A 57671-nucleotide genomic window follows, 5' to 3' on the forward strand; every position below is an offset into this window, starting at 1 on the left:
GTTTGCCCAGTGGTATCCCGGTCCAATCTGAAATTACTTCTGCAATAAGCGCTTCATTGACATGCGAAAATACTAATGGCTGCGAGTTAGCGGAGAGGCTACTTTCGAGCTCCTGTAACTTGTCCCTAGCAGTCTCAGAACCCTCCTTGATTATTTGAGCTCTAAGTGACTTAGCTTCACTTACCCACTCTTTTTCTTTCTCCCACAGCGTCTCTAGTTCAACTATTTCACTAGATAGAACATCAATCTCTTTTCTGACATCTTGCAACTGCATATCAAGAGGTGTACCTAGCTGACTTTCTTGGCTTAGGTGCTCATACTCAGCTTGCTTGGCTTTTAGTTTATTCCTTTTCGCATCTAGACCTCCCGGTGTAGACGATTGACTTAACGCAACTCGCGAGCAGGCTGTGTCTAAAACAGACACAGCCTTATCTGGCAGTTGTCGGCCATTAATGTATCGAGCTGAGAGTTGAACGGCAGCATTGAGAGCCTGGCTAGTGATGTGGACGTCATGGTGTTGTGCCATTACGTCAAGTAAACCACGTAACATCTCGATCGCTAGCTCCGGCGCTGGCTCGTCGACCTTCACTACTTGAAAGCGTCTGGTAAGAGCCGCGTCTTTTTCAAAATACTTTTTATATTCTGCCCAAGTTGTTGCTGCGATCGTCCTGAGTTCACCTCTCGCTAACGCTGGCTTTAGAATATTCGCTGCATCACCTTGTCCTGCTTGTCCCCCACCACCAATCAGACCATGTGCTTCATCGATAAACAAAATAATGGGTTGTGGTGCGTCGTTAACTTCTTTCACAAGGTTTTTAAGTCTGTTTTCAAACTCACCTTTCATGCCAGCACCAGCTTGCAATAACGCCAGATCCAAAGACTTAATCGCTACATTTTGTAGAGCAGGAGGTACATCGCCATCAATAATCTTTTGCGCCAAGCCTTCAACAACGGCTGTTTTTCCAACGCCAGCTTCACCAGTTAGAATCGGGTTGTTTTGTCGACGTCTTAATAAGATGTCGATCATTAAACGGATTTCATTGTCTCTACCAATAACCGGATCTATCTTACCTTCCCTAGCCTGCTCAGTAAGATCTGTTGTAAATTGATTCAGCGCAGAATTCGCGTTTGATTTCCCTAAGTCATTCGATCCTGATTGACGCGTATTACTTTCTTTAAAGTTCAATAACCGAGATGGTTCTATCTTGTTTAGCTCAGGGCTAATCGAACCAGCCATGTTGACTAACGTATTATCGGACAAGTAGGCAAATAAAAGATGAATGCAATCCAACTGCTCCTGATTGAATTCAATCGTTGCCGATAGCAAAGCATTTTGCATCACAGTCACTGTGTGAGCTGAGAGACCTGGGACCGATTGACATCCCGTTTTGTATTTTTCAAGTGTCTTTTGAAGATCAGTTTCAACCTTGATTTTATCGACATCAAATTCGTCGAAAACTTCCGAGTAAATATCGGCAGGGTGTTGAATAATAGTCATTAACCAGTGAGACATTTCAATACTGTGATGGGTTCGAGAGCTTGCCATCGCAGCTGCTTGTTCAAGTGTTTCCTTAGCCTGAGGAGACAATCTTTCGACCAACGCTGAAAGTGAGAGTGAAGCCATTATGTTTCCTTTAAATAGTAATTGTTATGGTTCGATCTTTTGTGCGTTTATGTTTTTTAAGTACAGAACCAACACCTAACTGACCATGTTTTTTTGATAAACAAACTTGAGGTAATAAACTATGTTTGGTGGTGAGCTGCCATTTCACTTGCTTATGCTTACCAATAAATTCATAAGCCGCACGTTTAATAATTTCTACATTTGGATGGTTAGGCAGTAATTTACTAACCAGATCTTTGTGCTTTGGCAGAAACTCGATCGTTGTTCCTGCGTTTATATTCCAAGCTTTCGAGCCTAAGGATGCTCCGGAACCAAGTTGAGCAAACTGCCCTTCTGGCATAGTTCGAGATGAAAGACGTGTTTGCTCTTCTTTTGCAAGATGTAGCCACTGCCCTTGAAACTCATGAATCTTTACTTGGCATCCAGATAAACATTCAAGAACACTTTTTAGTCCAGCTTTACTTCTCGTCGGTGAAGCAAAAACACCACCATAGTGCAGGGACAAAGAACTACCCTGCCCAGTTAATGCCGATTTACAATCTTCTAAAGGTGAACGTAATCCCTGTGCATGAGCACGAGACTGAACGGTCAATTGACTTAGTTGCCAGCATCGATAGTAAAGAGACAGTAAACGATGGTTAAAAATATCGTAGAAGTCCACCATTGCTGTATCGCCTTCTTTTTGACGATGCAAAGCTAACTCGCTGTAGTGCTGAGGAAGCACCCCCTGCTCACCCGTTAGGCCTATCAGATTAGTTTCTAGTGCTAGCTTGTGGCTATCAATATGTTTCAGATCGCAAAGCTGCGCATTTTCAAAACCTAACGATGGGTTGACCTTTAGGTTTAGTTTTTCATGCTTCGGTAGAGCATCTGTCCCTATTTGTGCCTCGGCTTGCAAGATCTCGTGTTCGATAAGGTGAATTGCTTCAAACAACGGATGTTGCTTTAGATCTCGATAAAATTGCTCCGCGATCATAGCAACACCTTATCGCCAGTTAATGCAGGCCATAAGTGGAAGGGTTTTCCCGTTGACTTAAGTCTTATTTCTAGCTGCGTAAAAATGTTAATTTCAGCATATTGTGCAAAGTAAACGGATAAAACACTACCTAGGAGGAAGATTTGCTCTTTAGGTAAAATTTGATCAGAAACCGTCAAAATGATTTTTATACCGTGCGCAAAACCAACTTTACCTTTCTGACTTACTCTGCCTGTAGTCGGCTCGAACTCTAACTTCGCTAAAGCATCAATTACCGCTTTCGTTTCTGCGGTCCCAGAAAATGCATAGAGATTCAGAGTTTGCTTCAAAGTTGTTAATCCATCTTCTTCGGTAAAGTGGTTTAAAGTTAGAAGCTTAGTTAACTGCCATCGTGTACTTTCATCCATTTCTGGCCGGAGGGTTTCTGATATAGAAACTAAACAACGAACTGACTCGAAGTTGTCATTTACTTCCGGCAAAGAGACTTTTGGAAGACCGCCTCCAAATGGAAGCTTCTGCGCTAAATTACGATTGCAGCACTCCGCTTCAACGTACATTAGCCAGTTTTCTCGGCTCTCTGGACTGAACAATTGATGCCTTTTATCAACAAAAGAAATGTAAGTTTCCCTGCCCGGTTCATCGTATCCACCAGCCCAATTTTTATCCTCACGTCTCATCAACCAATAAATTTCACTGGCGTTCATATAATGCGTGTGCTCACCAGCGTGATAACATGGCAGGTTGTGATACGTTTTGTTCCAGTTTCTCAATGTTACGTCAGAAATAGAGACAACCTCGTTACTCTCGGCTTCCTGGTATTGCGGTGATAAGTGGTAATCGTACTCGGTTGGTAGAATACGCTTGGGCTCCATAACACTTTTAAATAAGTTGACGACTGGCACACAACCAACCATCAAGCTCTCTTCATCCACTTGCTTAGGAAGCCAATCATCATTGGTATCAAAGTAAAAATACAGTTCAGCTTGCTCTCCAAGAGCTAGCTCTGATAATCCAAGTTCAGTGATATCAAAGAACATGAACTTCTCAGGAAAGTGCAGATACTCAACAAGTAATCTTGCTCCCGAAAAGCTTCTCTTACTGTATGGAACAACCTTCTCATCTTCTGAAAATCCCACTTCAATAAGATGCCTTTTCGTTAAAGAACGAACTTCTTTGCCACCCGCAACGACAGATAAACCAATTAGATTTTGAAATAGCATTTGGTAAAGTTTAAACGTCAACTGAGATTGCCCGTTTAAATAAAAGCGCAACCGTTCTAATCCCATGTCACTCAGAGATGTCTCTTCATCTTGGGCGGTGAGTTGGATTTTCAAAACTGAATGAGCATGGCTTTCCCATTGGGAGCCCACCGATTTAAGCGGTGCGTTTTTGAAAGCGCCAGAGGTCACATCAACAGGGTACATTCTGACCGGATAACAGGTTCTAAACTCGCATTCGTGGTATCCAGGAGCACCGATAACGACTCGCTCACCTTCTTCTACGTCAAAAAAAGAGGAAGTAGAGCTAGAGCAGTTCATCTTAATGACGGACATTGATGGAATTGGTGCGTGAAAATCCGGATATAACTGCCCCATCAAAGATTCAGTGAACTGAGGATAACTATTGTCTAAACTTTGTCTAATCCTTGCCGTTAGAAATGCACAGCCTTCTAGCAATCTTTCTACATGTGGATCGTCAACCTGCTCCTCACTGATACGGAGTCTCGCAGCGATCTTAGGATACTGCTCCCCAAACTCTTGTCCTTTGTGACGTAAATAAGCTAACTCGCGATTATAGTATTTGAGAAACTCTTCACTCATTTCGCTCTACTCAGTTTCATACCTAAATTTACCGGCTCTACTTCAGAATTGAATCGCACTTCATGAATGCTGTTATCGATTAAGCAAGTGGCGCTAATTTGTAACCTCAACACCCTATCAATAGCGTTTTTCTCGTCCGAAATCTGGACATAAGGATTCCTTAACCTAGGCTCGAACTCTTTAATTGCATCATGAACAATGTCACAAAGCTGATTCTGCCCCTCTTGGCTGCTATAAGGCATCGAGGAAAAATCTGGCAGACCATAATTCAATATTGAATAGCGAACCTCTAAAAGGTCATCAGGAATGTTTTTCCATCCGATACGACTATTTAACATAGACTCCAAATCTCTAAGCAAGCTGTTCAACATCTGTTGTTGGCTCGTAGGGAAGTCTTTTTCATCTCTAGTTGAAGGATCACTATCCATCAATTTGTCGAGCAGAGAAACGGTTAAAGACATGTTATTGTTACGCTATTTGTTTCGACTCTAACAATGTAATCAAGTCACAGATTGGGAGGGCTGAATCACCAACTAGCCAACATTTTTGGCCTAAACCCACGAAGGACTCTTGCTCACCAAGCTGTTTCCAATCTGTTTCTCGACCTAGCTTTTGTGCGTCAGTTTCTGAGTCAACATAGGTCAATGGCATATGGCCTTCTCCTTCGCCAAGTCCGTCAATATCAAACTCTACAGGTCGCCAAATACTTTCTAATAAAGAGGTAGGTGCTTTTATTTCTAGCGCTTGAATGCTAGAAATTGGAACAAGAAAATAGTTACCCGCGGTGGAAAACAGTTCAATGTAACCACCTAAACGATCATCAATATCCCTAGCATCTTCATAGTTTGTACCGTTTATGTTAAAGCCTTTAATAGTACGATGCTCTTCAATGCTATGCGCTAGGTGTGACGCTTCTGCATAGTCTTGATTTTTGAGAGCGAGGTTAAAGCGAACAAGCTCTTTAGTGAATTCCTCGTCACCTAATACCTTGGCACTAGCCGCACCGTCGATAAAATCTTTTCTAGCCTGGGCCGCTTTCACTAAATGTCGCAACTGACTTGCACCAGGTAGATACTCAGGAAACAATTTGATCGATTGCATAAGTTGCTCATCCGCACGCTCGAAGTCTCCATCAATGCAAAGCAGCTCAATGAACGAGCTTCTCAAGCTTGCATCTTTAGGCGCCGCTTTAATTTCATCAATTAATAGCTCTAGAGCTTGTTGCAATTGGCCTTGGGACAAAGCATTTTTCCATTGGGTCATTGTTATTTCCTTACACCAAGTGCTCTGGTGATAATTCAGTAATTAATTTAATGCTAGATACCATTTGATCGAGCTGGAAGTGCGGTCGCAAATGGATAACAGAGTAATAGTGTCCTGGAGTTTCTCTTTTCTCTCGAACCGTAATTTTCGCTTCATTTAAGGGGTACTTCGCCCTAAGTTCATCAGATGCTTCATCCGACGCGGTAGTGTACTGATGCAACCATCGTTGAAAGTCTCGCTCTAGGCTTTCTGAATCTTGATATCCACCAATCTTGTCACGCCCCATAACCTTGAGATAATGTGCGACTCGCGACACACACAACGTGTATTGCAACATCGACGTGAGCTTTGCATTCGTTGAAATGTGTTTTTCTGCATATTGCTTAGGCTTGTAGAGAGATACATTCGAGGTCATCCCTACCATATCGGTTTCAGGTACAGGAGAAATAGAAATGAAACCGCATTCAGACAACTCTTGTTCTTTTCTCTCAGAGATCTTTAAGTTTAAAGGGCATCTTTCACGGTCATTCTTGCCATTAACGCGCATTTTGTTCCTAGTAGGAGCGACGATAATACCCTGACTATAATCCCCTTGCTTAATGCCTCGCATGTGCGTAAACCACCCATGCTCCTGAAACGCTCTAATTGATACGGCCGCAAAACAATACGCACTACTCCCCCATAGCAAATCGCGATTAGAGTCGTAGACATGCTCTTGAAAGTCGAACTGATCGTTGCGCGAACCATCACTTTTATATGGCTGACGGAATAAAACATTCGGCGCAGTCAGGCCAATAAATTTGGTATCATCGTTGTCTCTCAGACTGCGCCATTTTGCGTAATCTGCCTGTTCAAATTGGGCCGCAATATCTCTTATCGCAGAGAGCTGTGAAAAACTGTCAACACCAAACATCTCCGGCGATGCTGACATAATGAACGGGCTGAATGCTGCCGCTGCAGACTGAGAGATCTTGCTGAGCACAGACAGATCTCTATCAAAATAATTTTTACTCGCATCACAACGAAGTTGATAATCGCCAACTACCACGCCAAAGGGTTCTCCCCCGGCCATGCCATATTCATTTTGATAGAGCAGCTTAAATAGTGCTGATTGGTCAAACTCGATGACTTTTAGTGCATCTTTACTGACTTCATTCCATGTTGCCGCCAACACCTTGACTTTGACGGAGTCTGATGATCGAGTGTCGACCTGTTCGCATAAATACCTCACGCCGATCCAACCTCTTTCGAGTTGTTGAAACTCAGGATGATGTATTATTTCGTTTAATTGAGATTCTAATAGCTCATCAATTCGGTTTATCGTGTTCATCACACTATGACGAAAACTGTCCAAATCTCTTGAACGCGTACCTTCTAGCCAAATTCGAGCTGCCTCTACAAGATCAGAAGATTCATTGAATCGAGTCAACCACGGGCTATCAAGCTCAGCATAGCCCCCTGTGCTGAATTCATGCTTTAGCTTACTGGGATCGCGAAAGTTAAGTGACACTGCTATTTCCATCTAGAACATAACGATTTGGTATGGCTGGCCTTACGACCAGCCAATTCATTTCTTATCCACCCGACTGAGGGATCTTTGCAACAAGTCGCAAAGATGTCGTCAATTCTTCCATTTGCAGCCAAGGCTTAAGCCATGCTACAGCATTGTAAGAACCTGGTGCGCCAGGGATTTCCTTAACCTGGACACGAGCATCTGCTAGAGGGTATTTCGCTCGGATCTCTTGACCACCACCCTCTGAAGCATTTACATAGCCTAGAATCCAGCGGTTCAACCAAGACTCAACGTCTTCTGCTTCCATAAAGCTACCGATTTTATCTCGAGCCATTACCTTCAAATAATGCGCAAAACGAGATGTCGCCATCATGTAAGGTAGACGTGCTGAAATCGCCGCATTAGCCGTTGCTTCCGGAGATTCGTGGTTCGCCGGTTTTTGACAGGTTTGCGCACCGAAGAACACCGCATAGTTGGTGTTTTTGTAGTGACAAAGCGGCAAGAAACCAAGTTTACCCAGCTCTGCCTCACGTCGGTCGGTAATACCAATCTCTGTTGGACACTTCATATCAGGATCGCCATCATCACTCATGAAGAAATGTGTTGGCAAATTATCCACTCGACCACCACCTTCTGCACCACGGATAGCTGTACAGAATCCATATTTTGAGAAGGCGTCTGTTAACTTAACACCAAGAACATACGAAGAGTTCATCCAACAGTAGTCATTATGCTCAGCATTGACAGCAATACCTGACACTGGGTCTACTTCGAACTCTTCAAATCCAAATTCCTCAACTGGAGCAGTGGCTTGTCCGTATGGCAAACGAGCCAGAACTTTCGGCATAGTCAGGCTAACAAAACGTGAATCAGCACTCTCACGGAACGAACGCCATTGAGCGTATTCTAACGACTCAAAGACCTTGTCTAGATCGCGTGGTTTTGACAGTTCAGTCCACTCATCAAAACCAAATAGTGCTGGTGAGGCCGCGGACAAGAATGGGGAGAAGCCTGAAGCGGCTACATTTGACATTAGGCGCAGCGACTCAATATCCTCTGGGTGGTTGGTAAACTCATAGTCACCAATTAATGCACCATAAGGTTCACCACCTGCACTGCCAAACTCAGACTCGTAAACTTTCTTAAAGATCTGGCTTTGGTCAAATTCAACCGCTTTACTCAAGTCTTTATGTAACTCTTTCTTAGTCATACTCATCATGCGAATTTTCAGAGTAGAGCTCGTCTCTGAGTTCATCACTAGATAATTTAAACCACGCCAAGAACCTTCAAGTTTCTGTAATTCAGGATGATGCATTACTTCAGACAACTGATCAGAAATCTGTTTATCAAGTAAATTAATCGCTTCACGAAAAGTTACCGTTAGGTTTTTGTTCCAAGTAACCGTCCCTTTCATCGCTTCTTCAGTGAGCGTTTTAATTAGCTCTTCAGCACGAGAGGCTTCTGTCTGCTTAGTTGCACCAATAGCTTGATCTAAAAATGAAGTTGTTTGTTCATTAACAGTTGGATCTAACTGCTTTTCAGCTTCAGTCGTCATTATTCCGCTCCTTCAGTACTGTCTGACTTCGCTTTCTTGCCAAGATCTAACTCGCCCGCAAGTTTTGTCAGATTGTCTGTGTTGTTCAAAACATCCTCTAAGATGTTTTCAAGCTCTTCAGAACGGTCAACTTTTGTCATCAAATCACGCAGTTTATTACGCGTTTCCATCAGTTGGCGCAGTGGATCAACTTGATTTACGATCGCAGCGGGCTCAAAGTCTTGCATTGATTTAAAGTTCAAATCCACCTCAAACTGTGAATCGTCGTTCGCAAGCTTGTTCGCAACTTTGAACTTAACCGATGGGTTCATCTTTTTGAGCACATCATCGAAGTTGTCTCGATCGATCTGAATAAAACGGCGGTCTTTCAAAGGCTTCAACGCTTCAGTGTTTTGACCAGCGAAGTCACCCATTACACCTACAACAAAAGGTAGCTCTTTCTTAAGAGTTGTACCTTCAGTTTCAACATCATAGGTAATGTGGACACGAGGCTTCCGTACTCGTGACAGTTTCGAGTGGATACTCGTCATACCATTCTCCCTTTATTAATTTTCATTTTGTTCTGCTATGCCAACCAAACGGAAGTAGCTTTTCTTTGCATCTCCGTCGGAGATAAGTTCCGCCAGTAACTCCGGCAGAGGCATTCCACACCAACGAATGATCTGTTCGATGGAGTAAGAAACTGGTGAGTGAGGCTCACTCTCTCTGAAGAAATCAGCCACTTGCTGCAATTGTCTAATCGCCTGCTCTCGTGATTTCATGTTTGTCGCTAATAGTGCATCAGAACTTTGTGAACTCACTTGTTGTTCCGAAGAAGAAGATTCATCCACCTCCTCTAGTTCTTCAAACACAGCTTGTGGTTGATTAAAACGCTCTCCAAGGAGATGCTTTAATGCCGAGTGTATTGATTCAAGCCTTTTTGATATATAAGAGCTAGGAGTAACATCACCTACCGCTTCATCTAATCGCTGACTGAATTCATTAAATGACTCTGTGGCGAACTCCAGATCAGCGATTAGCTCACGATAAAAAGCATCAGAGGTAGATTTAACTGTAGTTGTAATATCAGATAACTCTGTAGCGCCAAGATCGACTCGATTTCGGCGCTTATCTTCATCTAAACGCTCCAACTCAATAGCTTGCTGATATTCCCAGTAGGCATACGCTTGCTCAACGCCTACGTCAGTAAGCGGGATACAAGCAATAGGGAAAATAAGTGTTCCTTCGCTATCGATACCATTGAGGCCAGTAATCGCCGATATTCTTGTTTCAATGCCATCCTCATCAGGCATTGGATAGAGATCATCCCAAAACTTCTCGATGAACTCAGTAGCGAGTTTGTACCCAACGCCCATACCGCGAAAACCATACAATCGAGTTAGAGCCTCTATAAGCCAAGCAACAAACTCTAAATCTTTAGATTGATTCGTAAGTATCTCTGGTACTTCCTCAATAAATACCCGCCATAAGTTACTGTGGGTATAAATACTTTCTTCTTCTATAAGTGCATTGCGCTCTGCATTTCGCGCAGCCATACGCTGATCTTTTAATCGGTAATAAGCAGACTGTGGCGATACATCTTCTCTAGGGTCAACACCTGTGGGATTCTCTTGAGATATAGGAGTCAACGCTTGTTCATACCAATCGAACATCTCACTATTCATAAGACCTCCCTCTAAGAAAAACGGGGATCGTCGCGTCTTCTCTCGTTACTGCTTCAAATTCCGTCTGCGCTTGGCGAACTTTGACTAACGCACAAGTAACGTTATCACTTGCACCTCTCACTAACGCCGAATGCATGAGTGCTAATCCTGCTTGATTTACTGAGTCCGCATACAATGTCCGGTGAATTTCATCACTCGTTAATTCTTTAGAAAGCCCATCACTACACAGAAGAAATTGATCGCCGTCAGCCAACTGCCCTGAAACTTGATCAATAGTGATACTCTCATCTACCCCTACAGCTCTGGTAATAACATTTGCAAGAGGATGTGACTCAGCATCTTCAAATGCCAATAACCCTTGATCGACTAAATCCATAACTTGACTATGATCGCGTGTTTTTTGAGAAAAATGACCATTTCTAAGCTGGTAAATTCGGCTATCACCGACCCAAAGACAGTGGTAATACCCGTCCTGGATAAACAACAAAACGAGAGTTGTTCCCATCGTTTTACCGTCTAAGTGATTTTGTGCGTATTGATAAATTTCTAAATTCGCGGCTTGAACCACACTCCGGATATCATCGATATTGGTATTTGGGACATCCTGCATATGGCGCGCGATTCTATCCACTAGCATCTGGCTTGCTATGTCGCCAGCACTATGCCCACCCATTCCATCGGCTACAACCCAAATATGCTGCTCTGTCATATCTAAAAGAGCATCCTCGTTATAAGGGCGTACTTTTCCTGCGTGCGATTTAGCAAAGGTAAAATAGTTCCAATTCATTCTTCTATCCTACCAATTCCACTTTTTCCAACCGCCATCAAGCATGGCAGAAAATTGACCAATAGAAGGGAACCCGCTGGTCATAAACATACATGGTTCAACTAGAGTCGAGCCTTCAGTCCACCAAAAGCATGGCTTACTCAATTTTTCTTTAATGAGGTAATTCAAAAGTGCGCTTTGATCTGCTCCACCTTGGTCATGAAAAATCGTAGATATTTGGCTTTGATAAAGAAACTTAAGAGGCTGCACTTCACTTGTTACATTCGCCACTAAATCGTTTTTTTCTTGCATGCTCTTATGCCAAACATCAAATACAAAGTCGTCCTCAAGTACTGCTAGGGCAAGAGATGCACTGTCCTCGGTCCAAGCTTTGTCCCCCCAATATTGCGCAGCTTCACCTTTTACGGCACGAGCTATAGTAAAGAAAAAGTATCTACCGCATGCATCTACACTAGGAATCATGCTACCAATGTATGTCGAGTCTTCTAAGTAACTAACATCCAGAGCAAAGTGCCACACAGGCGCGGTTAAAAAATGCTCATTCCAACTTTCACCCAATTGTTCTCTGCTGACTGCAATAACAGCCTGCTGCCAGTCATGCCAGCGCTCTGAAAAGCCTTGTGATAAGCCATCTTTCACAAAGTCGCCTTTTGCAGGCATTTTACCGATATAACCCCAGGCTGATGTTACAAGGTTCGTGGACATCTGAACCTCTCCATTTCATTTGACCAAAACGGATTAATAGCACTAGACGGAATAAGCTCTAGTTGCACCTTATTTCCCTTTAAATCAATCATAACTATGTTGTCTTTACGTGATTCTGGTCTTGCTTTAAGTGATTGATCTAGCAGTTTGAATATGCCCCACTCACCTTCATAAGTATGGGCAATCTCACGTTTAGATTCTGGTGGTGTGAACACTATTCGAGTCTGGTCTTGACCCGAAGGCCAGCTCAAGGACTTAGCTCGTGCTGGTCCATGCTTATAAACCAAATCTTGCTTACCTAACTCTAGAACAAAGCGAGTAATGTGCTGATCCAGATACACTGGTTTCATACCGAACTCTACGCGCAATGAATTATCAGATTCAAAGAAAGACTGCCTGATACGCTTCGCTCTTTGAAAGACCATCAGCGTTTCTGGACGAACTCCAATTTCCTTTTCTAATCGCCAACGACTTTTCGACGTATCGACAAACGGTTCAAGATACTCTTGGAAGAATGAGTCAAGCGTACCTCCATAACCAAAGAAACGTTTGAAGTCCTTCAGCCTTACTTCTCTGCTCGCATTTGGCTCGAATGGGTATCTACCCGCAATCGTCCGTTGATAAGGGCGCACCACTTGCGTAACCCAAAGCTGATTTAGATGATCTTTCGACCCGCTCTCCGCAAACTTAACTGACTCTTGAGAAAGTTCACCTAGCCATTGATTAAATGGCCTAGGCAAAAGTTCTTTAGCGCGGGCAAAGGAAGCAGCCACATCTTGTGTAACGGTCCCATCTAAAATACTTTTGTAAGCAATTTTCTGATTATTACCTGAGCTTGATAAATCGCTTAAATACGAGCGCAAGTTAACCATAGCTTGTTGAATATCATCAAAGTCTTGTTCGCCGAGACGTAAGATCTCCGAAAAATGAGATTCGACTTCTTTACCTGGCAGTGCAACATTGAAACCATTTTCTTCAGGCAAGTACATGTCTAGTCTATCTGCCGTATTCGAAAATTTAACTTTGGCAACCTTACCAGCGACTTCAGAAGTGGCCTTCTGATTTTCTGACAATGATACTTTCGACAAACCAACTTCTTTTTGGATTGCCCTCAACAACGATTCGATTGGTCTTTCAACTCCAGATAGAACTCTAGCTTGTTCTGTTGCAAGCTCTAGGCTCGGAGCCTGCTTAAGTTGAATATCTTCGATCAGAGTTTTCCATTCATTCACATAATCTTGATAGTATCGAGATTGGACTCCTTGAATAGCGCTATCTTGATCAATTTCATGAGCCTTAAGATCGTCACCATAAACCCAGTTCTCTTCCATTAGGCTTTTTACTGTACGGTTGATCTGAATCTGAAAAATGCTATGAAAGCCATTGTACGTATAAAAGCCCGAAATGCCTTGTGATAACGGCTTTCCACTCGCTCGTTCAAACTGCTCAAGCCCTTTAGGCCCCAAGACATCAGTCAAACGAAATGAAGGAACATGACTCTTCGAAAATTGTATCTTCATTCGCTGGTAAGCACGTTCTGGTAGAGACATTTGTGTCAAAACCTCGCGAGCATTAGTCACGGCAGCAGTATTATAAGAAAAGCCTTGTCCATCATTCTCTAATAAATTTTGAGTGTGCTGTAACAGACCTTTTCTTAAGTCTATATTTAGTTCACCCGGATATTGACGTTCAAAATAGAAGTTAAACCAAGCCAACACTTCATCTTGTTGGTATTTGTCTGGATTAAATAACATCAAATAAGTTTTCAACGTTTCATACAAATACTCTCGATGCTGTTGATTACTTTCCATTTCCGTCACCAAGCTATCAAGAAGCAAGGGAGCGTAATATTGGGTCAACGCATCAGAATATGCATTGTTCGCCGCCTGTGAGACTTTATCTCCTTGATAGAGACCAAACCTTTTTACGGAATCAGCATCGCCGTAGTTGCTTTGCTTTCCTAGAGGAAGCGTCATCAATCGGTCTAATGTCTCTACGGCTGAGATAATATCCGCCTCAAAATCTAGGCTCTCAGCACCAATCATTGCTTCAATATGGCCGGCTTGCTCATTGGTATCGACAATCAACTGAGAATTCCACTTGTAGCTCATAAGCCAAAGTGCAGACGCACCTAGCAGTAGAGAAGCACAGCCAATGTACACACCTCGGCGCATCCACCCTGACTGCTTTTGATAGTGACGATTAACCGTTCCTAACAGTTGTTCCTTGAAAATAACCTTATCAAACAAGTTCTTCACGAAATAACTATGAGATCCTGTTGGGCTTTTTGCTAGAGCGAGGCGATTTAGTCCAAGTCCATTGGTCGATTCATTCATTAACTTATCGACTGGTAAGCCTTCTTGGACCGAGCTCAACATAAACACACCACGAATCAAGGCTGGCTCTTCAAAACTATTTTGTGCAAATATTTCCGCTAAAAATTCATCAAGGTTAGCTTGTAATACCCTTAGCTGTTTAGGAAATTCAAAAATAAGTGCTCGCTTCTCTAAATCATCTTCAGTTTCAAGGATTCTCAGCATTCGCGCATCAAGGCGCTCCAGCATGCCATGAAATTCTTTATTGAATAAAGAAATAACCCCTCTTTCATCAGCCACTTCACGCGGAAACATGAAACCGAACAATTCCTCACGATCTTCCTTGCTTAGATCAGAGAAGAACTCATTGAAACCCGCAACTAAATCCATTTTGGTCAGTAGTACGTAAATAGGAAATTGCATCCCTAACTGATTCTTCAGTTCTTGAAGGCGCGACTTGATAGCTCGAGCATGAAGGCTTCGCTCGGTTCTTGTCTGCGACATCACACTGGCTAAACTAATTGTGACAATTGCACCATTAATTGGCCTTTGCGTTCTATATTTTTTCAACAGCCCCAAGAAGCCGTGCCATGCTTTAGAGTCGACTTTTTCTTGACTGTCTTGTGTCGTGTATCGACCGGCCGTATCAATCAGAACTGCTTTATTTGCAAACCACCAATCACAATGACGAGTTCCACCGACACCAGCAATAGAGTCAGAACCAAGGCTATCCGCTAACGGAAACTCCAGCCCTGACTGCTTTAACACTGTTGTCTTCCCTGTCCCTGGAGGGCCGATCAACACATACCAAGGCAAGTCATATAAGCTTCGCTTTCCTTTATGTGTTTTCGTTACTACTTTGACAGCTTGCTCAATACGCTCGCGCATTAAGTCAATTTCACTCGCCGCTTCTTTATCTGACTGACTATCAACCTCAAGTAACGTTTGAATACTTTCGTCTTCTTTAACTTTTTGCTTGTGCTGCTTAGTCACGTTGAATAAAGCCCACACAAACACCAGCACCAAAATCGTGACGAGTCGTTGGAAGTCGCTCTTTAGTGGCTCATATCCCGCTATCGTGATAAGTGGACCAACAACCCAAATAAAAATTGAACAAGCAGCGACACCGATAAGACCGAGAAACCACCTTTGAGTAAATATTCTGCCAATTTCTTTAATACGCATCTCTATCTACCTGTTATTAATTCGCGACAAGGAGGTCGATTTCAATTCGACGGTTAATAGCTCGGTTTTCGTCACTATTGTTTTCAACCAATGGTCTTGCATCACCCAGCCCTTCTGGTATGACTCGACCTTCTAGTGCGCTATTCGAGATAAGTTGTTCAGACATAGCAGTAGCTCGAGCTAATGATAGATGCCAGTTCGAAGGATATTTACTCGTGAAAATTGGCCTATCATCGGTATGACCTGTCACAATGATCTTGCCTTGGGTAGACTCCAACGTTCTAGCGAGTTTAGAAATTACGGGTTGGATATACGCGACAACATCAGCACTACCTGATTCAAATAGATCTTGCGACTTTAACGAAATTCTTACCCTGTCTTGCAACGGCTCGACGTTGATTAGCCCCTTCCCGATCTCAGTTGCCAGATATATAGAGATCCTTTCTGCAATTGGCGCTGATTTTGATTCTGACGTTGTATCTTGGTTAAGCTGTTGCGGTTGAACCAAATTGACTAATTGAGAAAAGGTGCGGTTGGAAGCCTTGTTTAGCTCATAGCTAAAATACATAAATATACAAACCAATAATGCAGCCGTTACGGAGCACACAACCCAGAGAGGAGCTCTGTCGGAAGCCTTAGAGCCATTCAAAATGTGTTGTTCGATACTATTGCTTAGCTCTTGAGGTATCCCTCTTCCGTAAGACTTAAGAATAGCGATAATCTGCCTTCTCAGTTTTCGGTGAGACTCCAGTCCGTTTTTTTCCAAACGATATTGGCCGAGAAACCCAAGCGATAAGCACACGTACATCAATTCAAGCAAATCTAAATTTGTATCTGGTTGCGCCATGCACTTATCAAGGTACTTAAAGAACGCCTCCCCACCTTGGCTGCTGGCATAGAAAGAACTAAGCAATGAGTCATGGCTCCAAAATGAATGCCCCCCCCAATTAGTATTGAGCACCGCTTCATCTAACGAGCAACACAAACAGTAACGAGCCGTATCAATAGTGTCCAAATCAACGTCGTGGTGGCGTAGTCGGTTCTCATAATCTCTAAGTTTTTGTGCCAACGTCTCTTTTAGAAACAACGGGTCAGAATGAGTTGCTGTCGCTCGAATTTGACCAATAATAGATAAAAGACCATTTGCTTCTGCCAATAAAGGGTTGTTCCCATAAGCAACCACTGAATCGTTATTCACCAATTCAGGACTTTTTGAGATAACTACCGTATTATCTGCTGACTTTTCTGATTGTGGTTTCGGTGCGGGCGCTCTTCCACCCGGTGTTGGTTTTACGATCGTTTGTTCCATACTGAGCACACCTATTGACTAATACTCCACAGCTCAAGGTCAGCATTCGGAAAATGCCCCGATAAATGCAGCGCAATACCACCACTGTCTTTCAGCCTCATCCAAAACGGGCCTTTCTTGACTACTTCGAAGTAGACATAACCCGTTTGGTAAGGGATCTGCCTCGGTACTACACTCAATGGCGCTACGTTTATGCCATTAATCTGATTGTTGATCAGATCACGAATCTGCTCCGCTGGTCCAAACTTGAGCTGCGCCGGGACTAAACGTCTGATTTCATCTGTTGTCGTATCAGCTTTGACCGCAAGCACAAACTGGCATGATTCAAGTAAACGCTTATCTGGAAGTGGCGTCACTTGAATTCCATATTGTCGTGGCTCCAAAGGAAGTTTGCTTGCTGTTTGATCAAGGACAACGCTCAGATATTGACTCAGAACTTGATTCAATTCGCTATAAACACTTGATACATCTAAGTGATCGTATGTAAGTAAGCTTGGCATCCTCTTGGTTTTGTCAGAAAACGTAGCTAATTCACCAATATAACCTTTCAGGGTCGTAGCTAATTCCAATGGATGTAGCCTGTCTAGGTCACTAAAGTGCTTTAACATCGCCTCATACCTGTTCAACATTTGTAGCATGATGAAATCAACAGCAGATGCAGAGGCGGCTTTGCCCTTAATCAATCGCTGCGCAATAACGTCGGCACGCATCTTTGTCATCGCAATAACGTTACGCAAGTAAGCCGACATAACTTTGTCGCTAAGTAAATTGATAAGCGGTGGAACATACGAATCGTCTAGTATTACTTCGCCTTCTGCCGTTACCTCTTTTATTTTCAAAATCGGTAACTCAACATAACCCGCTAATTTGTCATTGCTGGCTTTCAGTTCCAGGTTTAGGGCTGCGACTTGAATCGTTTCTTCATCCTGCCCAGTGAGATTATCTATAACGTCAACGTCTTTAAGTACATAACGAGAAACGATCGCCTCACTTACATCAGAAACATTTTTACCTTTGATATTTGAAAGGGGAAGAGTGATTTTTACTAACGTATTTTCTACGTCTTTATCAATAAATAAAGGCACAACCGAATCGCTGGCTGTTAAGGTATTAACCAGAGTCATATCTGGCAAAACTGCCTCAAAGTGATCTAATTCAATCAGACCATCTTTTAATGCATGTTCTTTTACTCGACATTTCCAAACCCCCCAATTATAAGCCCCACCAAACTGATGTAAGCCTTTGAATTCTTGAGAGGTTGCGCGTTCATGTTGTTGAAAGTGCTGGGGACGTAAAAACATCCCTTCGCACCAAGCCGTCTTGGAGTATTGCGTCATTTATAATTAGCCAACTAAACGTTATTTTACGACCAAAGACAGATCTTCTAACAGAATTTGATAGGTGTTGTAACCGGTCTTATCCACTTCAATGACTTGTCGCCAATTTGAATTTTCAATATCTCGAAACGCTGCGACAATGCCTAAGTATTCAGTCTTTGGAGACATACTTGCCTGATATGTTTCTTTCTGACCTGGAGTTAATGATATTTCATATTTATTCACTAAATCAGGGCCTAATACTTTTTCACTTTCTTCATAAATTGAAAAAAAATCCTGACTTTCAAAAAGGGTATTTGATGTTAATTCAAAAACATACACGACTACAGGGGATGGCCTACCATTGGAGTCAGGGTTAATATTGTGATTTGCTGTTATTTCTAAATCTGAATATGGGTCAACAACTAAATTGGCTGCTGAGCATCCAAATAAAACCATTGAAATTAATAACAAAATGTACTGATAAACTCTTTTCATCACCCTATTTCCTAGCTTTTATTTTTTAATGCTAACTCATAGTGTTTAGCGAAATCTTCTAAATAAAATGGAGATTCTTTATTGATAATGTCATCGGATAGCTTTTCATGAATATCCTCAAACCGCTTCCAACTTTGAGCATATTTCCTTGCTGGAATAACCTTATTAATAACCGTGTCTTTAGCTAAAGCTTCTGAGTATATCGACGTAGGTTCAACAAGCGACATAACACTTGAAACCGTACCCTCAACACCTTTCATTAACGCTTGTTCATGACTTTCTATATCACTAAACGCTTCTTTAATGGCTGCACTTGGCTTTAGGAAACTTGCAGTTTGACGGTTATATAAGTTATGAATTGCATCCTCTAAATTCGCAGAGAACTTCAGAGGATTATTTTCTGACTTCCGAAACGCAGTATGACTAAGTCGATTTGTTTGTTTAAATACCGCTCGATTGTGCAGCGTTTCCATTAAACCAACTAACATCAAAGAAAATGATTCCCCCAGTTGTTCAAACCATTGCTCTCTGTTATCGCTGGGAATCATCGTTGGATCAATACCCGCTCCTTTAATGAACGCCGCAAGCTCGCTCCCTTTACTATCAAATTTGGGAGTTGGTTGACGTTCTAGCTGTCGTGGGGGTTCCGGTACAGGTGTAGGATCTACACTCTGTTTTTCTGGTTTGGGGATATCAATAAAATCATCGACTAAGCCAATATCTAATTGAAAGTCAGAAGGAACACTCTCATTCAAAAGCTCACTGGCACTAAGGCCGAGGTCTACAAACTCTGCTTCAGATGAACTCGAGAATGCTTCAGGTTCTGAACTGGAACGAAAGTTACTTTCCTGATTATTGAATGCCTCAGTGCTCGTTTGAATACTTACTGAAATTTGGTAATCCCCTAAACTAACCGTATCGTCGTCGCTTAGTGCAATCTCATTTCCTTGGCCCACAGGTGTCACAGCGTTATTAACAAACGTGCCATTAGTTGATAAGTCTTTTATCAAGTATTTATCACCAAACTTGATGAGCTCTCCGTGAGTTCCAGATACTACTCTTTCAGGGTCTGGCAGTGTCCAATCACATTGTTCAGACCGACCAAATGTAACCTTGGCATGCTCATCACTTGATTCAAACACAAACTCACTCTCTATCTCTGGAGTAAATTTGTGAAAACTTGTTATGGTTAAAACCAACTTCATGTAAACCTCGCCAAAGACCTGCTAAATATTATTTTTAATTTTATTATTAGTCACTTTCTTATTAACAGTAAGATTAATAAAAATCTTAAATCTGCCATTGAAAATCATGCACGGAATAATGAATCATTTTTTTATCAAAGCAATCACGTATTGTTCAACAATTTTAATTATCCAACCAAGTTCAAATTTTTGACACTTAGACTTTCATCAATAAAAAAACGAATGTTAGTTTGGCCGCGAAATTCTAACATAATGACTTTTCATTGAGCAGAAAGGTATATATTCCCCCATCATTTATACGGAGTTCTTGTGATGGAAGACAGCAATAAAAACAATTCTATAAATAATAATGATAGCGGAGACAAAACTAAAATTGTAAAGACTCAAAAACGAGACAATGCAATTCAATCAAATAAAGTTGCTAGCAATGAAGGCTCCGTTCAAAATAAAAATGAAACAAATACAAAACTGTCTCAAAAAGAAAACACTCCGTTAGTTAATAAGAAAGTAAACAATAAAAATAACACATCAAATAATGACAAAGATGTTATTAAAGAAAATTTAATAGGCAAAACTGTCAAAAATCGATATGAAATCGAGTCGGTTCTTGGCCATGGCGGACTTTGTGATGTTTATTTGGCAAAAGATAAGATATTAGAATCTTCAGGTTCAGAAGCCCCTTACGTAGCATTAAAGATTTTACAAAAAGAGTTTGCATCTCAACCAGAGACTGCACGCATGTTGATACGTGAAGCTCAGCAAACACAAAGATTAAGCCACCCTAATATTATTAGGGTTTTTGATTTTGGTGTCGATGGCGAAATATATTTCTTAGTGATGGAATATATTAACGGGGAAACATTAGAGAATTTAATACAACGATCTAGGCCACATGGGCTGAAGTTTAACGCAACTTTATCGATTCTAAATCAGGTACTTGACGCGCTGTCTTACGCCCATTCACTTGGTGTCGTGCATGCCGATTTAAAGCCCGCTAACGTCATTTTAACGTCTGAAGGTAATGTTAAATTACTCGACTTTGGTGTATCTAAAACTCATCAATTAAAGCAAGATCAATACGCAGCTAAACGTAAATCCGAAAATGTGGAGACTCTTGGCTATACTCCAAACTACGCATCGCTCAACTTGTTGTCGGGTAAAGAACCAAACTTAAGCGACGATATGTTTGCGCTATTTTGTATTGCTTACGAGTTATTGAGTTGCAAGCATCCTTATTCAAGAACTCCTGTTAATGAAGCTCTCAAAAAGAAAATGAAGGTCTCGAAACCTGCTAATATGCCAGCATCTAAGTGGCCTATCTTTGCACGCGTGTTTTCAACTGGCATCATCCCCAAAGACCTTACCCCAGATCAGTTAAAACAAAAGTTGAACATGCGATATTGGCCTATCGTTAGCGGTGTAGCTGCAAGCGTACTATTGGTTACCGGAATCGTATTTGGCTATCAACAACAACAAGAAACCATCTCTGATTTAGAAATAGCGATTAACAAGCAAAATGATCAGATTAATGGGCAGGAATGGTTGCTTGATACACCGCCAGAAAAAAGCTTGTCACTGATTAATAGTGAGAAAAACTTACACCCGGTGATTAAAGCTGGCTTACTACGACAGCACAAGAGCTACCTTCTAAGTGAGTTTGAATCTGAGATTGATCAGGTTCTGAATTCTGATGCTAACAACTATCCAAATTATGATGAAATCGAGTCTGTACTAAACAAAGCAAAAGCCTACTACCCTGACTCACATAAAATTGAAGTTCTGGCGTTAGATATTCAATCAAGCAAGCACTCCACATTGCTTTCGATAGCCAGACAAATCAATAGCCAACTGGAAAAGTCTCGATACAGTAAAGAAGAAGACAGTAAGTCCATCTATGAACTGAAAGATGAGTTAAATCAAATTCATCAGGATTACCCATTTACACCAAGCTCATTATCTAGCGATGTTTTTGGTAAACACCTAACTGAAGCACTCAAAAATAAAGATGCTGCAGCACTTGTTGCGCTAATTAAGGTTGGGAATACTTTCTTCTCAAACGTTGAAGAGCATCAAAACAACTTAAAAATAAGCAACGCGATGAAAGATGCAGTCCTCGAGATGAAACTGTATGAGACCGCGCTAGACTCTAACGATCCTCTACCATTTCCGGACGAGGCTGCTCGAATTTTGTTCCAAGAGGAATTTGAAAACTTCTATTACCGCCTAGAAAAGGCAAGAACAACAACTCACCTCGATAACTTAGTGAAAGATGTTGATCAGTTTTCGAAGAACTTTCCTATCGGTTTTCGAGATATTAACGATTTGAGATTCAAAACTGCAGATAAATACCTGCGCTTCTCCGACATACTGCTCAATAAGAGAAGGACCACAAGCGCAAGGCGCGCAATGAAGAAAGCGAACGAGTTAATGAGGCAGGTAGAACAGGACTCCAAGCAAAGCTAATTGTACAAAAGGGGCGCAAGGCCCCTTTTTTGCGTCAAGCTACTTGCCATTATGCAACTAGGTTGCTAGCTTGTATTTGTACTCGATTAGGAGAGTTGACCTTGACTGAAGGAATAGTCAAAGTTGGCGAGCGCTTGGCTTACTTGTTTGATGATTGCTTTAAACTAGGTAGACAAGACTGTTCCCAACCCAGCATTTTATTTGGAACCCACTATCACGTAACTTGTGTTGCCACGACACGAGTGCAAAATGCTTTGCACAAAAGATTAGATCATAGACACTTGTATATAAGGCAAAGTGTACCGAACAATAACTTTGTTTTTATGAGTCTAGCTCAAGTGATAAGCACACTGTTCAGCGCTCAACTCCCCCCACTTCAACATTCCTATCCGATACATTTTTCTACCTCGCGGTTAGTCAGAGGTAAACATGATTAATTTTGATGTTCTCAATAAATACATGGAGAACGACGTAGATCTTATCGTCACCGTTTTTTCCACATACTTAGAAGACCACGCCAATGACATACAGCGTATCAATGAGTTGTACGCAAACAAATGTTGGCCGGAACTCTACTTATTGGCTCACAGTCTAAAGGGCATTCTAGAGAGCTTTGGTGAAGAAACCGCTGTCATTGTTTTCACAAAAATAGAAGCAGAAACAAGAAACGATAACGAGCCAGATAGCTCAGATATAGCTATAGTTACTAAAGAGCTAGCTGCCATTAATCAACAAATCTTTGCTTACTTGAAGAATATGCAATAAAACAAATTAAGGCTTAACTGGGGGAAATATGGCAATGAACAATAGCAATTTCAAGGAGCTGATTGAGTCTCTCAAAGACTTAACGCCAACTCAAAAGAGGTACTTGCTTAGTCGTACAAAGATGGCGTTAGATGATGAGAGCAATATGCTAAACATCAGTGATATCCTGACACCAGAAGAGTTGGAAGCATTATTGTCGCCTTCACCAACCACAAATACAAAATAACAATAATATACAACGTAACCGTCAGATTAACGCTAGGGACCAGGTGGGGTGAATAGATCTTGCTTGGTTGTTAGTTTTTCTCCGTTCTTCTTCACTAAAACAAACGTGTTTTTTCCAATCTCTTTTTCTAACTTGAACTGGTCAGATAATTGAGCGACTAACATCAGTCCACGACCTGAAGCAGACCAACTATCATCATCCATTAAGTTAGGAGCCTCAATCTGTTTATTTTTATGTTGGTTGAATGTCATTTCATTGATTGACGCTCCGTAGTCAGAAACCCTAAGTTCAATGAAATCTGACATTTGGTCACATCTAATCCTACACTCCACGTCTATCGGCTTGCCTTCAATTTCACTGTAAGAATGGATGTAAGCATTGTTCATAAGCTCAACAACACAAAGCTCCAACGACTGAGCCGTACTTAACGATACTTGATTATCCATTAAAAACTTAGCAACCTCTTTGCTCGCACTTCGAGAGCGAGTAAGGGATCCGCCGTAAGTTCGTTTAAACTCGCTCTGGAACATTCTTTTCCTTTATCCCTAGGCTATCAGCCACGCCACCTTACTTGTAAAAGACTCGCATCATCATCAAACTCATCTTTGTTCTGCCAAGATTGTACTTGTTCAAAGACACATCTAGCCTGCACTTCTGCTTCTAATTGCGAAGTACAAACAGCTTTTATACTTGATGCCAACCTTTGTACTGAATACATCGCCTCGCCTCTCCTCGCTTCTACCAAACCATCCGAATAAAGCCATACTACATCCCCCTCACTCAGAATAATTTGATTATCAACGTACTCCATCGGCTGCAAAGCGCCAATCATAAAGTTGTCTTCACCCGCCAGCTCTGTAGTTTCGGTGCTCGCTCGCCAAACAAGGAATTTAGGATGACCAGCAGTACAATAGCGAAGTTGTCCTGATTCTGTATTAAGAATGGCATAAACCATAGTGAAATAAAGCTGACTGTTTCTAGTTTGCTGATACCGTCGGTTTAGCCGATCAATAACGGCTGCTGGTTCACTGATACAGTAGTCGCCATCTCTTAGCTCCATGGTTATCGAATCAGGTCCCAGATTTTGAGATAACGTCTGTTGGATAGAAAAAGCCATCAAAGCAGACGAAACACCATGACCTGAAACATCGAAAACATAAAATGCGACATGTTGTTCATCAAGCTCAAAATACCCCAACATGTCACCACCAATCTGGGAGCACGGTTTGTAGGCGTAACTAAATTGCATGTTCTGGATCGACGACTCCGCTGGGAGTAGTTGCTCCATCAGGTGACTAGCAGACTGTAAATCTTGATGGATCATTCGATAGGCTGCATCTAACTCTTTATTTCTCTCAACGAGTTTGTTATGCAGTTCTAAAGTACGAAACCCCGCGCGGATTCTGGCCTGAAGTTCCTCTACAGACGTCTTCTTATCCACAAAGTCATCTGCGCCAGCATCGATGCCTTTCACGATCGAGCTTTGGTCATTTCTAGAGGACAATAAAACAAAGAAAATGTAACGTTCGCTAACTTGTGATTTTAATTGCCGACACAGCTCAATACCATTAATGCCAGGCATCATTAAGTCACTAAGTACAAACTGAATATCTTTGCGATAAGTCAGCACTTCAAGTGCGGATTGTCCGTCTTCAACAGCAATAACTTCATATCCCTGCTTTTCTAATGCACTGCTGATATAAAGTAGTACTGTTTTACTGTCATCGACCAAAAGAATGGATTTCATTCGCCTCCTTAAGACGGTAGTCGGGCACGCTAACGTAGAACACTAGTCACTGATTGCTCATTTCTAAAACGACTATAATCTTCAGCTAATAACTGGTGTTGATATCGAGTGTAAGACAGCGCCTCATTGGAGATTAATATCTGATGCTCTTTCTCTATTAACTGACTTTGCAGTTTTTCAATCTGTTCATTCTGCTGTGTGTTATTGAGGTACAGCGCGACGAGACCAAAGACCGAAACCATTAAAAGAGCAATAAGAACATTATTGATAGTTTTAACTTGAATACGCATGACCTTTCCTTGTCTATTAATAGACTTCCCACTATGAAAAGAACGTCTACAGACTAAGAGCGCTAGGCTCTAAAACGCATTGAAGCCCATTGAGGTTGTTTTTCCAATTATAGGCGATAGGAGACAAAATAAGAAAAAAGCTGAAGAATTTGAATATCCTTGTGAATTCGAAAGGCAATAGCAGCGAGCAATGATCTACTCGCTGCTGGTACATCAACTTAGAAATGCAGGCCGAGCTGAAACTTGCTCATACCAACGCGCAATGTTTGGTGCAGTAGTAAACACATCGATTTCTAGGCCTTTAATTGCAAAACCAATCAAAATAAAGCCTGTAATATCGACGATAGTAAAATGGTCAGCGGCAATGAACTCGCTTTCACCAAGTCGCTTATCTAACAACGGTAAAAACTCTTGCACGCGTTGCTTGGACTCTTCGCCCCACTCTTTAACACAACGCTCTCTATCTTCATAGATAGCTGTGATGTTTCTAAATGCTTGAAACGCAGCATACAGACCTTGAAACTCCACCACGCGATGCCACATTTCCACTTGCGCGCGCTCAAGTTGGTTTGCCCCAAACAGAGCTAAATTATTTTCAAACGCTTCATCCAGATAACGACAAATTGCGACGCTCTCACAAATCGTCGTGCCATCTTCAAGCTCAAGCAATGGCACTTTTCCATTGACGCTTTTTTGCTTGAAATCTTCCGCTAGATTTTCGCCGTCACGCACATTTAAAGCGATGCGTTCAACATCGCCACCAATTTCCTTTAAAAAAATGCTAACTCGCTTACAACTTGGAGTTATCGCGGTTTCGTAGAGCTTCATTTTATATCCTTTTTCTTTTTCTAACCGATTGGTTAGGATATACTGTAGCCAGTTTATAAACGATCAGTCAAGAACTTCATTTCCCAAAAGTTGATCAATAAGTTTAGGAGTGGTTTGAGAAAAACCGCTCAGGTAGGTACGCATATGGCAAGAAAAGCCAACTTCGATCGAGAAGAAAAACTATTAGTCGCTATGGACGTTTTTTGGCGCAAAGGTTTCGCTAATACATCCATTTCTGATCTCACCGACGAGTTGAACATCAACCGCTTCAGTCTTTACAACACCTACGGTGACAAGCAACAGCTCTACTACGAAGCGCTCGATACTTACTTGAAAAAGGTCTCGCTACCGTCACTGAATGATTTGGAAAAAGACGACGCGTCTTTACCCGAGTTGGAATCGTTCCTTAAATCTTTTGCTGAGCTGCAACGCAAACGCAACTGTGGGTGTTTTATTCAAAATGCGTTGATTGAGCACGCTGGCGAAGACGATGACGTACTGCGCAAAGGGCATTTCTTATTTGACCATCTTATCGACATCATTGCGGATGCGCTGACTAATGCGCAGAAAGAAACCTTAGTGCCCAAAACGCTTAAGCCAGAAGAGCTCGCTCGTTTTGTTCTCAACAACATGCAAGGTATGCGCGTACTTGGCAAAGCCAAACGTTATGCAGACTTGGATACGGCGCTTTCCTGCTTGCTGGTTTTAATTAGGAAGTAATATGTCGATTGAAGTGATAGCAGTTCGTCTTACCAAAGGCATGGACTTAAAGCTGAGCCTAGCGAAATTGGTCGAGAAGCACGGTATCAAAGCAGGCTCGATTGCCTCATGCGTTGGCTGTGTCTCTGACCTCAATCTTCGTTTGGCAGGTGCAGAGTGTACGTTAACCAAACAAGAGCCATTTGAAATCGTCTCTGTGATGGGAACACTGACGCCTGAACATCAGCACGTTCATATCTCGGTGTCTGATCGTGATGGACGAGTCTGGGGCGGGCATTTAATGGAAGGCACGGTTATAGACACCACCGCAGAATTGATCATCCATTCTTATCCAGAACTTGAGTTTACCAGAGCGATGGACGACTCGACTGGCTATACCGAGCTACAAGTGAATTCTTGCAAATAGTCAAAAGCTCCAGAGCCACACTGTGCTGTCTCTGGAGCCTTATTCGCTTGTCTCTTACGCCAATAATTTATTCATATCGAGCAAGCTAATTTCGAGGATCATTCTTCGACTAAGTAACAAACCTGATTATCGTCGACCGTTACTTGCCACGTTTTTAGACAGTGCGCTTCGTCTTCCAAACACTGCCCGCTCTTTAGGCTGAAATGCTGTTTGTACAGTGGTGACGCAACACACATCTCACCATCAATATCGCCGACAATCCCTCGACTCATCACGTAAGCCTTGCCTATTGGGTCCCAATCTTGAACGGCGTAAACACCGCTATCAGGAATGTAGAATAACGCAACGTGTTCGCCTTCAATCAATACAGTTGCACCGATAAACGGCATTAGGTCATCCAGCTGACACAATTTCACTTTGGTTAAAGCTCTCATTTACACCTCCTGTTTCACGGGTATACGCTGACCACGCACACGTTGGTACGGTAAGACTTTGCTGCCCGACGTGCTGTTCAAGAAAGGACGGAAGCGTTGCAATTTTTGAGGATTATCCAACGTACTCTTCCACTCACATTGATAGGTATCTACGACTCGTGCCATTTGCTCATCCAATGAATCACATAGGTTGAGAGAGTCATCCAAAATCACTTGTTTAAGGTAATCTAAGCCCCCTTCCATGCTCTCCATCCACACTGACGTACGCTGCAAGCGATCTGCGGTGCTTACGTAGAACATCAAAACTCGGTCGATCATGGTGATCAACTCTGATTTGGATAAGTCGGATGCAAACAAATCAGCGTGTCTTGGTCTCATGCCGCCATTACCACAAACATATAGATTCCAGCCGTTTTCAGTGGCGATCACCCCAATGTCTTTACTTTGCGCTTCTGCACACTCGCGAGTACAGCCCGATACGGCAAACTTAAGCTTATGGGGCGCTCGTAATCCTTTGTAGCGGTTCTCTAACTCAATAGCTAATCCGACCGAGTCATCAACACCATAGCGACACCAAGTAGAACCCACGCACGATTTCACGGTGCGCACCGATTTGCCGTAGGCGTGCCCTGTTTCAAAACCAGCATCAATTAAGGTTTGCCAGATTTCAGGAAGCTGTTCTAATTGCGCACCAAATAAATCCACGCGCTGACCGCCAGTGATCTTGGTGTACAGATCGTATTGCTGAGCAACTTCGCCTAGCACGATGAGTTTGTCTGGTGTGATTTCACCGCCCGGAACACGAGGCACAATCGAGTAAGAGCCATCTTTTTGCAGGTTAGCCATAAAGGCATCGTTAGAATCTTGCAGAGATTGATGCTGTGGCTCCATGATGTGTTCATTCCACAAAGAAGCAAACACAGATGCTGCTGTCGGCTTACAGATATCACACCCATGCCCTTTGCCATGCAGTGCGATTAAGGTGTCGAAGTCTTTGATTTGTTCCACTTGGCAAATATGGAACATCTCTTGTCGACTGAGCTCAAAGTGCTCACAAAGGTGGTTGTTAACCTCTACCCCCATGGCTGCCAATTGAGTATCCAATACCGACTTCACCATATTGCTACAGCCACCACAGCCAGTACCGGCTTTGGTGTTGGCTTTAAGGTCCGTCAGGTTGGTAGTGCCAGCTTGAATCTCGGCAACTAAATCGCCTTTTGTGACGTTGTGACAAGAACAGATGATGGCGCTGTCTGGCATCTCTCCATCCAGCATTCCGGTATCAAACAGCAGATTCGCCGCGTGGTCTGGCAAGACAGTTTTGTTCAAATAACACTGTAAGAGCGCATCGTAGTCGCTGTTGTCACCAACGAGAATCGCACCAAGCAATTGGGTACCACTCGCATCAACCACTAGCTTTTTGTAGATGCCTGTGACCGCATCTTGCAACACCATTTCCTGTGCGCCTTCGGTTTGCATTTGTGCATCGCCGATAGACGCCACATCTACCCCAAGCAGCTTGAGTTTGGTGCTCATGTCTGCACCTTTAAAACCTTCACTCGGCATCCCAGTCAAGACATCGGCGGTGGTTCTCGCCATGGTGTAACCGGGTGCAACTAAACCAAAGATCTTCTGCTCCCAAAGGGCACATTCGCCAATCGCGTAAATATTCTCATCGCTGGTTTGGCATTGGTTGTTAATCACAATGCCACCTCGCTCACCTACTTCTAGCTCAGCCAGCCTTGCCAACTCATCTTGAGGGCGAATGCCTGCGGAGAAGACTATCACATCAACTTCGAGAGGATCTTTGTCTTTAAACACCATACGATGCTTAGCCGTTTCACCATCGCAGATTCGTTCCGTACCCGTTGAGGTGTGTACTGTTAGCCCTAGCGCTTCAATCTTCTCTTTCAGCACTAAGCCAGCACCATCATCTAACTGTACGGGCATCAGACGAGGCGCAAATTCAATAACGTGAGTTTCTAGCCCCAATAGTTTGAGTGCATTTGCCGCCTCTAAACCCAATAAGCCACCGCCAATTACTGCGCCTGTTTTTGCGCCTTCACATGCTTTTTTGATTTGTGAAAGGTCATCAAGCGTACGGTAGACAAACACGTTGTCGCGGTCTTTACCTTCAATTGGCGGCACAAATGGGTAGGAACCGGTCGCGAGCACAAGTTGGTCGTAACCCAGCACATCTTCACCATCAAGCAGAATACGCTTTTGCTCTCTGTCGATGCCTGTTACTTGGCTGCCAAGTACTAGTTGGATGCCATGCATGTCGTACCATTCTTGGTTACTCAGCATCAAATCATCATGGGACTTACCCGCAAATAAAGAAGAGAGTTGTACACGGTCATACGCGATAAAACGCTCTGCACCAATAACGGTAATTCGGTGCTCTAAATGCGCGTTTTTCTGCACTAATTGCTCGACGAGGTGTTGCCCGACCATACCGTTGCCTACCACAACGATGTGGCTCAATGCGTTCTTTACTGGAATCGTTAAAGGACTGTTCATCGCTGCCTCCTTATGCCGTTTGCGCTGCGGTTTTGGGTTTGTCTTCTTTCGAAGCAGGAATCTCGACTTTGGATTGCTTCTCGTAAAGGAACTTCAGCACCGCTTGTCGACACTTTTGATACTGCGCATCATCCGCCAGTGCTACACGCTCGCGAGGGCGAGGTAGATTCACTTCTAACACTTCACCAATGGTTGCCGCCGGCCCGTTAGTCATCATCACGATTTTGTCGGATAGCAGCACCGCTTCATCCACGTCGTGGGTAATCATGATGACGGTGTTGTTTAGCTCGGCTTGAATCTTCATCAGTGCATCCTGTAAATGCGCGCGTGTTAGCGCATCCAACGCGCCAAATGGTTCATCCATCAATAAAACCTTTGGTTGAAGTGCCAGTGCTCTCGCGATGCCGACTCGCTGCTTCATACCACCAGAGATTTCATCCGGCTTTTTGTGCGCGGCATGCTGCATTTGAATCAACTCTAAATAGTGATTCACTTGTTCCTGAATCCACGCTTTGCCCTTTTTGTCGGCAATTTGTTTTACTGCGAGCTCAACATTTTGATACACGGTGAGCCAAGGCAATAGTGAATGGTTTTGGAACACAACCGCACGGTCAGGTCCCGGTCCAGCTACTTCTCGTCCATCGACGATCACGCCGCCGTCTGTTGGCATGTGCAGTCCTGCGACTAAGTTCAATACCGTTGATTTTCCGCAACCAGAGTGGCCAATCAGCGATACAAACTCGCCTTTATTGATTTGTAAATCGACGTTCTTAAGCGCGATGAATTCGCCATCTGGCGTTGGGAATCGCATCCCTAAACGCGTTAGATCTAATAATGCTTTTTCCATGATCTTTTCCCTTATCTCAACGCTTGTTGTTTATTCCAAGACAGCCACTTTTGAAGTTGCAGCATGCCTCTATCGAGCATCAAACCAATAAAGCCGATAGTGATGACCGCCACCATGATGCGACCCAATGATGCCGAACTGCCGTTTTGGAACTCATCCCAAACAAACTTGCCTAACCCAGGGTTTTGCGCGAGCATTTCTGCCGCAATCAACACCATCCAAGCTATACCTAAAGAGAGACGTAAACCTGTGAAGATCATTGGAATGGCAGAAGGCAAAACGATGGTGCGAATGTGTTGCCACCACGAAAGTTGAAGCACTTTACTCACGTTGATTAAGTCTTTATCAACGCTCGTCACACCCACAGCGGTGTTAATCAGCGTCGGCCACAAGCTACACAGCGCCACTGTGATCAGAGAGTTAATGAACGACTTAGCAAACATCGGGTCATCACTCACATAAGTGGCACTTACAACCATGGTAACGATGGGTAGCCAAGCCAAAGGTGATACAGGCTTGAGCAATTGAATGATTGGGTTGAACGCTTGATACAGCCCTTGATTAAGACCAAGCACGATACCAAGCGGAATCGCGATAACCGTCGCCAGCAGAAAGCCCGCTGTCACAGTCACTAAGCTCGTCACGATTTGGTCGAAGAACGTCGGCTTACCTGTGTAAGGACGAATCTTCACTTCCGCGTCTGGATTCTTGGCTAACTTCGCAGCATTTCGTTTTTCCTGGCGTTCGATAAACGCTTGTTCTTTTTCTCGCTCTTGCCAATGGTCATCGACAAGGTTGCTGAACTGCTGAAAAGTTTGCACTGGTCCCGGTAGCGTACCTAATGAAGTTTGCACTTCTCTCGCTGCTAAGTGCCACATTGCCAAAAAGATCAGCAAGCCAATGACGGGCAAAAGCACCAACCGACTTCGGTTCACTACCTGCTTAGCAGGAAACAGGGAAATGACATTACTAGACATACTCACTCCTAAGAAATTTACATCCTTGTTATTGCGGGCAGACTCACCTGCCCGCTGTATTTTTTGTAGGACTGCTCATCCTAAACTTTGTCTTTTCCTTTAAGCCCGATAGAGAACTTCTCTAGATATTTATTTGGCTCGCGACCGTCATAAACGATGTTGTCGATAAAGTGTGTTTGTGGCGCGCGAAAACCATCTTCAGCGCTGAAATCTGGGAAGTCTTTTTTGCTCAACACACCATCTTCAATTAGCGCTTGAGCTGCTTGTTGGTAGATATCTGGACGGTAAACCTCTTTTGCCACATCCATGTACCAATCATCGGATTTCTCGCTTGAGATTTGCCCCCAGCGGCGCATTTGGGTCAGATACCAAATCGCATCGCTGTAATACGGATACGTGGCGTTATGACGGAAGAACACGTTGAAGTCTGGCACGTCTCGTTTGTCGCCTTTCTCGTATTCAAATGTGCCCGTCATTGAGTTGGCGATAACTTCGGCATCCGCTCCAACGTATTCGCTTTTTGATAGCATCTTCACTGCTTCTTGGCGGTTGGCATTGTCGTTTTCATCCAACCAATGTGCAGCTCGAATCAAGGCTTTCACTACGCGAATGTGCGTGTTTGGATACTTCTCAGCCCAAGCTTTAGAAACACCAAACACTTTCTCAGGGTTGTTCTTCCAGATCTCGTAGTCGGTCACGACTGGCGTACCAATGCCTTTAAATACGGCTTGTTGGTTCCATGGTTCGCCTACGCAGTACCCTTTGATCGTGCCCGCTTCCATTGTTGCTGGCATTTGTGGTGGCGGTGTAACACTCAAAAGAACGTCAGCATCCAACTGACCACTGTTGTCACCGGATTCTGGTGCGTAAAAACCTGGATGAATCCCGCCTGCCGCTAACCAGTAACGCAACTCATAGTTGTGCGTCGATACAGGAAACACCATACCCATGTTGAACGGTTTACCTTTATCCAGATAGCTGTCCACAACTGGTTTTAAGGCATCCGCTTTGATTGGGTGAACAGGTTTGCCATCTGGTTGTTTTGGAATGTATTGCTTCATCTGCTCCCAAGTATCCTTGGAAACCGTGATTGCGTTGCCGTTCAAATCCATACTGAACGCGGTAATCACTTCCGCTTTTGTGCCGACACCAATCGTTGCGCCCAATGGCTGACCAGCAAGCATGTGCGCACCAGCAAGCTCACCATCGATAACTCGGTCTAAAAGCACCTTCCAGTTTGCTTGCGCCTCTAAAGTTACATACAAGCCTTCGTCTTCAAAAAAGCCTTTCTCATAAGCAACCGCCAGCGGTGCCATATCGGTTAACTTAATAAAACCAAACTTCAGGTCTTCAATTTCTGGCTCACCCAACTCTGCCTTTACGCTGACCGCGGTGAATACCGATAACGAAATTGCTGACACTTTCAGCATCGAACTCCATTTCATTGGTTTGCTCCCATAAAAAAAGCGCCACTACTCCGAAGAGCAGTAGCGCCGTTGCTAAGTCTACAATTACCGCCGTTGATAATTGAGATAAGCGATTCAACAATAAACCCGTTTTAACTAATCCAAGTACTGTGCCAACTTATTTTCTACTTTAAATACAGCACATTAGAGTTTACCCCGATTACCAAACAACTGTTTTTGCTTGCTGTTAGTGCAACACGCACCACGGTAGAATTTCTGCCATAACTCCAAAGTAGTAGAGAAGTTAATCCATTAACTGCAATGCCGTAATCAGATTCTTCGCCACTTGTGAGAGCGTTTGACTCGATTGCATGGCGGAGTTTCTTAACGCTTTATAAGCCTGCTCTTCATCAACGCTGTGCATCTTCATCAGCAGACCTTTGGCTTTTTCCACCAGCTTGCGCTCTTCGATCTTATGGGTCAGCAACTCAATTTCCGATTGCATACTTTCGAATTTCGCTCTCACTAATGTCGCATGTTCAATCCAAGGTTGAAGTGCAAACTCGCTATCGTTCGGCATGAGAACATAGTCCATTTTTTCTGATAACCGATTGATGTCATTCGATGATAACTGCTTTAAGACGATAAGAAGTGGTGCCGATTTTCTGCGGCAGAAATCGACAATCAAACGCAGTTCTGCCGTTGGCTGCTGCCATCCAACCACAACGCTTGCCGACGGTTCTCGTTGCATTAACGTTTCTAGTTGTGCCAATTGGCAGCCGATGATGTTGTCGTAATCTTTGCTCAACAAGCCGGACAGTCGAGCCTGCTCTTGAAGGCTATCACAGCACACTATGATGGGTGTTTTTGACGTTGATCGAGTCATGCACATTCCTTGTTTATATCTCACTCACTAAGAGAGACATAACAAGGACTGTGCCAATTAAAGTTGAAGTATTTTAACTAGAGGTAAGATGTTCTTTGAAGAAGCCTAGTGTGCGTTCCCACGCGAGCGCCGCTTCTTCTGGTGCGTAGCGTGCCGTTGAGTCGTTGTGGAAGCCATGATTGACGTTTTCATACATTAACGCCTGATATTGCGCATCGTTCGCGATTAATTGCTGCTCATAGGCAGGCCATGTGTCGTTGACGCGCTTATCGAGCCCTGCGAAGTGAATCATCAACGGCCCTTTGACCTGCTTTTGAATCTCTTGCGCCGCTGGTGTTCCGTAGAAAGGCACACCTGCATCCAGCTCTTCTGGCATTACCGCTGCAAGCATATTGACGATGTATCCACCGAAGCAGAACCCAACTGCGCCCAATTTACCGTTCCCACCCTCGTAGTGTTTAATGAAATTAGCAGCAGCAATAAAATCTTGTTCGATCTTGGCTCTGTCCATCTCTTTCTGCATGGCGCGACCTTCATCGTCGTTCCCCGGATAGCCACCGAGTGGATAAAGCGCGTCAGGAGCAAAAGCAATAAAGCCATCTTTCGCTAGTCGCCTGGCGACATCTTTGATGTATGGGTTTAGACCTCGATTTTCATGAATCACCAACACTGTCGGCGATTTTAAGGTCTTCTTCTGTGGCACAACCAAATAGCCGCTACCTTCCCCATGTCCATTGGGCGAGGCAAAGGTTTCATAGGTTGCTTTGATCTCAGGATCATTAAAGGAAACTTGCTCTGCGAGTGCATAATTTGGAGTCAGAGCATCAACCAGGGCCGTCATACTAAAACCTAAAACAGCGAGGCCACCAAGACGGTTGAGAAACTCTCGACGAGAGATTTTGCCATGTGCGTATTCGTCATACCAATCGAAAGCTTCTTGTGGAATGGGATGTGACGCCTTGTTGTTAGAATTTGAGTGCTTTAGAACCATTATCCTTGTCCTCATTTCTTATCGAAAAGTAAACTCATCAGGCCTCACTGATGTTTGCCCCAACCAGTTGTGAGACACTTCAAGTGATAAATACATCACTGACAAGCTTACACAAACAATAGATAAAGGATTCCGATCCAACAACGTTTCGCGGTTAGCTCGTCACAGGATTAACTGCCACAACAATAGTTTTCCCAATAAGCAAACGCACGTTCAAAGGCCTGTTCCCTATCGTGCACTTGAGCAAAGAGCACAACTGTCATCGTTGCCAAAACCGTATTCGCCATTTGGTTCATGTCATCTTCTGACGTCCCAAACGGACAGTTCGTAGGCATTGGCACCTCAGACAGCATTTGCTCCGTCCAGTAGTGCGATGTCACGCCGCTTGTTTGGCTTAGCCATACCGTTTGGCTTACTTTCGGGTTGTATTCTGACTCACCCGATTGTCCTTTGAATGACACAACGGCGTGAGCGGTTTGACCGATTTCATATTCAACTTCAGCATGAAGTTGTTGGAATCCAGGATGGAAGCTACCACGAATACCAACCGTCGCCTGCCCCGGATTCAATGCACGAACCACGGTATTAATCGGCGTTCTCAGCCCATAACGATTCTTCCAACCGATCATGGTTTCTGCTTGAGGAGCAAATGCACTGAGCGGTAGATACACGATGTTTTGTGTTTCTAACACACGCTTTGCGTCTTCTGCTGATTCCGCTTTCGCAATAGCAAATTTGCCGAGGTAGTCTTCGGCGTGTAAACGACCAGATTGGCAGTCGTGATAGCCATGCATCAGCACTTTATGACCATTGTCAGCAAGGATCTTCGCTGCTAACAGGTGCCAAGGCTGACCTGCCGCTTCACGTTTGCCTGCGTAACATGGCCAGTCGATATCTGCACCAATAGCAGGCATGCGGGATTGGAATGCTTTCACAAAGCCAGCGATTTCTTGTTGAGTCTCGTTTTGTACGCGGATCAGCATCAGCAGAATAGCCATTTGATCATCATCGCACTCTCCGTTTAGGTATTCATCCATAACTCGAAACGCTTGGTCAAAGTTCAGTGGTTTTCTACCACGTTCGCCACGACCGACTGTTCTGATACACTCCAAAATGCTGCTCATATTCCCTCGTATTCCGTCACTGACTGTACGGTTTCTATTAGTTGTTCGCGCAGTTTGACAACTTCTCCTATCACAATCAATGCTGGGCTCACGCCTTTAAGTGTAATCGATAACTCATTGAGCTGATTGAGTTGGGTAACATGAACTTGTTGCTGAGGGCTGCAACCATGAGTGATGACCGCAACAGGGAAATCTTGGTTCAAACCAGCGCCGACTAAACCGATTTGTATGTCTGCCGATTTTTCTAATCCCATATAGAAGACTAACGTTTGTCCGCTTTGCATCAATTGGCTCCACGCTTCAAATGCGCCTGTTACCACTTGCCCTGTAACAAAGGTAACGCTGCGAGCAACGCCGCGATGAGTCAGCGGAATCAAGCTGTTTGCGGAACACCCAATCGCAGCAGTAATACCCGGTATGACTTCGTAAGCGATAGAGTGTTTGACGAGCGCTAATGCTTCTTCGCCTCCACGACCAAATACAAAAGGATCTCCCCCTTTTAAGCGCACAACTCGCTTTCCTTGCTGAGCGAGCGACACCAACAAATCACAGATTTCTTCCTGACCAATACTAGGTTGTCCGCATCGTTTGCCCACGTAAATCCAATCGGCTTGTGGCGAGGCCAACTCCAAAATATCTTTGTTTACCAGACGGTCGTACAACAGCACCTCTGCCGACATAATCGCTTTCACTGCCTTCACGGTTAACAAGTCTGGGTCGTGCGGTCCTGCTCCGACAATAGAGACAAAACCTTTGTGGTTCGCATCTAGATCTTCGGAGTGATTTTCTAAAAGTTGGTTCAGTTTGCTTGCTTGGTCATGTTTAGAAAAGCGAGACGAGCGTTCTTGATTCTGACTCGCTTGTCCTTTCTTAAACCAAGACTTTTGATAAGGCGCTTCCATGTGCTTATCCTCTTTATGATTTACTTTATTTGCATCGCCAGACTTTGCTGGCTCGCTTGCTGTTTGCCCTTTTGATGCTGATGGCTGTCGACCATTTGTTTGATTTGAGAGACGCATGAGCCACAGTTGGTACCGCATTTGAGTTTGTTTTGAAGTTGGGTCAGTGAAGTGCAGTCTTGTTTCTCCATCGCGTCATGTATTTGTTTATCGGTGACACGGAAACAACTACAAACCAGTTTGGCGCTGCTTTGCGATTGAATGATGGTAAGCAGTTGCGATAGCTCCATCGGCTTGCCAATCAAGTGCGTAAAGTTGGTGTAATCGGTTTGAATCGGTTCACTAGACACCACCAAAACAGAACGAATGATACGAACGTCTCCAACAAGATCGTAATCCACTGCTAGCCAACCTTGGGCAATATCAATCGTGATCCTGCGACTCTTTTCGGTTCGACAAAAACTCTGCTTCTTTGGTCGTTTATCGTGTGCGAAGCGCCAGATGCCCAAATTACTTTCTGCCTGAAATGCGCTGTAGAGAAACTTGCCGGAATCAAACTGTGTCCCGATGAACATACCGTAGGTTTTTACCGCTGCGTCTTGCACTTCAACATAAGACGACTTAAACGCAGGTTGCCCAGAAATAGGGTCTTTTGCGCTGTTTATTATCGCGTTAACACTGCTTTCACCCCCATATCGGCCCGCCCAGTGCATTGACATAAACAGCTCCTGAAAACCCAAACCTTCATCAATGGCCACTTTGGCATAAATACTGGTGTTTGAAGTAGGCTGGAACAGCTTGGTGAGTTGTCCTGCTTTTAAGCGATTTTGAGTGGCGGAGAGTGTGTTCATGTACACGGTTGGCTCTAACTCAGAGGCGGCAAGGTGTGCGATATGCCCTGTACGCGTCATGGTATGCCATTGGTCGCGTTGTCTGCCCGTATTGAGCCACCAGCCTTTTGTTCTCTCTAAGCGTTGAGGCAATTCACTGGTCACGACAAAACGCGCTTTACCATCTGGGTGCGAATAGATTCCATCAGCAAAAGGGCGCTCTCCTCCCCATTGTGTCGGCACCCACTCTTCGTATTCTTGCTCAGTTAAGTTCGCGTATTCAGATAGGTTGAGCTTCAATGGCGAATCAGCATTCATGCCTGTCATCGCCGCATATTCCCTGAATACCGCCCGCTCAGAAGTAAACGCAAAGCCATTTTGTGTTTTTTCCAATGTACACAGAGCTTGTCCGACTTGGCTTATCGCCCACCAATCTGGTTTTACTTCACCAGGTGGTATTTGAAACTGACGTTGACGAGACATTCTACGTTCAGAGTTAGTCACCATGCCTTGCTTTTCACCCCAACCAGCCGCTGGCAATAAAACATCTGCATATTTAGCAACGTCCGACTCCGCGGTAATATCAGACACAATCACAAAAGGACAAGCCTCTAACGCGCGCTTAACCATCTGATTATCAGGCAAAGAAACCACGGGATTGGTTGCCATGATCCACAGAACTTTAATCTCACCACGTTCTACCGCCTCAAACAGCTCGACGGCTTTTAATCCAGGCTTAGTGGCAATTTCGGGTGAATCCCAAAACGCTTGGACTTGCTTTATAGAGTCTGCGTCAAAAGCGCGATGAACCGCTAGTTGGTTTGCCAAACCACCGACTTCTCGCCCACCCATCGCATTCGGCTGACCTGTAATAGAAAACGGCCCACAACCTGACTTAGCAATTTTACCTGTCGCCAAGTGTGCATTAATGATTGCATTGCCTTTATCGACACCATTTTCGGCTTGGTTAACCCCTTGGCAAAACAGCGTGATTGCGGTTGGGCTTTGTGCGAACCATTGGAAGAATGTCGTGAGTTTTTCTTCTGAAATACCAATGGAAGACGTTAAATTAGTGACATCGTAACGCAAATCAGAAACTTCTTCTGCAAGCGCATCAAACCCGTCGGTATGGGAATTTATGTATTCAGAATCAATACATTGCTGCTCGATAAGAAACTTGAGCAGCCCATTAAAAAGTGACACATCCCCATCGTTTTTAATCGGTAGATGCAAATCCGCTTGCTGCGCTGTGACCGTTTCACGCGGGTCAATGACCACCAGCTTGAGGTTAGGATTGTTTTCTCTCGCTTGTTGAATACGTCGAAATAGAACAGGGTGCGTCCAAGCGGTATTCGCACCGCAGATGATCAACAGCTCGGTATTATCAATATCGTCGTAATTGACAGGAACCACATCTTCGCCAAATGCGCGTACGTGAGCAGCAACCGCCGAAGACATGCATAAACGGGAATTGGTATCGATGTTCGCGCTACCCACGTAACCTTTCATGAGTTTGTTCGCGACGTAGTAATCTTCAGTAAGCAACTGCCCTGAAACATACATCGCGACAGAATCTGGTCCAAACTCCGCTTTCGCTTGATGGATCTCTTGTGCAATTAAGTCTGTGACCGACTGCCATGACACTTCTTTTTCCCTTAGCTTGGGGTAGAGCAATCTTGAAGGCATTTGTAAGCTTTCTGCTAATGCGACACCCTTTACACACAGTGAACCGGAATTGGCCGGATGAAGCGCATCTCCAATAATCTTGTTATTGCTGATTTCAATTCCGCAGCCTACTCCGCAATACGGACAAGTTGTCTTTCTACACCCTTGTGACATAACGCCTCCTGCGCGACTAATCCTAAATTACAGGCAAAAAAAAGCCTCTCCCGAATCGAGAGAGGCAGCAATGCCTTTAACGCTGTTAGTACATTTTCAAAAGTAATACCCTATCCCGCTCTCGCCTGCTATAGAGAGCGGCGCATCGAGTTAACGATGAACATTTATCTCAAAGCAAACGAGGTGCCAAGATTGAAAATCATTAATTTACAAAACGTTAGAATGTAAACAACTATTGCAAAGTAATACCGCGCACTGATTGAGTGCAAGTTTCGTTCATTATCGTGCAGGGTTACTTTACTAATTCCATGACCAATCTAGACTCTTCGTCACCGAAATAGTGCGCTTCTTCTTTTAATACTTTGAAGCCAAGGGAGAGGTACAAAGACAATGCAGGCTGATTATTCGGATCGACCGTCAACTTCACACTTGAGCCCAACTTCAGCGGCGCGATGGCACTTTCAATCAGAGAACGCGCAATACCCTTACCACGATGTTGAGTATCGACAGCCAGTGACATGACCCAATATTGCTGCGCATTTGTGCTTGTCGTCAGCAAAATATACCCTGCGACTTGCTCCCCCTCTTTCGCCACTAGTAAGCTTTCCCCCCAACAATCAAAAGCTTGTCGAAAGAAAAATTGAGGATAGGCATGTTCTCCAAATAAAGTATTTTCAAGCGTATACACAGCCAATAAGTCGTCTTTATGTGCAGACAGAATGTCCATTCAATAATTCCTCCTTTAACATTTGTGGCGGCAGTATATACCTAAAACTCATCTAAATGCAGGACTCATAGACCTGACACTTGCTAACTCTCCAATATGCACCATGGCACATTAAGTAAGAGCACGCTTCTTTAGCATATACATCCATGATTAAGTTTTAACCACGAAATCAAAAACCATCCATCAGTAAAAATTTGAAATATAACACCAATTTATTACTTAATTTTTAGATTAAAACTCTAGTTTTAAAAAAAATTCATAGTTTGATAAGTTACAATCACCCCTTATATTCAGCATGATTCACCACACTTCCGATGTGATAACAAACACCAAAACCTATACCATTCTCCGCATTATTATTTTTATAAAAGCGAGTTTTAAGTGAAAGAATCTCGAAATGCGTTAAATTCCAGTGAATTAAACACAACAACATCTTGGTCAAAACACGACACACATTGGGTCCTTAGTCTGTTTGGAACAGCCGTTGGTGCAGGCATTCTATTTCTGCCGATCAACCTTGGTATTGGCGGGTTTTGGCCGTTAGTCGCAATGGCTGTGCTTGCTTTCCCAATGACTTATCTTGCCCACCGTGGTTTAGCTCGCTTTGTACTGTCTTCCAAGATCAAAAATGCAGACTTTACTGATGTAGTGGAAGAGCACTTTGGCGCAAAAGCGGGTCGCTCTATTTCACTGCTGTATTTTCTTTCGATCTTCCCGATCCTGTTAATTTACGGTGTCGGTATTACCAATACCGTAGACAGTTTTATGGTTAACCAAGCTGATATGGCTTCTTTGCCTCGCTCTCTGCTTTCAGGTGTACTAGTGTTTGCATTAATTGCCATTATGATGGCGGGCGAAAAAGTCATGCTACGGGCTTTTGCCATTATGGTTTACCCATTAGTGGCTATTCTTGCCTTTCTTTCATTTTACTTGATACCAAACTGGACCATGCCAATCATGGACGCCCCTGAAGCGTCTGCTTTTGCTAGCACTATGTGGTTAGCGGTTCCTGTGGTTATTTTCTCGTTTAGTCACGCAGCTGCGATTTCAAGCTTTGCAAATGTGCAACGTCGCCATTATGGCGATCAAGCGGATGCGAAATCCGAAGTAATTCTTCGACGCACTAGCATCATGTTAATTGCGTTTGTGCTTATTTTTGTCTTTTCGTGTGTATTAGCGCTGTCACCAGAGCAATTGGCTCAAGCTAAAGAACAAAACGTGTCGGTGCTGTCTTATTTAGCCAATGCAACAGACAACCCATTTATCGCAACGCTTGGTCCTTTGGTGGCTTTTGTTGCTATCACTTCCTCTTTTCTTGGGCACTTTTTAGGTGCACGCGAAAGCTTAAATGGTTTAATTACCAAACACTCTAAACTGTCTGAAAAGCGGGTTGATCGTATCAGCGTTGCAGTACTTTTCTTTTCAATCTGGGCAGCAGCGATCATGAACCCAAGCATTCTTGGTATGATGGAAGCGTTGTCAGGGCCTGTTATCGCGATGATCTTATTTATTATGCCAATGTTAGCGGTATACAAAATCGATGCATTGAAACAATATCGTGGGAATGGCTCAACTTACTTTGTTTTAACTGCGGGCATTGTAGCGGTAAGTGCATTGGTTTTTAGCTTCTTCAGCTAAAAAGTAGTTATTAGGTTGGATTTTCAGGGGAATACCTTATACGAGATTAAGGTGATTCCCTGAATTTTCTTACTTTTAAGCGGGTAACCATCGTTACCATTGACTCTTAGATAAGAGCAAAAACGCCCGCAATCATAAGTACTGAAGCGATACAAGTGCGGCCAATAATACCGAAGTGTGAAGGTTGAATCATTTCATTATGCATAGTTAATCTCCTGTTTATTATAAAAGCCATTTTTTATTGGCTTAATAACACTATGTCTAATATCGAGTTTTTTAACAACCCATACAAACATTAAATATTTATGACAGAAAGATAATTTTTTAGCGAACCAGCCATCTTTCGAGATGCGAATCGCACCGACTAAATGATGAAATTTACACCACTAACAATGTTCGACACACTAGATTCGTCGCACTGTTTATCTTGTCGTTAAATCAATCTTTCCACTTTTGAACAGATTTATCATTATAAATCATAATATTAGCCTCACCTTTCGCGAAACTTTCTTCACAAGCCGTTTGTAACTCGGAATCCATCCGCACTTAGCCAATAAGAAGTGATAGACTTACCTAGTATTAGGGTTAAACGAGATCACATTTTATTAATAAGCTCATGCACTTTCCGATTAAAACGCTAACTTGTGCGCTGTTCTCAGTACTTGGATTCTTCTTCCATCCACCCCATGTACTTGCCAACACAGAAAAACAGGGCTATCTGGAAGAACACATTTCTCCTCAAAGCAGCCCCATGCTCAATCTCTATTTTCGTTCAATGGGTAAGCCGCGCTCAATTGAAGAAGATGAATTAGTTGCGCCACAGAATGCGTCAGCGGAATCTCTTGCCCTTTATTACTTTGCGCGCCTTTACCTAAAGCGCTACGAAGGCGTTCCGCTGCCCAAAGATATGCCTGATTTAATTGAGTTTGGGACAGAGCATCATTTACCATGGGTAGTCGCTGAAGCGCAGCTTAATAAAGCGGTAACCATGATTGAACTAGACGATAATTGGAATGCAGAACTTGTACTCCATGACATCATCGCTGAAGCCCGCGATCTCGGCTACTTAGCGCTAGAAGGAAGAGCATATCGCTGGCTAGGGAACTTAGAGGTTTCACGGAATCAACTACGTAGCGGACTCAAATATTACCGAACCGCCTATGAGTTGTTAGAGAGAACCGTATTTGAAATGCAAGTTGCCATGACGCTGAATAATATCGGTACCGTCTATATCGATGCATCCGATTGGGCTCGCGCCAGTAGCTACCTTACACAAGCACTCGATACCTATTTAAACAGCGAATATCAATATGACAACAGCCTTTTCATCGGGGTTATCTACGCAAACTTAAGTATTGTTCACTTAAGCAGTGGAGATAGCGAAAAGGCAGAATACTATTTTAATGAAGCAATCCGACTCTCAATGCAAACGGGGTCAGACGTCATCAAACACTATTCATTATCCAGCTTCTCACAAATGTTAAGTTCGATAGGGAAAATTGATGAAGCGTTGATGGTTGCACAACGTTGCGTAGCTCTCCCTATCACGGGGAACTTAGAGGCGAAGAAAATGCCTTGTTATGAAGCATATGCAGAAGCATACCTCGCAGATGAACAATACGATAAAGCCATTTCGACAGCTATCAACGTACTTGAGCAAACTAAATCAACCGATGAGCTAGAAATACGACAGCGCATTGATATGCTGTCGGTCCTAGTAAACGCGAATCAAACCCTTAATAATTTTGAAGCGGCTTTTCGTTACTTAACTCAATTAAGAGAGCTAGAAGCTGAATTTTCTCATCATATTCACGGCGAAGAGATGATTAACATTAAGTTTGACCTCGAAGCTAAGTTAGCCCAGAAAGAACTCAAGCTACTAGAAACGAAAAATGCGTTGCAAGCTTCAGAGCTGCGTTCACAACGCTATAGAGAAATGTTCTACTTTATCGCTATCGCAGCGATTGGTGTCGTTGGCTTTCGTTACGTACTGCGCGTTAGGCGTATTAATAAAGCACTCACTCAAGAAAATACTACCGATCCATTAACTCAATTGCACAACCGTCGCTACCTTCCCATTTGGCTGGATAAAATGGCTCGTAGAAGCCCAGATAGAACGTTTGCCTTAGCCGTATTAGATATCGATCATTTTAAAACGTTTAACGATGAATATGGGCATGATATTGGCGACAAGATGTTAATTCATATTGCCAGGTTATTTAATGAATCGACTCGCTCTGGGGACCTACTCATCCGTTGGGGTGGAGAGGAGTTTGTCTTATTATTTGAAGTAAACAGAACTGAAGATTGCGCTAAATTCTTGGATCGATTGAGATATATCGTGGAAAACACGCCACTAGTGGTTGACTCTAAGTCATTAAACGCGACAATTTCTCTCGGGGCTGTCGACAGACTGTCCGTAAAAACTATTCAACAAGAATGGGATCAATGGTTTTTCTTCGCAGATCAAGCTTTGTATGACGCAAAGCAAGCAGGAAGAAATCGCTTCGTTATTCACCCGACGTCATAAGAGCAAAATGAAAAAAATCCTAACCATCGCTATTTTTGCGCCTGCACTTCTCACTGCGTGTAGTAACCATCAAGCCTCTCAACTGGGAATGCGCAGCAGCAGTGTTAACGTATATGCCCAGCAAATGAGTAACACTCAGTTGTGCGAGACCCTCTACTACAACCGTGCAACCAACCAAACCAAAGTTGCGATTGGCGCTGAGTTTAACCGACGTGGTTTAAACAAGAAGTGGTGTGATAGTGAGTTCAATAAGCTATACATCAAAAAGTGGATTGATAACGTGTTACCCAAAGAAAAGGCCAAACCGAAGAAACCAATGGCGACAATTCAACCAGCTTCAACTAAATAATCCTTCCTCTCAAAGCAGACAGTACGACCGTATTTTCTGCTTTTCACTTTTCATGCATGCGCTATTCGACATTAAAAAACCCTATAATTTCAGTAAATTAACACTGACTCATGTTGTTCGTCGAACTTTTGACGTAAACAAGTTGTAAATGGTTTTCGTCCTTATTCTTTGTCGTTAGCTTTGTTTATTCCTGTTAGAGGAATATGAAACAGGAGCTAAAAAATTCCAAACAAAGACATGAGGTCAAAAATGGAAATACGCATTAACCGCCTATTTGCTGCTATGTTGGCAGTAGGCATTGCACCTGCCGTCTCGGCGTTTGATCCACTCTATTCTGAACAATGGCACTTAGACAACACAGGGCAAACTGCTTTTGCAGCTAACCCAGCTGTTGCTGGGAACGACCTAAACACCAAGCTCACTCAAGCAATGGGTATTGCGGGTATTGGTGTAAAAGTCGCGGTCATTGATTCTGGAGTGCAGATCGATCACCCAGATCTTGCAGGTAATATAGTTACAGGTAGCAGAAACTTCGTCGAAGACTCTTCTTTCCCATTAAGTTATCCGGTTGATACCAATGGTCACGGCACTGCTGTAGCCGGTTTGATCAGCGCAGTCGGCAACAATGGTGAAGGTGGACGCGGTGTTGCTTCTCACTCTTCTCTTATTGGTTTTAACTGGTTAGCCAACCAGACATTAGAAGGCTGGCTAATCTCTCACGGCATGGACCCAGCCACACGCGATGTTCGTGTATTTAACCAAAGCTATGGTTTCAGCCCGATCAACCCAATAACTTTTGATGAAAGCGATCCTCAACTTAAACTTGAAATGGACGTGATAAAAAATGTCAGTGAGAGTAACTCATGGGGACGCGGTGCTGTATTTGTTAAGTCAGCCGGCAATGGTTATCGCTATTTCAATGCGGGAAGATTCTTCGTATTACCAAGTAACTTCTTTGCTGGTGGAGACAACCAAGGCTTGCCGATGCACAACTCCGCTCAGTCTTATGACAACGCCAACTACTTTAATTTAATCACCAGTGCACTACGTGCGGATGGCACGCGAGCGAGTTACTCATCGGTGGGATCTAACGTATGGGTTGCCGCACCAGCAGGTGAATATGGGCAAGACTTCCCTGCCATGGTCACCACCGATTTGATGGGTTGTGAAGAAGGGCAAAATACCAGCGACGGACTTGGTATCAATGGCTTACACGGCGGAACGGAGCTAGACCCGAACTGTAACTATACCAGTACAATGAACGGAACCTCGTCTGCTGCGCCAAACACATCCGGTGCCATCGCGGCAATCATGTCCACGAATCATGCACTTTCTGCTCGTGATGTACGTGCTTTGCTAGCAGAGACAGCAAAAGTAACGGATAAAACGCATCCAGGCGTACAACTTGAATTTACTAACCACAAAGGTGAACAGGTTAGCTACGAGGCCATTTCTCCTTGGCAGAAAAACGCTGCAGGCGTAGATTTCCATACTTTTTATGGCTTCGGCGCTGTCGATTTGGATGAAGCAATGCAACGTGCTCGCATGACGAATCGTGTTTTACCGCCTCAAGTTATTACGCCTTGGGTTAATAATGCTAAAGAAGTCAGTGTACCCGATGCGAGTCTGGCTGGCGGTTCATCAAGTATCGCTATTGCCGATGATCTGAAGGTAGAATCCGTTCAAGTGAAATTGACATTAGACCACTCTCGCTTGCCCGACTTAGCTATCGAGCTCGTTTCGCCATCAGGGACTCGTTCCGTTTTGCAAACACCACGTAATGGTCTTGTTGGTCAATCTCTTGACCCAACGATTACTGGCTACAAAGACCAATTAATGTTGTCTAACCAGTTCTATGGCGAAGATGCAAAAGGCGAATGGACATTACGAGCAATCGATACGAATGGCGACGAAGTCTTTTCTTACATTGCATATTTTAACTCTTCAACCATCTATGACGTTCCGATGGCAAACAACGCTCAGCCAGGTGTTATTAAGAACTGGTCGATGCGCATCTTTGGACACTAAGGAGTCAATTACATGAAATACATATCATTTTCTATGCTGGCTCTTTCTATGATGACGGCTAGCGCATACGCTGAGCAACAACTCTCTCAACAACCCGCACCTGAACTGTTTGTGCCTTCAGAAGCGGTTGAGATTAATGGCCAAGATTATCGCAAGGTGCAAACGGGTACAGCTAGGAGCCTATCCGAAGAAGTAAAACTTCAAGCCGGTGATGAAGTGTTTAAGAATGCGTTTAGCAATGTATCCAAGGCCACTGGACTGGTTTACATCACGGTAAACAACCCTAACGAAGCGAAAGCGGTCGCCAAAGAGCTAAAGCTGGAAGTTGTCTTCGCAGAGGGAGAATCTGCGGTGTTAAAAGCATCTCAAGATCAAGATCTACTGAGCATTAGCGACTATCTAAACGCAGACAGCCGGGTAAAAGCGTCTAAAATTGAACTAAACAGCGGTAAGTACCGTGCACAATAATTCTCTAGCAAGAGAAGTTGGCTGATAAAACCATGCCTCGGCAATTGCTGAGGCATTTTTATAGGTGGGTATAGAAACCCTCTTTTTTTGTAGATTACTACGGAACTAGCATGATATTTAGGGGAGCGTGTCCGGCAACGCCTGTCATTTCTTAAATAAAATAACTTCGGTTCTTAGTTTATCCTGCGTGGTTTCTTGCGGATTATCTAAGTAGCGCTCAATCCCTAATGGACTGGTTTTGGGTTTCATACCACTCTGGCGAACCAAGTTCATCGCTAAAGCCCACGCATTTCCCAAAAACTGATATTCCCCACGGTGCTCGACGACAAATGTTTCACTCTCAGGTATGGTACCAGTAACCGCCCCCTCTGGCGCAGTTACCGCGTTATCAAGTGGTAAGCAAGTGATAAACTCAAACATACCTTTCTGCATATCCATCGACTGGTAATAACAAAATAACTCGCCGTTCACAGATAAGCCCTTGTCATCAACTATCTGCTTTAACTTGTGAACTTGTTCTTCTATTACCGGACCTAATTCTGGAATGCTGGCCTCGCCTTTTATTCCGATGTAATGAACCTGAGGCAGGGTTCGATTACCAATTTCAACCAAGTCTGAGAGCACTTGTCCGGTTTCAAGTTTGCTTTTGAGCATGCGTAGCCCACGTTGATAATCCATCTCTATCATCGACTTAAACATACTTTTCAAAAAGAACAGATACCAAGGAACGCGTGATTGCATTTGCCATTCGACTAAACAACCACCTTGTGACGGCGTCACTATTAAAGTCACCTTTCCGTGACTCTTGATTGGGCGAAAGAAATGAAGCTCCATATCTAACCGATGTTCTTGAGTGCTTTCAAGTACGATGGCACCAGTCCCAATACGCTGACCATTCCATTGGTAACCGGCTCCAACGTGACCTTGATTATCGCTGAATGTCAGCTCGCAGCTTGGTTCAAGAATGATCCAAGGTGACCAATCAGGCCAGTTATTAAAATCCTTGAGATAGCCAATAATCTCGCTTTGATTCTTATTAATTTCAATACTTCTGCTGACCTGATAAGAAAGCATAACGGTTCCTCAAGTTTCCGCGTCACTAACTTCAGTCTAATTCAAATTCCAGTTTTTTCTTGTTTGACTGTGGGTTAGACGCACAAAGCTAGGAACGGAATTCCACTTTCGCACTAAATCGAACACCATCATCGTCCAGTATTAATGCCCATCCCATCCGTTCACATATGCGTTGTACGATAACAAGACCACAACCGTAACCAGCGTTGTACGTCTCGTTACCATCGTGACGATTCAGGATCTTAAGAGCATGACCATCCAACTCAATCTCAATATCTCCCACACTATAGCTAAAGGCGTTTTTAATCAGATTGTTGATTACAATGATCACAAAACTCTCCGGTGCATTCACGACACCACTATGTTGTTCGTGCAAAGAGTAGTTCGAATCTTGCTTGGCAAATAAAGGAGCCAGCTCTTCCAGTTGTTTTTGTAAACAAGTAAGAAGCTGATGCTCTCCGTAATGCTGAGGCTCTATTTTCTCTTTACCGAGCAAGAGAAACGCTTCTGTCAGTACGCGCATGTCTTCACAAGCTGACTGCATTCTCGCGATGGCTTTTTGCGCGACTCGAGGTTGTTCTGGAATACGCGTTAGAATGTCTGTTGAGCCTTTGATCACCATGATTGGCGTTCTCAACTCATGCGATGCAAAACGACTAAATTCTTGTTCTCGTTTGAAATAGCCCGCGATATCGTTTTTATTATCCAGCAAAGTTTGCTCTATCTGGCGTGTCTCGCTGAACTTTGTTTCAACTTGGAAAGCGGGTTGATCCGGTGACATTTGGCTGATTTTGTCTTCGATTTGCGCTAGTGGTCGAGACAATATTCGCACCATATAAATACCATACCCGACCATAACAAATGAAAATAAGCCACCGAGCAGTAGCGTAAACTGATGCAGCGAGCTTTCGTATTCGTCGAGGTAATCATCGGAGTCATCTTGAAACACAATGTACATAAGCCCCTTCCCTGAGGGGTGTTTCAATACGACAAAGTGTTTGTCTTCTTCACCAAGCAGATATTCGTAAAAACCTGGCGAAGTAAAAGAGAGCAACCAATCCGGTGTCGGTGCTTCACTCCAATATGAGTTGAACTCCAATACGTTTGGCAATGGCGCATCCCAGCCCTGTTTCTCGAAATTCTCACTATAAAGCGCAGCTTCAGTATCAAGCCAGTGATGTAAACTCAGCACTTCAAGTTTGTTTTCTGCCACATAAATCAGCGACCAAAAAAGAGTAAACATCACAAGCGTCATTACCCCAAAACCCCAACGGATCTTGCGATAAATACTTGGATATTCGTTATGCTTTAAGTCGGTAACCTTGTCCATGAATAGTCTCTAATCGTGATTCTTCAAAACCTTTGTCTAACGCGGTTCTTAAACCATAAATATGGCTACGAAGTGCATCACTTCCGGGTGGTTCGTCTCCCCACACATTATCGATCACTTCTGTGCGCGAAACCGATGCTGGAGCACGTTGGAGAAGTAACTTTAAGATCTTGGTTTGAATTCGGCTCAGCTTAATTTCTTTGTCTTTTCTCGTCACTTTGCCTGTGCGCGCATCTAAACAAATGTCCGCAAACTTAAGTGTTCCAATATCTTGCCTTGGACCGCGATTAGCCAAAGCATGAACACGTAAACTAAGCTCTTCCATCGCAAATGGCTTCATTAAATAATCATCGCCTCCCGCTTTAAATGCCGCGATTTTGTCATCTAACGTATCTTTTGCGGTTAGGAAGAGGATTGGCGTTCCACAGAGCTGATCTTGTCGAAGTTTCTGTACCGTACTAATGCCATCGAGCTTAGGCATCATGATATCCATGATGATTACATCGTAATGATTATCCTCGATTAACTTCAGTGCGGCCTCACCATGATACGCACAATCGATAATCATGCCTTCAAGCTCAAGATAGTCCGCAATCGTCTCCGAGACATTGTGGTTGTCATCTACAATTAAAATTTTCATAAAAATCACATTTCTTCACGATCTCTTCACGATATGCCCAATAAGATACAGGCAATTTCCTAAACTAGCTCGTAAATTGAGGTTAATACAATGAAAAAACTCGCTCTTATTTCTGTAGTAGGTTTGGCATTGTCTGGTTGTGGTGGTTCAGGTGGTGGCAACAATAGCGATAGCACGCCAACTCAACCAGTAGTGAAACCAAGTGTAGCGATTGGCTCTGTTGAAGCGGTCAACGCTGAAGAAAACACGTTAACCGTCAATGGATATACATACCATGTGTCTGGGGTGGTTTATGGCGATACATCAATGCAATTAGCCGATGTAGAACCCAAAATGATGGTTCAAGTAGGAACAGATGTTCGTAAAGCGTCTGACGATGGCTTCTTAGTAACACTTGAGCCAACCATTACCGGACGTGTTACAGCAATTGATTATGTGAAGAAAACATTTACGGTAAACGGCGTAGATCTGCAGTTTGACGGTTTAAGTGATGATATAGAGATCAACGACTGGGTGATGGTGTCATCCTTGCCGACTGCTGATGCGGGTTATCGAGTGTTGTCTGTGGTCGAAATCGACGTAGATAACGATTACCCAGCCCTTGGAAGCTACTGCGAACTGGAAGGTCGCATTACTAGTATCGATGAAAATGCTGGCACGTTTAAGCTTGGTTCAAATATAACCGTATCTTACGACAACATTAGCCAACTTAGCATCGGCCAATGGGTGGAAGTAGAAGGTGAAATGCAAAACGGCATCTTCATGGCAAATGAGGTAGAAGTTGAAGGCTACGACGTCATAAGCAATGACAGCGATGTGGAAGGCATCGTGACTTGGGTTGCAAATGATTACAGTGAGTTTTCATTAAACTACCGAGGTGCATTCTTCATCGATAACGCAACACGATTTGAAGATGGCAGCAAAGCGAACCTAAAACAAGGCCAAGAAGTGGAAGTAACGTCTGTCATGAAAAATGGCAAACGCATCGCTACCGTTATTGAGTTTGAGCAACCAGACTTTGACGATAACAACCAATGGCAAGGTAAAGAATTTGAATGTGAAGGATACGTATCAAACTACGATGCTGAAGCAAGAACATTTGACATCGAGCGTTGCGAAAACGACGCAGAACAATTGCTAAACAACACGACAGTTGTGATTGATGCACAAACACGCTTCCAAGGCATCGAAGAACTTAACCTAAATGGTGCTCGTGTCGAAGTCGATGGTGTAATCATCAACGACCAAAATATTGCCCGTGAAGTGGAGTTGGACGTTTACGACAACTGATCCCTTCTACACTAAAGAAAAAGTGTCACTTCGGTGGCACTTTTTTGTTTTTCTATTTTTAAATCCTCTCTCTTCTTTTGGCTCACTTTAGTAGCGAAACCTTACAGTAAAAAAAGAGCGCCGATTGACGCTCTTTCCGATCTCTAATTGATAACCAATTATGCGGCCTCTGTCTGACCTATCCAATGATAATGGTGGTTGGCTTTTTTACCCACTAAACCGAGCTCTGCCAATTCCTCAAACACCTTGTCTACCTCTTCCGCAGATAGCCTAAATTGTTTGGCAACGGCTTTTTTTGTGCACGTAATTTGATGCGTTTTAAGTGCATCGCTCACTTGCTCTAACAAAGTTTTCGGTTCCTTTGGTTCTTCAGGTTCCGGCACCACTGGTATTTCTTGCTCTTCTTCCTCTTTAATATGAGGAAGATACCCCGCTGGCTCTGGATCGATATCGCGAACCGTTTTCAGTATCATGCCCTCATTTCGGCGGTAGAAATGTCTGAACCGTTGCTCTTCACCAATCAGGCCGACAAAAAATGCAGCAAAGAAATCCAACAGAATCGAAAGAAATACAACCAAGCCAAGCTGAGCTTGCTGAGAGGTGGTACCAAATGCGTTGGCTAGGCTATCAATCAAACCAATCACTGAGCCTTGCGTGACTGGTGGCAAACTATCACGTTCCATAGCCAAGCGTTGCTGCTCTTCGCGTAAGGTTTTGTTTTGCTCCTGAATGCGAGTTACACCAGTCGCGATACGCTCCATCTCGATGTATTTCTGCGCTGCCATATTGTTGAGCTCAATCTGTTTATCGATTGCCGCAATTTGGCGATTAAAAGCTTCCACTTTCGCCTGCTCTACCGAAATATGACTTTGTGCGCTGTTTGTTGCACTGTTAATGCCACCAATACTACCGCCAATGGAGATCGCAGCTAAGACTAAATAAAACACGAGAGCGGTTGCCGCCCCTGTATAGTTGCGATGGGCTCGGCGCTCACCGTATTCATACCAAGCGTAGAACTTACCCGCTTCAAAAATAATCGCTAAACCACCAAATAAGGTTTGCATCATCGGGTTTTCGTCGATCGACAAAAACAGCAATAGAGAAAAAATAGTCGATGCTAAAATCGCAGCACCAGTGAATGCGTATACACTCACCATGGCAAATCGACCTTTAGGGTATCGATATCCAATCTGTTGTTCGTATTTCATTTGAGAAATTTCTTAAGATTAATCGCCCCTCCGACTAAGTAGGACGGACGTTCTGGCATGTACAAAGGAGCGCAGAATACCGTATCCTTTATTAAATTACTGTCATAATTCCGTTAATGGAAAACAAGTGAAGATTCGGTGTGCACTTTGAATCGATATCAGCCAAATCTAGCACGTAAAAACACCACCACGACACCCACTAACCGAAGTTTCAGTGACATATAAGAGAGATTAATTCAGTATCTTCAAAAGCGACTAGGCAAGACAGACAAGCTGAATTGGAGGTTATGAATGCAAGCCGAATCAAGACATGCCATCTGCCGTAACACGTTGCTTTAAATCGTAAAGAGCCAAGCTATTAAAGCGTTAAAAATAGGCAATAAAACAAATAATGCACACTTGCATCACCTTTTAGTAAACTGATAATTACATTGTTTGGTTAATTTGTTAGTATCCCGCGCCGAAGAAGATAAGCACTCAATTGTATGGAAAACACTCTAATACAGCATAAACACCATCGCTTGCACGCTATTGCGGTTATTATCGCGGTGTTGTTTCAGTTGTATTTAGCGTCCACAGCGACTCTTAACCCAACACAAGTTCACAGCACAACCTGGCTTAACAAAGTTCAAAGTGAAAAGGTCTTACTGTGTACCGCAGATGGTTTCAAATGGGTGGATATCAATACGCTGATTGAAGCTAATGCTCAACCTTCTTCTACGCTCATTCAAGATCTTAATTTACATGAAGGCTTTCAGTTTGAATGTCCGCTTCTACAAGCGGTTCAATTCTTTCTTTTGGTTGCGATTGGGCTATACCTGACTACCATCCATTGGCTGCGCCGAGTCAAGAATGCCCTGACGCCTTACCGGTTTTCAAAATGCGATAAGCTCGTTTACAAACACATCGCGCCTAAGCACTCTCCGCCGAGTGTTTTTCCTGCCTAACAGGCATCTAATCATTAACAACTTTATTCAAAAATAACGATGACTCTGTTTGTTGTCCATTCAGAGAAGCTATTCATTCAAAAGGAAAAACACATGCTTAAATCATTAAAAACCGCCGCTATCGCGCTTATTGCTGTCATCGCTAGCCCACTGAGTTTAGCGCACGATTATGAAGCAGGAAAAATTCATATCGACCATCCATGGAGCCGCGAAGCGCCACCAAACGCACCTGTTATCGGTGGTTTTTTTCAATTAACCAACCACGGTAACAGTGAAGATGCATTGATCGCAGCAGAAAGCCCAATCGCAGGACATGTCGAAATTCACACGCATAAGAAAGAAGATGGTGTGATGAAAATGATTAAGATTGACGAAGTGCGCGTTCCCGCCAATGACTCAGTGTTGTTTAAGCCAGGTAGCTTCCATTTAATGATTTTCAATCCAACACAAGCGCTTAAAGAAGGTGACCGCTTCCCTATGACATTAACATTCAAAAACGCGGGTAAGGTGGAAGTAGAAATGGCGGTTGAAAAACAAGGACACATGGAAAAACACATGCACCATTAATGACGTAAACAAAAATGCCCGCTGATTTAGCGGGCATTTTTATTTCAGCTTAATAGAAATCATTATTCCGATAGATCATAACCCGATTCTTCAGAATAATGGCAGCGAGTAGCGCTTAGCGAGACGAAGTCATATACATAACAGCATGCTCGGACAATAAATTCTGAATCACGCTCGTCCCTCGCGGTTCAGAATGACGTTGAAATATTTAGGAACCCCCAACTCACATGAAACTCAATCTCTCAGCGAAGTCTTCCAACCATCATTTGATAAGCCTAAGCGAAGCCATAAATTTGGTAACAATGCCCATAGCGCAATTAGTTTTCTTTCTACTTGAAACAGACCTCAGCCCAACGAGCTAGGCCAGCAGTTACCGAGCCAAAATAATTTCCACTGACAACCGGAATATTTGGCAGTACGGTTTGCACCGCATCGCGCAAAATTGGCGAGCGTGCCGAACCACCAGTCATAAAGATAGCATCGGGTTTCACCCCAGCTTGCTCTACCGCTTCTGTCACCAACGCCGTCATTTTATTCTTCGGCGACTGAATCGCTTCGATCATTTCGTCTCGTTGCACATCGACTTCAATCAGTTCTGACAGTAAGTTGATGCCAGTTCGGTAAGATGCTTGTTCTGAAAGCGCCACTTTCGCTTCTTCGGCACGGCGAACAATGTTATAGCCTAAAGACTCATGATACACCTCTAGCAAACGAGCAAGCTTTTCTGGCTCTTGAGCCTGCTTTTGAAGCAACTTCAACGCGGAGAGGTTCTCTCGCGAATAGAAATCACTCTGCGCTTCTACATTGTTGATTGCTATCGGGTTCCAAAATTGGGTGGTCGGCATCACAATACCTGACTCCATTTTGCTTTCCATGCCAAACGGGAACATGAGCTGCTTAAATGCTAACGCGATATCAAGATCATTCCCGCCGACGCGCTGGCCACTATGAGCTAACAAGCTTGCGGTCCTATCCGCTTTGCCACGCCAAGACGGCCCCATTTGAATCAACGAGCAGTCCGTTGTACCACCGCCAATATCGACCACTAGAATGGTTTTGTCTTCGCTGAGTGTCGCTTCATACTCTAGGCCCGCCGCGACAGGCTCAAACTGAAACTCCACATTTTGGAAGCCCGCACGTTTCGCTGCCCGCAACAAAATGCTTTCAGCCTGAATGTTAGCCGTTTCACCGCCACGCCCATGGAAGTTAATTGGCCGACCGATAACAGCATCGGTAATACTTTGCTGCGCATCGTTTTCGGCTTGCGACTTAATATTGTCCATCATCGCGCAGACAAGATCTTCGAAGAAAGCCAATTGCACGTCACGCAAGCCAGAAGCGCCAAGAAAAGACTTCGGCGACTTTACGTAATAGATATCACGAGGATCTTCCAAATAGAGATTAAGCGCCGCCTGACCAAATGCAATGTCGTCAGATTCGAGATCAATACTTTCTTCTCGGTTTAAATTGATTGCCCGGCGTAAAACCTGCTCACCAACTTGATCTAATGGTTTAATATCTCGATGGCGAAATAAGTGCTCGGATACCGATTCACGAGTCGGTGCAGCAAGGGTGGAAGGAATAAATGGACTGCTCCCTTCTAGGTTAAGCATTACTGGCTCACCCGATTCCATTTTTGCCACTGAACAGTTTGCAGTGCCATAGTCAAAGCCGATAAACATAGTTCCTCCCACTAATAAGGGCCTGTAGACCGTTAAAAAGCCGGCAATGCTAACTTAATGGCATAGGAATTACTATCCTAAAATCGTGTGTAATTTAACGTGGCAAGTCTATCTAAGGTTTATTGCTCTCTTTTTTCATAGATGGCAAAACAACCGCAACCAATAACGCTAATAATAAGAATACAGGAGTAAGCGTTAACCCGTGCCAGATCGAATAACCGTCATGGAACAACCAGAAAATACCAACAGTCAAGAGATACGCAAAGTAACTGCAAAACACTAAGCTAATCGCAACAAAGCGAGTTCGATTGATAATAAGAATCCGCACTAGATACTGACTAAGAATACCAGAACAGTGCATGGCAAGCTGCCAATTGATGATAAAGAAAGCAAGCGCAATAAACCCTGCAACCACTAGTGAATCGTGAGTATTTAAAATAAAGTAGCTACCAAATCGGCTTATGATGATCGGGTAATCCCCTTCATATACTGTTGACCAAGATATCGCATTTGCTGCTGCAATATAATTCGCAAAATAAGCGATGGCGTAAAAAGTCGTTTGAGAACTGAACGGCTGAAATACATCCGTACAATATCCTTGCCATTCTTCTTTGTTGGCGGTAGGTCCAACCCAGTTACGTTTTTGATGAGCGACGCGCTCGGCGAATGCAGGTCCGTTGCGAAACAACAACCAAAATATATACAGTGAAAGTATGACCAAGAGTATCGAAAACATACCCTTCCCCCTCAGAAATTATCGGCTCCACTGCCAATGGCGTTGGGGGTCGTAAACTGCACTTCCCTGCTATACCTATTTCATTTATCTGAACTTATTATTTTATTGCTGCCAAAACTTATTTAACGAAATGCTAAACAGAAACATGGTCTCACTTGATGTTTAAGCTCAAAAACCTACTTGTAGGTTTAGCACACAAAAACAGGGCCTGCAGAATGGAGAAAAGGAAATCGCGACTTATTAACGAACATGAAGACGCTAACTTGCTACGGTGACCGCGATGAGGGGAGAAGCATTCAAAGCGGTCATACATGCGGGAGGAACAGCTATTTCTCTAGCTTCTCTTCAAATACACCAATCTCTCTACCCAGCCAAATCGCGCGTTCCGTATGATCGAGCAACTCTTCTTCACTCACAGGATGGATAAGCACAGAAAAATCGCCTCGAATCGTATCGAGCCAAGCCAAAAACTCTTCACTCAATGATTCTAGGTGAATTTCAAACATCGGCATCTTGTGTGGGCC

General features: G+C 43.6%; 51 protein-coding genes (2 of these 51 cut by a window edge). 13 read left to right on the forward strand and 38 right to left on the reverse strand.

The features are described from left to right. The 16 genes in view from tssH to tagH are tightly spaced (at most 52 nt apart) and all read right to left on the reverse strand, a layout consistent with a single transcriptional unit that may run on beyond the window. Positions 1–1624 carry the 5' portion of a type VI secretion system ATPase TssH gene (gene tssH / locus L3V32_RS10760; RefSeq protein WP_124007982.1) on the reverse strand. 944 nt of this gene lie to the left of the window's left edge, so 1624 of the gene's 2568 nt are visible here — the first part of the coding sequence; its start codon is at positions 1622–1624; its stop codon lies off the left edge, out of view. A 10-nt stretch (positions 1625–1634) separates the two neighbouring features. Next, entirely contained in the window at positions 1635–2600 is a 966-nt protein-coding gene (tssG, locus tag L3V32_RS10765; RefSeq protein ID WP_046875360.1) for a type VI secretion system baseplate subunit TssG, read from the reverse strand. Further along, positions 2597–4420: a type VI secretion system baseplate subunit TssF gene (gene tssF / locus L3V32_RS10770; RefSeq protein ID WP_046875359.1), complete on the reverse strand. Its 1824-nt coding sequence runs from the start codon at positions 4418–4420 to the stop codon at positions 2597–2599. The genes tssG and tssF overlap by 4 nt, the downstream gene beginning before the upstream one ends. Beyond that, positions 4417–4881, reverse strand: a complete 465-nt coding sequence (tssE, locus tag L3V32_RS10775; protein ID WP_012842186.1) for a type VI secretion system baseplate subunit TssE — start codon at positions 4879–4881, stop codon at positions 4417–4419. Before tssE ends, tssF begins: the two co-directional genes overlap by 4 nt. A gap of 7 nt (positions 4882–4888) precedes the next feature. Continuing rightward, entirely contained in the window at positions 4889–5683 is a 795-nt protein-coding gene (locus L3V32_RS10780; RefSeq protein ID WP_104973744.1) for a type VI secretion system accessory protein TagJ, read from the reverse strand. 10 nt (positions 5684–5693) lie between these two features. Then, entirely contained in the window at positions 5694–7205 is a 1512-nt protein-coding gene (gene tssC, locus L3V32_RS10785) for a type VI secretion system contractile sheath large subunit (RefSeq protein WP_237284265.1), read from the reverse strand. Positions 7206–7257: 52 nt separating this feature from the next. Then, positions 7258–8751: a type VI secretion system contractile sheath large subunit gene (gene tssC / locus L3V32_RS10790; protein WP_005396386.1), complete on the reverse strand. Its 1494-nt coding sequence runs from the start codon at positions 8749–8751 to the stop codon at positions 7258–7260. Next, complete coding sequence (gene tssB / locus L3V32_RS10795; protein WP_237284266.1) at positions 8751–9281, reverse strand: type VI secretion system contractile sheath small subunit; 531 nt, start codon at positions 9279–9281, stop codon at positions 8751–8753. Before tssB ends, tssC (L3V32_RS10790) begins: the two co-directional genes overlap by 1 nt. 15 nt (positions 9282–9296) lie before the next feature. Then, positions 9297–10415 (reverse strand): type VI secretion system protein TssA, encoded by a 1119-nt coding sequence (tssA, locus tag L3V32_RS10800; protein ID WP_065646700.1) that lies wholly within the window; start codon positions 10413–10415, stop codon positions 9297–9299. Next, positions 10408–11202: a PP2C family serine/threonine-protein phosphatase gene (locus L3V32_RS10805; protein ID WP_005398381.1), complete on the reverse strand. Its 795-nt coding sequence runs from the start codon at positions 11200–11202 to the stop codon at positions 10408–10410. Before L3V32_RS10805 ends, tssA begins: the two co-directional genes overlap by 8 nt. 9 nt (positions 11203–11211) lie before the next feature. Then, positions 11212–11907: a type VI secretion system-associated protein TagF gene (gene tagF, locus L3V32_RS10810; protein ID WP_237284267.1), complete on the reverse strand. Its 696-nt coding sequence runs from the start codon at positions 11905–11907 to the stop codon at positions 11212–11214. After that, the gene (tssM, locus tag L3V32_RS10815; RefSeq protein WP_237284268.1) at positions 11889–15407 is read right to left on the reverse strand and encodes a type VI secretion system membrane subunit TssM; all 3519 of its coding nucleotides are present in this window, start codon (positions 15405–15407) and stop codon (positions 11889–11891) included. Before tssM ends, tagF begins: the two co-directional genes overlap by 19 nt. Before the next feature lie 16 nt (positions 15408–15423). Beyond that, positions 15424–16716 (reverse strand): type VI secretion system protein TssL, long form, encoded by a 1293-nt coding sequence (gene tssL, locus L3V32_RS10820; RefSeq protein WP_237284269.1) that lies wholly within the window; start codon positions 16714–16716, stop codon positions 15424–15426. Between the two features lie 11 nt (positions 16717–16727). After that, positions 16728–18053 carry a type VI secretion system baseplate subunit TssK gene (gene tssK, locus L3V32_RS10825; protein WP_104972680.1) on the reverse strand — a complete coding sequence of 442 codons (1326 nt, stop codon included), beginning with the start codon at positions 18051–18053 and terminating at the stop codon, positions 16728–16730. A gap of 21 nt (positions 18054–18074) precedes the next feature. Then, positions 18075–18530 carry a type VI secretion system lipoprotein TssJ gene (tssJ, locus tag L3V32_RS10830; RefSeq protein WP_005395676.1) on the reverse strand — a complete coding sequence of 152 codons (456 nt, stop codon included), beginning with the start codon at positions 18528–18530 and terminating at the stop codon, positions 18075–18077. Between the two features lie 11 nt (positions 18531–18541). Further along, a complete protein-coding gene (gene tagH / locus L3V32_RS10835) occupies positions 18542–19735 on the reverse strand; it encodes a type VI secretion system-associated FHA domain protein TagH (RefSeq protein WP_237284270.1) in 1194 nt (397 codons plus the stop codon). 312 nt (positions 19736–20047) lie between these two features. Between tagH and L3V32_RS10840 the strand changes: the two genes are divergently transcribed. The 3 genes from L3V32_RS10840 (at position 20048) to L3V32_RS10850 (ending at position 23189) form a co-directional block, all read left to right on the forward strand. Further along, the gene (locus L3V32_RS10840) at positions 20048–22198 is read left to right on the forward strand and encodes a serine/threonine-protein kinase (RefSeq protein WP_237284271.1); all 2151 of its coding nucleotides are present in this window, start codon (positions 20048–20050) and stop codon (positions 22196–22198) included. 429 nt (positions 22199–22627) lie between these two features. Further along, positions 22628–22963, forward strand: coding sequence for an Hpt domain-containing protein (locus L3V32_RS10845; RefSeq protein WP_005395669.1), 336 nt, complete (start codon positions 22628–22630; stop codon positions 22961–22963). 34 nt (positions 22964–22997) lie between these two features. After that, a complete protein-coding gene (locus L3V32_RS10850; protein WP_054868056.1) occupies positions 22998–23189 on the forward strand; it encodes a hypothetical protein in 192 nt (63 codons plus the stop codon). A gap of 32 nt (positions 23190–23221) precedes the next feature. Here L3V32_RS10850 and L3V32_RS10855 read toward each other — a convergent pair whose 3' ends face one another. The 4 genes from L3V32_RS10855 to L3V32_RS10870 all read right to left on the reverse strand — a co-directional run bounded on the left by L3V32_RS10855 (position 23222) and on the right by L3V32_RS10870 (position 26054). Next, a complete protein-coding gene (locus tag L3V32_RS10855; protein ID WP_053808346.1) occupies positions 23222–23719 on the reverse strand; it encodes an ATP-binding protein in 498 nt (165 codons plus the stop codon). A 23-nt stretch (positions 23720–23742) separates the two neighbouring features. Further along, the gene (locus L3V32_RS10860) at positions 23743–24936 is read right to left on the reverse strand and encodes a PP2C family protein-serine/threonine phosphatase (protein WP_167427563.1); all 1194 of its coding nucleotides are present in this window, start codon (positions 24934–24936) and stop codon (positions 23743–23745) included. 29 nt (positions 24937–24965) lie between these two features. Further along, complete coding sequence (locus L3V32_RS10865; protein WP_005395662.1) at positions 24966–25226, reverse strand: hypothetical protein; 261 nt, start codon at positions 25224–25226, stop codon at positions 24966–24968. Positions 25227–25439: 213 nt separating this feature from the next. After that, positions 25440–26054 carry a glutathione S-transferase gene (locus tag L3V32_RS10870; protein WP_047009249.1) on the reverse strand — a complete coding sequence of 205 codons (615 nt, stop codon included), beginning with the start codon at positions 26052–26054 and terminating at the stop codon, positions 25440–25442. A gap of 144 nt (positions 26055–26198) precedes the next feature. Here L3V32_RS10870 and L3V32_RS10875 point away from each other — a divergent pair, with 144 nt between their 5' ends. Continuing rightward, complete coding sequence (locus L3V32_RS10875) at positions 26199–26774, forward strand: TetR/AcrR family transcriptional regulator (protein WP_005395660.1); 576 nt, start codon at positions 26199–26201, stop codon at positions 26772–26774. A gap of 1 nt (position 26775) precedes the next feature. Then, positions 26776–27180, forward strand: coding sequence for a PPC domain-containing DNA-binding protein (locus L3V32_RS10880; protein WP_054868037.1), 405 nt, complete (start codon positions 26776–26778; stop codon positions 27178–27180). A 98-nt stretch (positions 27181–27278) separates the two neighbouring features. On the opposite strand, the gene nirD is transcribed toward L3V32_RS10880, so the two are convergent. The 11 genes from nirD to L3V32_RS10935 form a co-directional block, all read right to left on the reverse strand. Continuing rightward, a complete protein-coding gene (gene nirD, locus L3V32_RS10885) occupies positions 27279–27614 on the reverse strand; it encodes a nitrite reductase small subunit NirD (RefSeq protein ID WP_054868036.1) in 336 nt (111 codons plus the stop codon). Next, positions 27615–30134 carry a nitrite reductase large subunit NirB gene (gene nirB / locus L3V32_RS10890; RefSeq protein WP_237284272.1) on the reverse strand — a complete coding sequence of 840 codons (2520 nt, stop codon included), beginning with the start codon at positions 30132–30134 and terminating at the stop codon, positions 27615–27617. A 10-nt stretch (positions 30135–30144) separates the two neighbouring features. After that, on the reverse strand, positions 30145–30981 hold the full coding sequence (locus tag L3V32_RS10895; protein ID WP_130545593.1) for an ABC transporter ATP-binding protein: 837 nt from the start codon (positions 30979–30981) through the stop codon (positions 30145–30147). Between the two features lie 11 nt (positions 30982–30992). After that, positions 30993–31958 (reverse strand): ABC transporter permease, encoded by a 966-nt coding sequence (locus L3V32_RS10900; RefSeq protein WP_012842517.1) that lies wholly within the window; start codon positions 31956–31958, stop codon positions 30993–30995. A gap of 80 nt (positions 31959–32038) precedes the next feature. Continuing rightward, positions 32039–33403, reverse strand: a complete 1365-nt coding sequence (locus L3V32_RS10905; protein ID WP_124007997.1) for a CmpA/NrtA family ABC transporter substrate-binding protein — start codon at positions 33401–33403, stop codon at positions 32039–32041. A 265-nt stretch (positions 33404–33668) separates the two neighbouring features. Then, the gene (locus tag L3V32_RS10910) at positions 33669–34250 is read right to left on the reverse strand and encodes an ANTAR domain-containing response regulator (RefSeq protein WP_237284273.1); all 582 of its coding nucleotides are present in this window, start codon (positions 34248–34250) and stop codon (positions 33669–33671) included. Between the two features lie 73 nt (positions 34251–34323). Beyond that, complete coding sequence (locus L3V32_RS10915; protein WP_167427567.1) at positions 34324–35241, reverse strand: dienelactone hydrolase family protein; 918 nt, start codon at positions 35239–35241, stop codon at positions 34324–34326. 170 nt (positions 35242–35411) lie between these two features. Continuing rightward, entirely contained in the window at positions 35412–36365 is a 954-nt protein-coding gene (locus L3V32_RS10920) for a glycosyl transferase family protein (protein WP_237284274.1), read from the reverse strand. Beyond that, complete coding sequence (cobA, locus tag L3V32_RS10925; protein WP_237284275.1) at positions 36362–37267, reverse strand: uroporphyrinogen-III C-methyltransferase; 906 nt, start codon at positions 37265–37267, stop codon at positions 36362–36364. Before cobA ends, L3V32_RS10920 begins: the two co-directional genes overlap by 4 nt. A 20-nt stretch (positions 37268–37287) precedes the next feature. Next, on the reverse strand, positions 37288–39933 hold the full coding sequence (locus tag L3V32_RS10930) for a nitrate reductase (protein WP_237284276.1): 2646 nt from the start codon (positions 39931–39933) through the stop codon (positions 37288–37290). Positions 39934–40225: 292 nt separating this feature from the next. After that, a complete protein-coding gene (locus L3V32_RS10935; RefSeq protein ID WP_164665690.1) occupies positions 40226–40660 on the reverse strand; it encodes a GNAT family N-acetyltransferase in 435 nt (144 codons plus the stop codon). A 381-nt stretch (positions 40661–41041) separates the two neighbouring features. On the opposite strand from L3V32_RS10935, the gene L3V32_RS10940 reads away from it, so the two are divergent. The 5 genes from L3V32_RS10940 to L3V32_RS10960 all read left to right on the forward strand — a co-directional run bounded on the left by L3V32_RS10940 (position 41042) and on the right by L3V32_RS10960 (position 47673). After that, positions 41042–42298, forward strand: coding sequence for an aromatic amino acid transport family protein (locus L3V32_RS10940; RefSeq protein ID WP_237284277.1), 1257 nt, complete (start codon positions 41042–41044; stop codon positions 42296–42298). Between the two features lie 616 nt (positions 42299–42914). After that, positions 42915–44828: a tetratricopeptide repeat-containing diguanylate cyclase gene (locus L3V32_RS10945; RefSeq protein WP_237284278.1), complete on the forward strand. Its 1914-nt coding sequence runs from the start codon at positions 42915–42917 to the stop codon at positions 44826–44828. Positions 44829–44835: 7 nt separating this feature from the next. Beyond that, a complete protein-coding gene (locus L3V32_RS10950; RefSeq protein WP_012842508.1) occupies positions 44836–45177 on the forward strand; it encodes a hypothetical protein in 342 nt (113 codons plus the stop codon). A gap of 249 nt (positions 45178–45426) precedes the next feature. Beyond that, a complete protein-coding gene (locus tag L3V32_RS10955) occupies positions 45427–47205 on the forward strand; it encodes a S8 family peptidase (protein WP_048625132.1) in 1779 nt (592 codons plus the stop codon). A 12-nt stretch (positions 47206–47217) separates the two neighbouring features. After that, positions 47218–47673: a hypothetical protein gene (locus L3V32_RS10960; RefSeq protein ID WP_012842506.1), complete on the forward strand. Its 456-nt coding sequence runs from the start codon at positions 47218–47220 to the stop codon at positions 47671–47673. Between the two features lie 144 nt (positions 47674–47817). Here the strand turns inward: L3V32_RS10960 and L3V32_RS10965 are convergent, their stop codons facing one another. From L3V32_RS10965 to L3V32_RS10975, 3 genes are all read right to left on the reverse strand, one after another. After that, on the reverse strand, positions 47818–48747 hold the full coding sequence (locus tag L3V32_RS10965; protein WP_237284279.1) for an SRPBCC family protein: 930 nt from the start codon (positions 48745–48747) through the stop codon (positions 47818–47820). 88 nt (positions 48748–48835) lie between these two features. After that, on the reverse strand, positions 48836–50077 hold the full coding sequence (locus L3V32_RS10970) for a HAMP domain-containing sensor histidine kinase (protein WP_237284280.1): 1242 nt from the start codon (positions 50075–50077) through the stop codon (positions 48836–48838). Then, complete coding sequence (locus L3V32_RS10975; protein ID WP_182033530.1) at positions 50049–50717, reverse strand: response regulator transcription factor; 669 nt, start codon at positions 50715–50717, stop codon at positions 50049–50051. Before L3V32_RS10975 ends, L3V32_RS10970 begins: the two co-directional genes overlap by 29 nt. Before the next feature lie 90 nt (positions 50718–50807). Between L3V32_RS10975 and L3V32_RS10980 the strand changes: the two genes are divergently transcribed. After that, positions 50808–52007 (forward strand): DUF5666 domain-containing protein, encoded by a 1200-nt coding sequence (locus L3V32_RS10980; protein WP_237284281.1) that lies wholly within the window; start codon positions 50808–50810, stop codon positions 52005–52007. Between the two features lie 158 nt (positions 52008–52165). On the opposite strand, the gene L3V32_RS10985 is transcribed toward L3V32_RS10980, so the two are convergent. After that, entirely contained in the window at positions 52166–53215 is a 1050-nt protein-coding gene (locus tag L3V32_RS10985) for a Preprotein translocase subunit SecY (protein WP_182035689.1), read from the reverse strand. Positions 53216–53700: 485 nt separating this feature from the next. On the opposite strand from L3V32_RS10985, the gene L3V32_RS10990 reads away from it, so the two are divergent. After that, positions 53701–54162 (forward strand): hypothetical protein, encoded by a 462-nt coding sequence (locus L3V32_RS10990; RefSeq protein ID WP_012842502.1) that lies wholly within the window; start codon positions 53701–53703, stop codon positions 54160–54162. Positions 54163–54255: 93 nt separating this feature from the next. After that, a complete protein-coding gene (locus L3V32_RS10995; protein ID WP_152814408.1) occupies positions 54256–54729 on the forward strand; it encodes a copper chaperone PCu(A)C in 474 nt (157 codons plus the stop codon). 329 nt (positions 54730–55058) lie between these two features. Here L3V32_RS10995 and yegD read toward each other — a convergent pair whose 3' ends face one another. The 3 genes from yegD to L3V32_RS11010 all read right to left on the reverse strand — a co-directional run. Further along, positions 55059–56411, reverse strand: a complete 1353-nt coding sequence (gene yegD / locus L3V32_RS11000; RefSeq protein ID WP_237284282.1) for a molecular chaperone — start codon at positions 56409–56411, stop codon at positions 55059–55061. Positions 56412–56523: 112 nt separating this feature from the next. Then, positions 56524–57147 carry a hypothetical protein gene (locus L3V32_RS11005; RefSeq protein WP_237284283.1) on the reverse strand — a complete coding sequence of 208 codons (624 nt, stop codon included), beginning with the start codon at positions 57145–57147 and terminating at the stop codon, positions 56524–56526. Positions 57148–57473: 326 nt separating this feature from the next. Further along, a protein-coding gene (locus tag L3V32_RS11010) for a DOPA 4,5-dioxygenase family protein (protein WP_005375836.1) crosses the window boundary here: on the reverse strand, positions 57474–57671 show its 3' portion. 123 nt of this gene lie beyond the right edge of the window; 198 of the gene's 321 nt are visible here — the last part of the coding sequence; its start codon lies off the right edge, out of view; the stop codon is at positions 57474–57476.

Source organism: Vibrio sp. J2-4, from assembly GCF_021728155.1.
GTDB lineage: Bacteria > Pseudomonadota > Gammaproteobacteria > Enterobacterales > Vibrionaceae > Vibrio > Vibrio diabolicus.

Excerpts from the sequence above, each read along its gene's own strand:
- tssG (WP_046875360.1), bottom strand. The coding sequence starts at position 2,600 with ATGATCGCGGAGCAATTTTATCGAGATCTAAAGCAACATCCGTTGTTT.
- tssF (WP_046875359.1), bottom strand. The coding sequence starts at position 4,420 with ATGAGTGAAGAGTTTCTCAAATACTATAATCGCGAGTTAGCTTATTTA.
- tssE (WP_012842186.1), bottom strand. The coding sequence starts at position 4,881 with ATGTCTTTAACCGTTTCTCTGCTCGACAAATTGATGGATAGTGATCCT.
- L3V32_RS10780 (WP_104973744.1), bottom strand. The coding sequence starts at position 5,683 with ATGACCCAATGGAAAAATGCTTTGTCCCAAGGCCAATTGCAACAAGCT.
- tssC (WP_237284265.1), bottom strand. The coding sequence starts at position 7,205 with ATGGAAATAGCAGTGTCACTTAACTTTCGCGATCCCAGTAAGCTAAAG.
- tssC (WP_005396386.1), bottom strand. The coding sequence starts at position 8,751 with ATGACGACTGAAGCTGAAAAGCAGTTAGATCCAACTGTTAATGAACAA.
- tssB (WP_237284266.1), bottom strand. The coding sequence starts at position 9,281 with ATGACGAGTATCCACTCGAAACTGTCACGAGTACGGAAGCCTCGTGTC.
- tssA (WP_065646700.1), bottom strand. The coding sequence starts at position 10,415 with ATGAATAGTGAGATGTTCGATTGGTATGAACAAGCGTTGACTCCTATA.
- L3V32_RS10805 (WP_005398381.1), bottom strand. The coding sequence starts at position 11,202 with ATGAATTGGAACTATTTTACCTTTGCTAAATCGCACGCAGGAAAAGTA.
- tagF (WP_237284267.1), bottom strand. The coding sequence starts at position 11,907 with ATGTCCACGAACCTTGTAACATCAGCCTGGGGTTATATCGGTAAAATG.
- tssM (WP_237284268.1), bottom strand. The coding sequence starts at position 15,407 with ATGCGTATTAAAGAAATTGGCAGAATATTTACTCAAAGGTGGTTTCTC.
- tssL (WP_237284269.1), bottom strand. The coding sequence starts at position 16,716 with ATGGAACAAACGATCGTAAAACCAACACCGGGTGGAAGAGCGCCCGCA.
- tssK (WP_104972680.1), bottom strand. The coding sequence starts at position 18,053 with ATGACGCAATACTCCAAGACGGCTTGGTGCGAAGGGATGTTTTTACGT.
- tssJ (WP_005395676.1), bottom strand. The coding sequence starts at position 18,530 with ATGAAAAGAGTTTATCAGTACATTTTGTTATTAATTTCAATGGTTTTA.
- tagH (WP_237284270.1), bottom strand. The coding sequence starts at position 19,735 with ATGAAGTTGGTTTTAACCATAACAAGTTTTCACAAATTTACTCCAGAG.
- L3V32_RS10840 (WP_237284271.1), top strand. The coding sequence starts at position 20,048 with ATGGAAGACAGCAATAAAAACAATTCTATAAATAATAATGATAGCGGA.
- L3V32_RS10845 (WP_005395669.1), top strand. The coding sequence starts at position 22,628 with ATGATTAATTTTGATGTTCTCAATAAATACATGGAGAACGACGTAGAT.
- L3V32_RS10850 (WP_054868056.1), top strand. The coding sequence starts at position 22,998 with ATGAACAATAGCAATTTCAAGGAGCTGATTGAGTCTCTCAAAGACTTA.
- L3V32_RS10855 (WP_053808346.1), bottom strand. The coding sequence starts at position 23,719 with ATGTTCCAGAGCGAGTTTAAACGAACTTACGGCGGATCCCTTACTCGC.
- L3V32_RS10860 (WP_167427563.1), bottom strand. The coding sequence starts at position 24,936 with ATGAAATCCATTCTTTTGGTCGATGACAGTAAAACAGTACTACTTTAT.
- L3V32_RS10865 (WP_005395662.1), bottom strand. The coding sequence starts at position 25,226 with ATGCGTATTCAAGTTAAAACTATCAATAATGTTCTTATTGCTCTTTTA.
- L3V32_RS10870 (WP_047009249.1), bottom strand. The coding sequence starts at position 26,054 with ATGAAGCTCTACGAAACCGCGATAACTCCAAGTTGTAAGCGAGTTAGC.
- L3V32_RS10875 (WP_005395660.1), top strand. The coding sequence starts at position 26,199 with ATGGCAAGAAAAGCCAACTTCGATCGAGAAGAAAAACTATTAGTCGCT.
- L3V32_RS10880 (WP_054868037.1), top strand. The coding sequence starts at position 26,776 with ATGTCGATTGAAGTGATAGCAGTTCGTCTTACCAAAGGCATGGACTTA.
- nirD (WP_054868036.1), bottom strand. The coding sequence starts at position 27,614 with ATGAGAGCTTTAACCAAAGTGAAATTGTGTCAGCTGGATGACCTAATG.
- nirB (WP_237284272.1), bottom strand. The coding sequence starts at position 30,134 with ATGAACAGTCCTTTAACGATTCCAGTAAAGAACGCATTGAGCCACATC.
- L3V32_RS10895 (WP_130545593.1), bottom strand. The coding sequence starts at position 30,981 with ATGGAAAAAGCATTATTAGATCTAACGCGTTTAGGGATGCGATTCCCA.
- L3V32_RS10900 (WP_012842517.1), bottom strand. The coding sequence starts at position 31,958 with ATGTCTAGTAATGTCATTTCCCTGTTTCCTGCTAAGCAGGTAGTGAAC.
- L3V32_RS10905 (WP_124007997.1), bottom strand. The coding sequence starts at position 33,403 with ATGAAATGGAGTTCGATGCTGAAAGTGTCAGCAATTTCGTTATCGGTA.
- L3V32_RS10910 (WP_237284273.1), bottom strand. The coding sequence starts at position 34,250 with ATGACTCGATCAACGTCAAAAACACCCATCATAGTGTGCTGTGATAGC.
- L3V32_RS10915 (WP_167427567.1), bottom strand. The coding sequence starts at position 35,241 with ATGGTTCTAAAGCACTCAAATTCTAACAACAAGGCGTCACATCCCATT.
- L3V32_RS10920 (WP_237284274.1), bottom strand. The coding sequence starts at position 36,365 with ATGAGCAGCATTTTGGAGTGTATCAGAACAGTCGGTCGTGGCGAACGT.
- cobA (WP_237284275.1), bottom strand. The coding sequence starts at position 37,267 with ATGGAAGCGCCTTATCAAAAGTCTTGGTTTAAGAAAGGACAAGCGAGT.
- L3V32_RS10930 (WP_237284276.1), bottom strand. The coding sequence starts at position 39,933 with ATGTCACAAGGGTGTAGAAAGACAACTTGTCCGTATTGCGGAGTAGGC.
- L3V32_RS10935 (WP_164665690.1), bottom strand. The coding sequence starts at position 40,660 with ATGGACATTCTGTCTGCACATAAAGACGACTTATTGGCTGTGTATACG.
- L3V32_RS10945 (WP_237284278.1), top strand. The coding sequence starts at position 42,915 with ATGCACTTTCCGATTAAAACGCTAACTTGTGCGCTGTTCTCAGTACTT.
- L3V32_RS10950 (WP_012842508.1), top strand. The coding sequence starts at position 44,836 with ATGAAAAAAATCCTAACCATCGCTATTTTTGCGCCTGCACTTCTCACT.
- L3V32_RS10955 (WP_048625132.1), top strand. The coding sequence starts at position 45,427 with ATGGAAATACGCATTAACCGCCTATTTGCTGCTATGTTGGCAGTAGGC.
- L3V32_RS10960 (WP_012842506.1), top strand. The coding sequence starts at position 47,218 with ATGAAATACATATCATTTTCTATGCTGGCTCTTTCTATGATGACGGCT.
- L3V32_RS10965 (WP_237284279.1), bottom strand. The coding sequence starts at position 48,747 with ATGCTTTCTTATCAGGTCAGCAGAAGTATTGAAATTAATAAGAATCAA.
- L3V32_RS10970 (WP_237284280.1), bottom strand. The coding sequence starts at position 50,077 with ATGGACAAGGTTACCGACTTAAAGCATAACGAATATCCAAGTATTTAT.
- L3V32_RS10975 (WP_182033530.1), bottom strand. The coding sequence starts at position 50,717 with ATGAAAATTTTAATTGTAGATGACAACCACAATGTCTCGGAGACGATT.
- L3V32_RS10980 (WP_237284281.1), top strand. The coding sequence starts at position 50,808 with ATGAAAAAACTCGCTCTTATTTCTGTAGTAGGTTTGGCATTGTCTGGT.
- L3V32_RS10985 (WP_182035689.1), bottom strand. The coding sequence starts at position 53,215 with ATGAAATACGAACAACAGATTGGATATCGATACCCTAAAGGTCGATTT.
- L3V32_RS10990 (WP_012842502.1), top strand. The coding sequence starts at position 53,701 with ATGGAAAACACTCTAATACAGCATAAACACCATCGCTTGCACGCTATT.
- L3V32_RS10995 (WP_152814408.1), top strand. The coding sequence starts at position 54,256 with ATGCTTAAATCATTAAAAACCGCCGCTATCGCGCTTATTGCTGTCATC.
- yegD (WP_237284282.1), bottom strand. The coding sequence starts at position 56,411 with ATGTTTATCGGCTTTGACTATGGCACTGCAAACTGTTCAGTGGCAAAA.
- L3V32_RS11005 (WP_237284283.1), bottom strand. The coding sequence starts at position 57,147 with ATGTTTTCGATACTCTTGGTCATACTTTCACTGTATATATTTTGGTTG.